At 71.0% G+C, this 54001-nt stretch carries 64 protein-coding genes and 1 pseudogene (1 of these 65 cut by a window edge); 27 read left to right on the forward strand and 38 right to left on the reverse strand.

Annotated elements, in window-relative coordinates; genetic code table 11:
* Nucleotides 1-633: 633 nt before the first annotated feature.
* Nucleotides 634-765 carry a hypothetical protein gene (locus tag CLV67_RS54485; protein WP_275414951.1) on the reverse strand — a complete coding sequence of 44 codons (132 nt, stop codon included), beginning with the start codon at nt 763-765 and terminating at the stop codon, nt 634-636.
* Between the two features lie 118 nt (nt 766-883).
* Between CLV67_RS54485 and CLV67_RS46385 the strand changes: the two genes are divergently transcribed.
* A complete protein-coding gene (locus CLV67_RS46385) occupies nt 884-2047 on the forward strand; it encodes a helix-turn-helix domain-containing protein (protein ID WP_106330375.1) in 1164 nt (387 codons plus the stop codon).
* 60 nt (nt 2048-2107) lie between these two features.
* On the opposite strand, the gene CLV67_RS46390 is transcribed toward CLV67_RS46385, so the two are convergent.
* The 3 genes from CLV67_RS46390 to CLV67_RS46400 form a co-directional block, all read right to left on the reverse strand.
* Nucleotides 2108-2581, reverse strand: a complete 474-nt coding sequence (locus tag CLV67_RS46390; RefSeq protein WP_106330376.1) for an HAD domain-containing protein — start codon at nt 2579-2581, stop codon at nt 2108-2110.
* 73 nt (nt 2582-2654) lie between these two features.
* Nucleotides 2655-3473, reverse strand: coding sequence for a transglutaminase-like domain-containing protein (locus CLV67_RS46395; RefSeq protein WP_106330377.1), 819 nt, complete (start codon nt 3471-3473; stop codon nt 2655-2657).
* 130 nt (nt 3474-3603) lie between these two features.
* The gene (locus CLV67_RS46400) at nt 3604-4710 is read right to left on the reverse strand and encodes a phospholipase D-like domain-containing protein (RefSeq protein ID WP_106330378.1); all 1107 of its coding nucleotides are present in this window, start codon (nt 4708-4710) and stop codon (nt 3604-3606) included.
* A 163-nt stretch (nt 4711-4873) separates the two neighbouring features.
* Between CLV67_RS46400 and CLV67_RS46405 the strand changes: the two genes are divergently transcribed.
* Nucleotides 4874-5338, forward strand: a complete 465-nt coding sequence (locus CLV67_RS46405) for a hypothetical protein (protein WP_106330379.1) — start codon at nt 4874-4876, stop codon at nt 5336-5338.
* Between the two features lie 32 nt (nt 5339-5370).
* Here the strand turns inward: CLV67_RS46405 and CLV67_RS46410 are convergent, their stop codons facing one another.
* Entirely contained in the window at nt 5371-6006 is a 636-nt protein-coding gene (locus tag CLV67_RS46410; protein WP_146169586.1) for a hypothetical protein, read from the reverse strand.
* Nucleotides 6007-6051: 45 nt separating this feature from the next.
* Between CLV67_RS46410 and CLV67_RS46415 the strand changes: the two genes are divergently transcribed.
* On the forward strand, nt 6052-6546 hold the full coding sequence (locus CLV67_RS46415; protein WP_106330381.1) for a GNAT family N-acetyltransferase: 495 nt from the start codon (nt 6052-6054) through the stop codon (nt 6544-6546).
* On the opposite strand, the gene CLV67_RS52435 is transcribed toward CLV67_RS46415, so the two are convergent.
* Together CLV67_RS52435 and CLV67_RS54905 are read right to left on the reverse strand one after the other, a co-directional pair.
* Nucleotides 6539-7015 (reverse strand): hypothetical protein, encoded by a 477-nt coding sequence (locus tag CLV67_RS52435; protein WP_106330382.1) that lies wholly within the window; start codon nt 7013-7015, stop codon nt 6539-6541. The two genes, CLV67_RS46415 and CLV67_RS52435, sit on opposite strands and share 8 nt — an antisense overlap.
* Nucleotides 7016-7550: 535 nt before the next feature.
* A pseudogene (locus tag CLV67_RS54905) lies at nt 7551-8033 on the reverse strand (alpha/beta hydrolase family protein); the annotation flags it as partial.
* 21 nt (nt 8034-8054) lie between these two features.
* Between CLV67_RS54905 and CLV67_RS46430 the strand changes: the two are divergent.
* Entirely contained in the window at nt 8055-8663 is a 609-nt protein-coding gene (locus CLV67_RS46430) for a YdeI/OmpD-associated family protein (protein WP_106330383.1), read from the forward strand.
* On the opposite strand, the gene CLV67_RS46435 is transcribed toward CLV67_RS46430, so the two are convergent.
* Nucleotides 8664-9545 carry an alpha/beta hydrolase fold domain-containing protein gene (locus tag CLV67_RS46435; protein WP_106330455.1) on the reverse strand — a complete coding sequence of 294 codons (882 nt, stop codon included), beginning with the start codon at nt 9543-9545 and terminating at the stop codon, nt 8664-8666.
* 160 nt (nt 9546-9705) lie between these two features.
* Here CLV67_RS46435 and CLV67_RS46440 point away from each other — a divergent pair, with 160 nt between their 5' ends.
* Nucleotides 9706-10452, forward strand: coding sequence for an SAM-dependent methyltransferase (locus CLV67_RS46440; protein ID WP_106330384.1), 747 nt, complete (start codon nt 9706-9708; stop codon nt 10450-10452).
* Between the two features lie 14 nt (nt 10453-10466).
* Here CLV67_RS46440 and CLV67_RS46445 read toward each other — a convergent pair whose 3' ends face one another.
* Nucleotides 10467-10937: a nitroreductase/quinone reductase family protein gene (locus CLV67_RS46445; protein ID WP_106330385.1), complete on the reverse strand. Its 471-nt coding sequence runs from the start codon at nt 10935-10937 to the stop codon at nt 10467-10469.
* 140 nt (nt 10938-11077) lie between these two features.
* Between CLV67_RS46445 and CLV67_RS46450 the strand changes: the two genes are divergently transcribed.
* A complete protein-coding gene (locus CLV67_RS46450; RefSeq protein ID WP_106330386.1) occupies nt 11078-11905 on the forward strand; it encodes an SDR family oxidoreductase in 828 nt (275 codons plus the stop codon).
* On the opposite strand, the gene CLV67_RS46455 is transcribed toward CLV67_RS46450, so the two are convergent.
* Together CLV67_RS46455 and CLV67_RS46460 are read right to left on the reverse strand one after the other, a co-directional pair.
* The gene (locus CLV67_RS46455; RefSeq protein ID WP_106330387.1) at nt 11898-12518 is read right to left on the reverse strand and encodes a hypothetical protein; all 621 of its coding nucleotides are present in this window, start codon (nt 12516-12518) and stop codon (nt 11898-11900) included. The genes CLV67_RS46450 and CLV67_RS46455 overlap by 8 nt on opposite strands.
* A 64-nt stretch (nt 12519-12582) precedes the next feature.
* Nucleotides 12583-16350 carry an nSTAND1 domain-containing NTPase gene (locus CLV67_RS46460; protein WP_146169588.1) on the reverse strand — a complete coding sequence of 1256 codons (3768 nt, stop codon included), beginning with the start codon at nt 16348-16350 and terminating at the stop codon, nt 12583-12585.
* A gap of 226 nt (nt 16351-16576) precedes the next feature.
* Here CLV67_RS46460 and CLV67_RS52445 point away from each other — a divergent pair, with 226 nt between their 5' ends.
* The 7 genes from CLV67_RS52445 (at nt 16577) to CLV67_RS46485 (ending at nt 20871) form a co-directional block, all read left to right on the forward strand.
* On the forward strand, nt 16577-16741 hold the full coding sequence (locus tag CLV67_RS52445; RefSeq protein ID WP_170154259.1) for a hypothetical protein: 165 nt from the start codon (nt 16577-16579) through the stop codon (nt 16739-16741).
* Complete coding sequence (locus tag CLV67_RS46465; RefSeq protein ID WP_106330389.1) at nt 16713-17192, forward strand: macro domain-containing protein; 480 nt, start codon at nt 16713-16715, stop codon at nt 17190-17192. Before CLV67_RS52445 ends, CLV67_RS46465 begins: the two co-directional genes overlap by 29 nt.
* A 10-nt stretch (nt 17193-17202) precedes the next feature.
* Nucleotides 17203-17349 carry a hypothetical protein gene (locus CLV67_RS52450; protein WP_170154260.1) on the forward strand — a complete coding sequence of 49 codons (147 nt, stop codon included), beginning with the start codon at nt 17203-17205 and terminating at the stop codon, nt 17347-17349.
* 148 nt (nt 17350-17497) lie between these two features.
* Complete coding sequence (locus CLV67_RS46470; protein WP_106330390.1) at nt 17498-18049, forward strand: thymidine kinase; 552 nt, start codon at nt 17498-17500, stop codon at nt 18047-18049.
* Nucleotides 18050-18123: 74 nt separating this feature from the next.
* The gene (locus CLV67_RS46475) at nt 18124-18615 is read left to right on the forward strand and encodes a DUF3592 domain-containing protein (protein ID WP_146169589.1); all 492 of its coding nucleotides are present in this window, start codon (nt 18124-18126) and stop codon (nt 18613-18615) included.
* Nucleotides 18616-18637: 22 nt separating this feature from the next.
* On the forward strand, nt 18638-19417 hold the full coding sequence (locus CLV67_RS46480) for a metallophosphoesterase family protein (RefSeq protein ID WP_106330392.1): 780 nt from the start codon (nt 18638-18640) through the stop codon (nt 19415-19417).
* Complete coding sequence (locus tag CLV67_RS46485) at nt 19414-20871, forward strand: FAD-dependent monooxygenase (protein ID WP_106330393.1); 1458 nt, start codon at nt 19414-19416, stop codon at nt 20869-20871. Before CLV67_RS46480 ends, CLV67_RS46485 begins: the two co-directional genes overlap by 4 nt.
* On the opposite strand, the gene CLV67_RS46490 is transcribed toward CLV67_RS46485, so the two are convergent.
* The 6 genes from CLV67_RS46490 to CLV67_RS46515 all read right to left on the reverse strand — a co-directional run bounded on the left by CLV67_RS46490 (nt 20862) and on the right by CLV67_RS46515 (nt 26570).
* Nucleotides 20862-21530: a hypothetical protein gene (locus CLV67_RS46490; protein ID WP_106330394.1), complete on the reverse strand. Its 669-nt coding sequence runs from the start codon at nt 21528-21530 to the stop codon at nt 20862-20864. The two genes, CLV67_RS46485 and CLV67_RS46490, sit on opposite strands and share 10 nt — an antisense overlap.
* A gap of 92 nt (nt 21531-21622) precedes the next feature.
* Entirely contained in the window at nt 21623-21988 is a 366-nt protein-coding gene (locus tag CLV67_RS46495) for a VOC family protein (RefSeq protein WP_106330395.1), read from the reverse strand.
* Nucleotides 21989-22096: 108 nt separating this feature from the next.
* Entirely contained in the window at nt 22097-23245 is a 1149-nt protein-coding gene (locus CLV67_RS46500) for a zinc-binding dehydrogenase (RefSeq protein ID WP_106330396.1), read from the reverse strand.
* A complete protein-coding gene (locus tag CLV67_RS46505; RefSeq protein WP_106330397.1) occupies nt 23242-24663 on the reverse strand; it encodes a flavin-containing monooxygenase in 1422 nt (473 codons plus the stop codon). Before CLV67_RS46505 ends, CLV67_RS46500 begins: the two co-directional genes overlap by 4 nt.
* 25 nt (nt 24664-24688) lie before the next feature.
* A complete protein-coding gene (locus CLV67_RS46510; protein WP_106330398.1) occupies nt 24689-25717 on the reverse strand; it encodes an AraC family transcriptional regulator in 1029 nt (342 codons plus the stop codon).
* A 121-nt stretch (nt 25718-25838) separates the two neighbouring features.
* Nucleotides 25839-26570 (reverse strand): Rossmann-fold NAD(P)-binding domain-containing protein, encoded by a 732-nt coding sequence (locus CLV67_RS46515; RefSeq protein WP_106330399.1) that lies wholly within the window; start codon nt 26568-26570, stop codon nt 25839-25841.
* Between the two features lie 48 nt (nt 26571-26618).
* On the opposite strand from CLV67_RS46515, the gene CLV67_RS46520 reads away from it, so the two are divergent.
* Nucleotides 26619-26972: a winged helix-turn-helix transcriptional regulator gene (locus CLV67_RS46520; protein WP_106330400.1), complete on the forward strand. Its 354-nt coding sequence runs from the start codon at nt 26619-26621 to the stop codon at nt 26970-26972.
* Here CLV67_RS46520 and CLV67_RS46525 read toward each other — a convergent pair.
* Entirely contained in the window at nt 26951-27742 is a 792-nt protein-coding gene (locus CLV67_RS46525) for a GNAT family N-acetyltransferase (protein ID WP_106330401.1), read from the reverse strand. The two genes, CLV67_RS46520 and CLV67_RS46525, sit on opposite strands and share 22 nt — an antisense overlap.
* A 92-nt stretch (nt 27743-27834) precedes the next feature.
* Here CLV67_RS46525 and CLV67_RS46530 point away from each other — a divergent pair, with 92 nt between their 5' ends.
* From CLV67_RS46530 to CLV67_RS46545, 4 genes are all read left to right on the forward strand, one after another.
* The gene (locus CLV67_RS46530) at nt 27835-28596 is read left to right on the forward strand and encodes an SDR family oxidoreductase (RefSeq protein WP_106330402.1); all 762 of its coding nucleotides are present in this window, start codon (nt 27835-27837) and stop codon (nt 28594-28596) included.
* Between the two features lie 78 nt (nt 28597-28674).
* Nucleotides 28675-29640: an RNA polymerase subunit sigma-70 gene (locus CLV67_RS46535; RefSeq protein ID WP_106330403.1), complete on the forward strand. Its 966-nt coding sequence runs from the start codon at nt 28675-28677 to the stop codon at nt 29638-29640.
* A 6-nt stretch (nt 29641-29646) separates the two neighbouring features.
* Nucleotides 29647-30324: a DUF6069 family protein gene (locus tag CLV67_RS46540; protein ID WP_106330404.1), complete on the forward strand. Its 678-nt coding sequence runs from the start codon at nt 29647-29649 to the stop codon at nt 30322-30324.
* A 135-nt stretch (nt 30325-30459) separates the two neighbouring features.
* Entirely contained in the window at nt 30460-30978 is a 519-nt protein-coding gene (locus CLV67_RS46545) for a hypothetical protein (protein ID WP_239166791.1), read from the forward strand.
* A 77-nt stretch (nt 30979-31055) separates the two neighbouring features.
* Here the strand turns inward: CLV67_RS46545 and CLV67_RS46550 are convergent, their stop codons facing one another.
* Both CLV67_RS46550 and CLV67_RS46555 read right to left on the reverse strand, forming a co-directional pair.
* Nucleotides 31056-31484 (reverse strand): GNAT family N-acetyltransferase, encoded by a 429-nt coding sequence (locus CLV67_RS46550; protein WP_106330405.1) that lies wholly within the window; start codon nt 31482-31484, stop codon nt 31056-31058.
* An 86-nt stretch (nt 31485-31570) separates the two neighbouring features.
* The gene (locus CLV67_RS46555; protein WP_170154261.1) at nt 31571-32032 is read right to left on the reverse strand and encodes a pyridoxamine 5'-phosphate oxidase family protein; all 462 of its coding nucleotides are present in this window, start codon (nt 32030-32032) and stop codon (nt 31571-31573) included.
* 70 nt (nt 32033-32102) lie between these two features.
* Here CLV67_RS46555 and CLV67_RS46560 point away from each other — a divergent pair, with 70 nt between their 5' ends.
* Nucleotides 32103-32561 (forward strand): cupin domain-containing protein, encoded by a 459-nt coding sequence (locus CLV67_RS46560; RefSeq protein ID WP_170154262.1) that lies wholly within the window; start codon nt 32103-32105, stop codon nt 32559-32561.
* 16 nt (nt 32562-32577) lie between these two features.
* Nucleotides 32578-33579, forward strand: a complete 1002-nt coding sequence (locus CLV67_RS46565; protein WP_106330408.1) for an NAD(P)H-dependent glycerol-3-phosphate dehydrogenase — start codon at nt 32578-32580, stop codon at nt 33577-33579.
* A gap of 4 nt (nt 33580-33583) precedes the next feature.
* Here the strand turns inward: CLV67_RS46565 and CLV67_RS52995 are convergent, their stop codons facing one another.
* The 5 genes from CLV67_RS52995 to CLV67_RS54040 form a co-directional block, all read right to left on the reverse strand.
* Nucleotides 33584-33874 carry a hypothetical protein gene (locus CLV67_RS52995; protein ID WP_203737622.1) on the reverse strand — a complete coding sequence of 97 codons (291 nt, stop codon included), beginning with the start codon at nt 33872-33874 and terminating at the stop codon, nt 33584-33586.
* Between the two features lie 346 nt (nt 33875-34220).
* The gene (locus tag CLV67_RS46575) at nt 34221-34685 is read right to left on the reverse strand and encodes an SRPBCC family protein (RefSeq protein WP_106330409.1); all 465 of its coding nucleotides are present in this window, start codon (nt 34683-34685) and stop codon (nt 34221-34223) included.
* 106 nt (nt 34686-34791) lie between these two features.
* On the reverse strand, nt 34792-35574 hold the full coding sequence (locus CLV67_RS46580; RefSeq protein WP_146169590.1) for a hypothetical protein: 783 nt from the start codon (nt 35572-35574) through the stop codon (nt 34792-34794).
* Between the two features lie 85 nt (nt 35575-35659).
* Complete coding sequence (locus CLV67_RS46585) at nt 35660-36049, reverse strand: VOC family protein (RefSeq protein ID WP_106330411.1); 390 nt, start codon at nt 36047-36049, stop codon at nt 35660-35662.
* A gap of 164 nt (nt 36050-36213) precedes the next feature.
* Entirely contained in the window at nt 36214-39255 is a 3042-nt protein-coding gene (locus tag CLV67_RS54040) for a glycosyl hydrolase (RefSeq protein WP_106330412.1), read from the reverse strand.
* 166 nt (nt 39256-39421) lie between these two features.
* On the opposite strand from CLV67_RS54040, the gene CLV67_RS46595 reads away from it, so the two are divergent.
* Complete coding sequence (locus tag CLV67_RS46595) at nt 39422-40108, forward strand: Type 1 glutamine amidotransferase-like domain-containing protein (RefSeq protein ID WP_106330413.1); 687 nt, start codon at nt 39422-39424, stop codon at nt 40106-40108.
* Nucleotides 40109-40114: 6 nt separating this feature from the next.
* Here the strand turns inward: CLV67_RS46595 and CLV67_RS46600 are convergent, their stop codons facing one another.
* From CLV67_RS46600 to CLV67_RS46610, 3 genes are all read right to left on the reverse strand, one after another.
* Nucleotides 40115-40342 carry a hypothetical protein gene (locus CLV67_RS46600; RefSeq protein ID WP_106330414.1) on the reverse strand — a complete coding sequence of 76 codons (228 nt, stop codon included), beginning with the start codon at nt 40340-40342 and terminating at the stop codon, nt 40115-40117.
* A gap of 80 nt (nt 40343-40422) precedes the next feature.
* Nucleotides 40423-41178: an SIMPL domain-containing protein gene (locus CLV67_RS46605; RefSeq protein WP_106330415.1), complete on the reverse strand. Its 756-nt coding sequence runs from the start codon at nt 41176-41178 to the stop codon at nt 40423-40425.
* A gap of 36 nt (nt 41179-41214) precedes the next feature.
* Nucleotides 41215-41679: a hypothetical protein gene (locus CLV67_RS46610; protein WP_106330416.1), complete on the reverse strand. Its 465-nt coding sequence runs from the start codon at nt 41677-41679 to the stop codon at nt 41215-41217.
* 65 nt (nt 41680-41744) lie between these two features.
* On the opposite strand from CLV67_RS46610, the gene CLV67_RS46615 reads away from it, so the two are divergent.
* The gene (locus tag CLV67_RS46615) at nt 41745-43418 is read left to right on the forward strand and encodes a DEAD/DEAH box helicase (protein ID WP_106330417.1); all 1674 of its coding nucleotides are present in this window, start codon (nt 41745-41747) and stop codon (nt 43416-43418) included.
* Between the two features lie 6 nt (nt 43419-43424).
* Here the strand turns inward: CLV67_RS46615 and CLV67_RS46620 are convergent, their stop codons facing one another.
* From CLV67_RS46620 to CLV67_RS46630, 3 genes are all read right to left on the reverse strand, one after another.
* The gene (locus CLV67_RS46620; protein ID WP_106330418.1) at nt 43425-43703 is read right to left on the reverse strand and encodes a hypothetical protein; all 279 of its coding nucleotides are present in this window, start codon (nt 43701-43703) and stop codon (nt 43425-43427) included.
* A 415-nt stretch (nt 43704-44118) separates the two neighbouring features.
* Nucleotides 44119-44256 (reverse strand): hypothetical protein, encoded by a 138-nt coding sequence (locus CLV67_RS52455; RefSeq protein WP_170154263.1) that lies wholly within the window; start codon nt 44254-44256, stop codon nt 44119-44121.
* 4 nt (nt 44257-44260) lie between these two features.
* Nucleotides 44261-44758: a YfbM family protein gene (locus CLV67_RS46630; RefSeq protein WP_106330419.1), complete on the reverse strand. Its 498-nt coding sequence runs from the start codon at nt 44756-44758 to the stop codon at nt 44261-44263.
* A 366-nt stretch (nt 44759-45124) separates the two neighbouring features.
* Between CLV67_RS46630 and CLV67_RS46640 the strand changes: the two genes are divergently transcribed.
* The 3 genes from CLV67_RS46640 to CLV67_RS53005 all read left to right on the forward strand — a co-directional run bounded on the left by CLV67_RS46640 (nt 45125) and on the right by CLV67_RS53005 (nt 46981).
* On the forward strand, nt 45125-46066 hold the full coding sequence (locus tag CLV67_RS46640; RefSeq protein ID WP_106330420.1) for a DUF2332 domain-containing protein: 942 nt from the start codon (nt 45125-45127) through the stop codon (nt 46064-46066).
* Between the two features lie 77 nt (nt 46067-46143).
* The gene (locus tag CLV67_RS46645; RefSeq protein ID WP_106330421.1) at nt 46144-46701 is read left to right on the forward strand and encodes an NUDIX domain-containing protein; all 558 of its coding nucleotides are present in this window, start codon (nt 46144-46146) and stop codon (nt 46699-46701) included.
* 97 nt (nt 46702-46798) lie between these two features.
* The gene (locus CLV67_RS53005; RefSeq protein ID WP_203737620.1) at nt 46799-46981 is read left to right on the forward strand and encodes a hypothetical protein; all 183 of its coding nucleotides are present in this window, start codon (nt 46799-46801) and stop codon (nt 46979-46981) included.
* A 115-nt stretch (nt 46982-47096) separates the two neighbouring features.
* On the opposite strand, the gene CLV67_RS53010 is transcribed toward CLV67_RS53005, so the two are convergent.
* A complete protein-coding gene (locus tag CLV67_RS53010; RefSeq protein WP_203737618.1) occupies nt 47097-47381 on the reverse strand; it encodes a hypothetical protein in 285 nt (94 codons plus the stop codon).
* A 132-nt stretch (nt 47382-47513) separates the two neighbouring features.
* Between CLV67_RS53010 and fxsT the strand changes: the two genes are divergently transcribed.
* Nucleotides 47514-50006 (forward strand): FxSxx-COOH system tetratricopeptide repeat protein, encoded by a 2493-nt coding sequence (fxsT, locus tag CLV67_RS46655; RefSeq protein WP_106330422.1) that lies wholly within the window; start codon nt 47514-47516, stop codon nt 50004-50006.
* Here the strand turns inward: fxsT and CLV67_RS46660 are convergent.
* Together CLV67_RS46660 and CLV67_RS46665 are read right to left on the reverse strand one after the other, a co-directional pair.
* Entirely contained in the window at nt 49991-50557 is a 567-nt protein-coding gene (locus CLV67_RS46660) for a suppressor of fused domain protein (RefSeq protein WP_106330423.1), read from the reverse strand. The genes fxsT and CLV67_RS46660 overlap by 16 nt on opposite strands.
* Nucleotide 50558: 1 nt before the next feature.
* Nucleotides 50559-51110: a hypothetical protein gene (locus tag CLV67_RS46665; RefSeq protein WP_146169591.1), complete on the reverse strand. Its 552-nt coding sequence runs from the start codon at nt 51108-51110 to the stop codon at nt 50559-50561.
* A gap of 61 nt (nt 51111-51171) precedes the next feature.
* Here CLV67_RS46665 and CLV67_RS46670 point away from each other — a divergent pair, with 61 nt between their 5' ends.
* On the forward strand, nt 51172-52323 hold the full coding sequence (locus CLV67_RS46670) for a M50 family metallopeptidase (protein WP_106330425.1): 1152 nt from the start codon (nt 51172-51174) through the stop codon (nt 52321-52323).
* On the opposite strand, the gene yidC is transcribed toward CLV67_RS46670, so the two are convergent.
* From yidC to CLV67_RS46690, 4 genes are all read right to left on the reverse strand, one after another.
* Nucleotides 52315-53169: a membrane protein insertase YidC gene (gene yidC, locus CLV67_RS46675; RefSeq protein WP_106330426.1), complete on the reverse strand. Its 855-nt coding sequence runs from the start codon at nt 53167-53169 to the stop codon at nt 52315-52317. The two genes, CLV67_RS46670 and yidC, sit on opposite strands and share 9 nt — an antisense overlap.
* Before the next feature lie 71 nt (nt 53170-53240).
* Complete coding sequence (locus CLV67_RS46680) at nt 53241-53519, reverse strand: DUF6412 domain-containing protein (protein WP_106330427.1); 279 nt, start codon at nt 53517-53519, stop codon at nt 53241-53243.
* A 20-nt stretch (nt 53520-53539) separates the two neighbouring features.
* Nucleotides 53540-53848, reverse strand: a complete 309-nt coding sequence (locus tag CLV67_RS46685; RefSeq protein ID WP_239166790.1) for a TM2 domain-containing protein — start codon at nt 53846-53848, stop codon at nt 53540-53542.
* A gap of 102 nt (nt 53849-53950) precedes the next feature.
* Nucleotides 53951-54001: the final stretch of a S1 RNA-binding domain-containing protein gene (locus CLV67_RS46690; RefSeq protein ID WP_203737614.1), read on the reverse strand. It continues 705 nt past the right edge of the window; only the last 51 of its 756 coding nucleotides appear in the window; the start codon falls outside the window, past its right edge; the stop codon is at nt 53951-53953.

The raw sequence follows: 54001 nt of genomic DNA on the forward strand, positions 1-54001 counted from the left end.
CGGGTGAAACGGAACCTTAGACAGCTCCACCTCACCCGGAGGTCCTCGCCTATTTCAGGACTTCCGCAGCGTTACCAACGTCCGTGGCCAGTACATCTAGAGAGCTTTCGCGGCCAGGATCTCCGGCACTCCGCCGGGCACGGACGGTCGTGCCGGGCCCGGCACGCGCGCCCTCATACCGCCCCGCTTCGCCACCCACCCGCCGCCCGCGGGCACGCGCGACCCCGGACCGTCCAACGACCGCGACGGACGGGCTCCCGCATACCGCAGGACACACACCCGGACTGCACGTGTGCTCCCGACGTCGCCGGCAACGACGACCCGATCCCACACAGCGAAGCCGTGGACGCCCACCGTCGCCACCGCGACGTCCGAGTCGCACGCAGCAGCTCCGTGTGACGCCGCCGCAGCAGCACCGGCCCACCACAGCACCGGCCCACCGCAGCATCGGCCCACCACAGCACCGCTCTCCAAGCACCGCACCAGGCGGCACCCTTCAACTCAGCCGGAGAATCCCGCTCCCATCCTTTGCCAGCCGGATTCCGCGTCTGAGACGCGGCCGGCGGGCTCGCACCCTGATCGCGAAAGGTGCCGGGAGTCCCCCGTGGGCTGACCACAGTGGTCCGGCGAGCCTCAGCCGAGGTTCGTCACGAACGTGACCATGACGTTCACCGCTTCCAGCGCCTGCGTGATGATCGCCAGCACGACGACACAGGCCGCCAGCCGACGGCGCGTCCTGACCCACCGTCCATCCGTCTCTCTCATACCCGGGAACAGTGCGGCCCGCCCGGGACGGATCCGCGTCGGTGACGTACCGGTGCACGAATGGAACGCCGGGCCGCGTCGGTGAAATAGCGTGTGCTGACATCGGAGGGAGAATGCGATGTCACGATCTGCCAGCCCTGACCGCACCATCGGTGAACGGATCAGGGCACGCCGCCTGATGCGCGCCTGGACCGTCCGGCACGCCGCCGACCGGGCCGGCATCTCGCACGCCTCGTGGAGCCGCATCGAACGCGGGCTGCAGGCGGCCGACAACCGGTTCGTCCTGGCCAAGCTCGCCGCCGCGCTGGACTGCTCGGTCGTCGACCTGATCGGCACGCCCATGCCGTCCGTGGACCGGCGGGCGGCCGAGGCCCAGGCCGGGGTCGCCGCCCTGCGGGGCGCCCTGGTCGAGATAGACCCGACGACCGAGTCCACAGCGCCGCAACGCCCGGTCATCGAACTGGCGCGTGATCTGTCACTGATGCGGGACCTGCGCCACCAGTGTGAATACGACCGGGCGATGGCACTCGCCGCGCACCTCGTCAGAGACCTGTATGCGGCGTGCCACGGGCCGGAACGCGGAACGGCGCTGCGGATGCTCTGCGAGGCGACGTTCCTGGCCTCGTCGCTGCTGCGCTCGCTCGGTCATCCCGGCGAGGCCTGGCTCGGCGCGGAACGCTGCCGGGACCTCGCCGACGAGATCGGCGACCCGGTTCTGTCCGGCCTGGCCGCATTCGCCCGCGCCTGTGCCGCCATCAGTTGCGGTTCCTACCGGCGGGCGCTGGCCATCGCGGAACGGGCGGTCAGCGGCCCCCACCCGGGCTTGGAGGTCACCGGGGTACTGCACCTGGTGGGCGCGGTCGCCGCCCGCGACGACGCGTGGGCCGTGGAGGCGGCGGGCATCGCCCGCCGGACGGGCGAGACGACCACGCACGCGCTCTTCTTCGGACCGGCGAACGTCAGCCTCTGGCGATTCGGGATGATGATCGACGCCGGCGATCCCCGCGGCGCGCTGATTGTCGCCCCGCCGGCGGACTCGAGTGTCGCCCGGGTGAAGTCCCGGCTGGTCTTCTTCCACGCGGACCTGGCCCGGGCACACGCGGGGCTGCGTTCCGACGAGGCGGCCCTCCGGCATCTGCTCATCGCGGAACGGGTGGCTCCGCAGCATGTCCACTCCTCACCGCTGTTGCAGGAGACGACCCGGGCGCTGCTCAACCGCAGTCAGCCCCGAGCCGGCGCGGCGCTGCGGGGGCTCTGTGAGCGCATGCAGGTGACGCGCTGAGCCGAGGTTCCCCCGCCGCCCGCCGCGACGGCGGGCAATCCCGGCGCGAAAGGGCCGTCGTCAGAGGCATCGGACCCATTCCAGGACGTTGTCGACGTCGGAGCGGGTCCAGCCGACGGCTGGGTCGACGGAGACCAGCAGGGTCGGCGCGGGGCGGGCCGCGGCCCAGCGCAGGCCTCTCGGCGTGTGGTTGTCGTCGATCCACGCGGCCGGGCGGTCCCCGGCCACCCGGTCGACGGCCGGGACCTTCAGTTCCGGCTCGAACGGCACCGTCGGGAACCTGACCACCGGCAGCGGGTCGACGCCGAGCAGCGGCAGGAACAGCTCGTTGGCGTAGTCACCCCAGCCGGTCGCCCACCACAGTTCGCCGGCTGCGGCCAGTTCACGGATCCAGCCGGCGTGCGCCGGGCAGTAACGCTGCGGATCCTCGCCCTCGAAGCACACATGCTCCAGGTAGCCGTCGGGACAGGCCGCGGCCGCGAACGGGTTCAGCACACCGTCGAGATCGAGCAACAGAATCGGTGCCTTGCTCATGTTCCCACCCTACGAACGGCACCCCGCCCGCGCTGCCCCGACATCACGCGTCGTGTGCCGAGGACCGGGTCGGTCACCGGACGAGGTCGGCGGGCACCGGGAGGTCTCCGGAGGCGTACAGGGCGGCGAGGGCCGCCGGGTCGTCGGCGGCGCAGGTGGCGGCGATCGTGTCGATCAGCTCGTCGTAGTCGGGACCGGTCTCGTGGCGGTAGGAGGCGCCCATGCGACCCCACTCGTCCCACGGCAGGGTCTCGATCTTCTGCAGGGCGGCGAGGTCCCGGACGGCGTTGCCGCGGATCTCGGCGGGGCCGAAATTCTCGGTGCCGTAGACGCCGAACCTCGACGCGTCGATCGTTCCGCGACGGTAGGCGGCCCAGGCCTCGCCTCCGGTGAGGAATTCGCCGACGGCCAGGTCGTCGGGCTGTTTCACCAGGGTGCCGCCGAGGATCTCGGTGTCGACGCGCACCCAGCGGCCGTCGCGGCGGTACTCGGTGATCCAGTGGTCGAGACCCTGACCGGGCTGGAAGTAGGTGGCGAACCCGCACCGGGTGCGGGCCTCGATCCCCCGGTGACGCATCAGGGCGCAGCTGAGCACCGCGAAGTGCCGGCAGGTGCCGACCACCCGCTGCTCGGGGCCGCGTGGCACGGTCAGCGGGGCCGCGTCGATCGCGAGCAGGGCGGTGATGATGTCGGCGGCGGCCCGTAGCTGGTTCGAGGCGAACCGGTGCTCGGGAAGTTCGAGTTTCCCGGCGTCGCCCGGCTGGATGACCAGGTCGTGCACGGCCCGGCAGATCGCGACCGGATCGGGCGGCAGGTCGGCGAGCGCCGGCTCGTGGCGCGAGCCGATCGTGGTGAGCGGACCCGGCGTGGCGTAGTCGATCGTCTCCGTCATGCCGGGAATCGTAGGATTTTCAGTGCCCAATAACCATGCGCGTGAGCCGCCTTGGGGCCGCACGCACCGCGGACGTCGCGGTGTAGTCAGGGACCGCGTGGATTCGGCGGGACCCGGAGGGCGTACGAAATCATGGCTTGATGGGGTTGGAGAGGTCGGTGACGATCCGATCGATCTCGGCCAGTGCGTAGGCGGCCAGGCCCCGCTGTGCCGTCTCGGCGGCCGGGTCGGTCTCCTCGAGGTCACCGAGCACGACCACGTTCTCGTCGTTGAGGGTGTTGGCGGGCCCGGTGAAGTTGAAGCTCCCGGCGATCACCAGGCGCTCGTCGATGATCATGAGCTTGTGGTGGACCTTGCGGACGCCGTTGCCGGGAGTGTTCTCGTAGAGCTCGGCCCCTGCCGCCAGCAGCCGTCCGGTGGCCGCCCACTTCTGCGAGCCCTGGCCGCGGTCGAGCACGCCGCGGATCGGCATGTCGGCCTTGAGCAGCCATTCCATCGTGTCGTCGATGCCGGAACTCTGGGCGAACGTGAACATGGCGAAGTCGACACGTTCGCGGGCCTTCAGCATCTGCTTCATGATCTCCATCTCCGGCCCGTGGTAGGGCGCGAAGATCGGCTTGACCCGGATCCGGCCGAGCCGGAACTCGGCGGGGCGCGGGTTGACGCGCTCCTGGAGGGCGCCGAACGTGCCGGAGCGCATCCGCTGAAACTCGGCGAGATAAAGAGCCGCTGCGGTACGGCCACGCAGGACCACCAGGTGGTTGAGGTTGTTGCCCCGCTGCTCCGGGTTGTCCGGCGGGTTGGTGCCGGTGTCGGTGCGGGTGAAGTTCGTCGACCCGGTCAGCACCGCGGCGCTGTCGGTCGCGGCGTCGCGGACGATGAACTTCTGGTGGAAGATCTTCGGGTTCAGGTCGGTGATCAGGTCGACGCCGGAGCGCAGCAGAGCCGCGTGGATGACCCGGTTCGTCTCGTTGTCGCCGGCGGCCGCCCACGGGTCGCCGCGGGGCGGGTCCTCCCGCAGGTAGTCGCCCTCCAGGATGATCTGGATGCGGACCTTGCGCCGCTTGGCGGCCAGGACCGACTCGGCGATGCTGCGGGAGTCGAGTTCCTGCACGGCTATCAGCAGCGACTCGGTCGCGTCGTCGATGAAGTCACGGATCACGCGGTCGAGGTCGTCCGGGCCGCCCAGGATCGGCGGTCCGGTGTAGAACTCGACACTGCCCAGGTCGATGCCCACGACGCCAGTCTCGGCCGCCGGCGGCGGCCGGGCCTCGGATGATCGGACTGTCCCTTAGGGCGAGATTGACGCGGTGACCGTCATCGACGGAGGTGTCCGCCGTGGACCGGCTCGTCCTGGACCACCTGCGAGCCGTGCGCCCGCTCGCCTAGGATCCGAAATCATGATCGATGCGGATGCCATTCTCGACGGTACGGACTGGGCCGAGCTCGGCCACGCGTACGGCTCGGCCGAGGACGTCCCGGAGCGGCTGCGGGCGCTGCTCAGCGAGGACGAGGGCCAGATCGCCGAGGTGTGGGACGACCTGGCCAACGCGCTGACCCACCAGGAGTCGGTCTATCCGGCCACGGCTCCGGCCGCGCTGTTCGTGGCCGCGATCCTGACCGACCCGCGGACCGATGTCCGGTTCCAGGGCCGCCCGCTGCGCGCCGAGCTGATCGACTGGCTGGAGATCGTGGCGGCGGGCGCGATCGAGGCCGGCGACGAGTTCGACGAGCCGGGCATCGCCGAGTGCACGGCGGTCATCCCGCAGCTGCGGGAGTCCGTGACCGCGCTGGCCGGTGATCCGGACGAGTCGATCCGGGAGTCGGCGGAGACGTTCCTGGAGACCACCGCGGACGAGGAGTGACCGTTTTCGAACTGGGCTCCTCGGGCTGGGATCTACGCGGTCGCACCGCCCGGCGAGCGGGCCTGCTGAGGGTGCATGTCCTCGAAGCTGGTCACTACAGCCTCGGCAGCCTCGGCGGCCTGCTCCCACCCGGCCTCCGGCGCCTGTGCGGTCACGACGACGGTCCGGTCGCCGCGGTACGGGATCGTCCAGTGGCACTGCCACCACTGCTCGCCCTCGTGACGGTAGCCCAGCTCGACGGCCTCGGCCCCCTCACCGATCGTGCTCCGCCGCAGGACCGTCTGGCCGGGTGCCACCAGAGCGCCGGGGCCAGCCAGCCGCCCCCGCGGCACGGGCCCCTGCGTGAAGATCATCGAGGTGCCGGGGCCCAGTAGGTAGAACGGGGTGGCGTCGCTCTCGTCGCTCGGTGACTCCAGGACGAAGCCGGCCGGCCAGCGGGTGCGGAACACCGAGGTCTCGATCGTCCAGTACGGCAGCTCGGGGCCGTCCGCCACGTCGAAGACCTCACCGCCGTCGACCTCACGGCCCGGCTGAAGGACAGCGTGCAACGGTCCGGACGGGGTCCAGCGGGTGACCCGGATGTCGTCACCGTCGCGCTCGAACGCATACGGCCAGTGCGGCACGAGAACCATTCCGAACCCGGCCAGCCGGGCGAGCACATGTCCCACGGACGGCAGCGTAGTCGGCCTTGCTCCACCTGGAAGGCTGAGGGGATGACGCACCGGATCATCGCGATGGCCGACGAGCACGCCCGGCAGGTTCTGGAGATCTACCGGCTCGGCATCGAGGGCGGCAACGCCACCTTCGAGACCGAGCCGCCCACCTGGGACCGGTTCACCGCCTCCCGGCTGCCCGGGCTGCGGTTCGTGGCCGTCGAGGACGACGGGACGGTGCTCGGCTGGGCCGCCTGCAGCCGCGTCTCCGACCGCTGCGTCTACGCCGGAGTCGTCGAGCACTCCGTCTACGTCCACCCGGACGCGCACGGCCGCGGACTCGGGCGGGCCCTGCTCCAGGCACTCATCACGGGCACCGAGAAGGCCGGGATCTGGACGATCCAGTCGGGGATCTTCCCGGAGAACACCGCGAGTCTCGCCCTGCACGCGGCCTGCGGATTCCGGGTCGTCGGCACCCGCGAGCGCGTCGGGAAGCACCACGGCGTCTGGCGCGACGTGGTGCTCCTCGAACGCCGCAGCCCCGAGATCAGCTGACCAGCGGGAGCGTCACCGCCAGCGGCCACGCCACGACGACCCCGCCGGTCACGGCGATCAACCAGGTCGGCACGGCGAACCGGTTGAGGATCGCGCTCCACACCGTCTGCCAGAGCAGCAGCCCGATCAGCGGGAACAGCACCAGGATCACGAAACCGTGGGTCAGCCCGGTGACGGCCGCGGCGGCCAGCACGGCCACGAACACCGCCGAGATCGCCAGCAGGTGCAGCGACACGCCACCGGTGAGGCGTTCGGCGGCGTACGCGAACAGGGCGAAGGCCGCCCACACGATCAGCAGGAGCCACCAGCGGGCGCCGACCGGCAGGGCGTGGGTCAGGCCCAGGTGCACCGGCACGGCGATCGCGACCATCGCATAGGGCACGAGCACCAGCAGACGAAGGCGGCCGGGGCGCGGGGTCGAATCCTTCGAACGCCATCGGGCGTACGCGAGAAGCAGCGCCCCGATCACGGCCGCGTACCCGGCGACGTAACCGGCGATCGCCAGCGGCAGGTCGCTGGCGCAGGAACCGGGCCGCCACCGCCGCGGCCACGGCGACCGTGCCGACCGCCGCCAGCCCGACGACCGCGGGGATCAGGCGTGTGGTGCGCAGCCCGGACGGCGGCCACCGCCCCTCGGACGAGCCCGCCAGCAGGGCGACGAGCGGGTAGAACCCGATCAGGAACGCCAGCACCAGCAGGGCCGCGCCTACCAGCCGCCGTCCCGGGAACGGGATTCCGTCATCGCCGCGGGTTTGATCCAGCCACGCCACGGTCTCCCGGTGCGTCTCGGGCGCGTACAGGACGGTGATGTGCTCCACGCCCGGCACGGTGTGCACCGCCCGGTCGTCGCGCTGCGCGGCGGCGCCGGTCGCGGCCTCCTGGAAACCGGGGAACTCCAGGCCGCCGACGATGGTGAGCAGACGCGCGGGCCCGTCGGCTGTGGCCGCGGCGGCGTCGGGCAGGGAGATCGCCACGGTCGCCGTCACGTCCGGGTGCGCGGCCGCATAGCGGGTGACGGCCCCGGCGCCCATCGAGTGCCCGACGAGCGCGATCCGCGACGGGTCCACGTCCGGCAGCGACCGCAGGTGGGTCACCGCCGCGTCCAGGTCCCGTTGGAGGGCCGCGGTGGACTCCGCGGTGCCGGCGGCCTGGTCCGGCAGCGGCCGGGTGTTGGCGCCGTGGCCGGAGAAGTCGAGCAGCACGACCGCGTAGCCGCGCGCCGCCAGGGTGTCGCCGAACGGGGCCATCAGCCGCGCCGACCCGGAGAAACCGTGCGCCACGACGACACCCGGATGCGGGCCGCCCGACGGCGGGAGCACCACGTCCAGGGGCACGCCGGCCGCGGCGGTGTGTGAACGGCGCACGTCCGGACCGGCGCCGGCGAGCAGCCAGCCGCCACCGGCCGCGAGTACGAGCAGTAGCAGCAGGACACGTCTCATGGGGGGCACTCCCTGCGGCTCGACTGCGGACGCCGATCGTACGGCCATGGTGAAGATAGTCTGATCTCCATGCCGAACGCTGAGCTGGAGGAGCTGATCGTCGCCGATGCCGGAGAGCTGCGCGCGTGGCTGGCGGAGAACCACGCGACGTCGCCCGGCGTGTGGCTGGCCCTGACCAAGAAGGGCGGCACCGTCACCACGCTGACCTGGCGGCAGGCGGTCGACGAGGCCCTGTGCTTCGGCTGGATCGACGGGCAGGCCCGCAAACGTGACGAGGGCTCGTCCTGGATCCGGTACACCCCGCGCCGGGCCCGCAGCATCTGGTCCCAGCGCAACGTCGAGAACGTGGCCCGCCTGGAGGCCGGCGGCCTGATGCAGCCCACCGGCCGCGCCGCCGTGGACGCGGCGAAGGCCGACGGGCGGTGGGCGGCCGCGTACGCCCCGCCGTCGGAGGCCGTGGTGCCCGACGACCTGCTGGCCGCGATCGCCGCCGAACCGGCCGCGCAGGCCATGTTCGACGTCCTCACCAAGGGCAATCGCTTCGCCCTGATCGGCCGCCTCAACATGGTGAAGCGGCCCGAGACCCGGGCCCGCAAGATCACTGAGTTCGTGGCGATGCTGGCCCGGCACGAGACGCCGTACCCGCAGAAGGCGAGGCCCGCGACCGGGCCACAGTGATCAGCCGCAGGTCGCCCGGATGTGAGCGGCGACGGCCTGGCGGCCGGCCCGGGCCTCGGGGACCGGGAGCAGCGGGTAGACGTGCACCGCGCCCTCCTGTTCGTGGTAGGTCAGCGGCACCGACGGCGGGAGCCGGTCGCGCAGCAGGCGGCAGTCGGGCAGGGTGATGTCCCGGGTGCCGACCAGGATCTGCAGCGGTGGCAGGCGGGACAGGTCACCGAAGAGCGGGCTGAGCCGTGGATCCTGCAGCGGGACGTCGCCGGCCCAGGCGGCGGCCAGCGGGCGCAGGCCCGGCCGCATCAGCCACGGGTCGTGGGGCTCGACCCGGTCGACCTCGGGATTGCTGATCGACAGGTCGAGCCACGGAGCGATCGCGGTCAGGCCGGCCACTCCCCCGGCGGGTCCGCCGACGGCCTGCGCGGCCAGCAGCGCCAGGCCGCCGCCGGCCGAGTCGCCCGCGAGGTAGCAGCGACGGCCGCCTGCGGTCTCGGCGGCGATCACGGCGGTGACGAACTCGGACGCGGCCAGGCCCTGGTGTGCCGGCGCGAGTCCGTAGATCGGCACCGCCACCTCGTGGCCGGTCGTCCGGGCCAGGAACGCCACGAGCGCCCAGTGCTGCCGCACGATCTCACTGGTGTACGCCCCGCCGTGCAGGTAGATCACGGTGACACCGGTGCCGGGCCCGGCCGGGCGTACCCGATGAAGATCGAAACCGTGATCGCGGGACGTGCTCACGTCGAAGGACTTGCGCAGCGCCGCGGGTGGGCCCGACGGCCCCTTCGGGCGCGCGAGCGTCCGCAACCCGGCCGCCTCGGAGGTGAATTTCCGCTGGTAGGCGAGCCGGGTGAAGGCCGCCACCACATTCATCTGCCAGCTCGTCACGGCGCCGATCATAGGGCCGGCCACCGGCAAAATCGATCGTGTGATCATCTCGGCGGGGCTAGATTGTCTGCTTCCGCTTCGACCTTGTGGGGTGCTTGCATGCGTGTCTGCGTCGGTTCCGTTCCGGTCATCCGTACGTCCGACGTGAGGAATCGTAGAAGTGGAACTGGCACGTAGTCATGTGATCCGGGAGCGGGATCACCGCATCCACGACCCGTTCACCCCCGAGAAGCTGGCCACCCTGGGAACGGCGATCCGGCTGCGGCCGGGTATGTCCGTGCTGGACCTGGCGTGCGGCAGCGGCGAGATGCTGTGCACGTGGAGCCGTGACCACGGCGTCACCGGCACCGGCGTCGACATCAGCACCCCGTTCCTGAGATCGGCCCGTGAGCGCGCCACGGAGCTGGGCGTGAGCGACCGGTTGTCGTTCGTGCACGGTGACGCGTCCGGGTTCGTCGCCGGCGAGCCGGTCGATGTGGCCGCCTGTGTCGGGGCGACCTGGATCGGCCGTGGCGTCGAGGGCACCCTCGCTCTGCTCGAACGCAGCCTGCGGCCGGGCGGTCTGTTGCTGGTCGGTGAGCCGTTCTGGCGGCTCGACCCGCCCGACCAGGCGGCCGTCGAGGGCAGCGGCACCTCGTCGCGGGAGGATTTCCTGGACCTGCCCGGTCTGGTGGAGTCGTTCGGGCGGCTCGGGTGGGATCTGGTGGAGATGGTGCTGGCCGACGAGGACGGCTGGGACCGCTACGTCGCGGCCCAGTGGTTCACGGTCCGGGCCTGGCTCGACGAGAACCCCGACGACGAGCTGGCGCCGGCGTTCCGGGCCGAACTGGACACGGCACCGCTGGCGTACGTGCGCTACCAGCGGCGCTATCTGGGCTGGGGCGTCTTCGCGCTGAAGCGGCGCTGACGACGGACCCGTCGTCAGGCGGGCCGCGGCTCCAGAACGATCACGGTGGTGGGCGTGGTCCGCCGGCCGGCGAACTCGTCGAGGTTCGCGCTGGTCTCGCGCCACAGCGCCCACAGCCGATCGTGTTCGTCCGGCCGGGCGGCGCGTGCGCGGACCTCCCGGTGCGCGCCGCCCGGCAGCACCACGTGTGCGTCCGGGTTGGCCTGCAGGTTCAGCCACCAGTCGGGCTCGCCCTCACCCCAGCCGTTCATGGCCATGGTGTACAGGTTGGGCCCGTCCTCCAGGTAGGCGAGGATGACGACCCGCTCCCGGCCGCTGCGCCGCCCCGTCACCGTGACACTCATGGTGCCCCACTTCGTCGGCTTCGCCCGCTGCAGGGCGAACCGGCCGCCGCTCACCCTGTACATCGCCCGGTGCACTGCCCACGCGGTCCTGATCACCCAGCGCGGCGGCAGCCACGGACCACCGGACTTCTCTTCTGCCATGGTCATCACCCCTGACGGAGGCGGTTCGTCGATGTGACAATCCACTGTGTCAGCTGTGCGCACCCCGAGAGCCGGCCCGGACCGGCGGTGATTCGTATTGCGGACGCGTCGTGACCGTAAATCGCCATAGCGTCGTGCCCATGACGACGACATTGGTCACCGGAGCGACGGGGAACGTCGGGCGCCACACCGTGGCCGCCCTGGTGCAGGGCGGCCACGAGGTCCGGGCGCTGACCCGTGACCCCGCGAAGGCCGAGCTGCCGGGCGCCGAGCTGGTCAAGGGTGACCTCACCGAGCCGGGCTCGCTCACGGCGTCTCTCGACGGTGTGGAGGCGGTGCAGCTCATCACCTTCGCCGGGGAGGATCCGCTGGATGAGCGGACGAGCGCGGCCATCGTGGCGCGGTTACGGGACGCGGGGGTACGGCGGGTCACCGTGCTCAACGGCGGCGGTGACAGCCCGCTGCAGACCGCGGTGCAGCACAGTGATCTCGAATGGACCGTTCTGGTGCCGGTGGAGTTCATGTCCGGAGCGCTGGACTGGGCAGGCTCGATCCGCGACGAAGGGGTGGTGCGGACGGGTTTCGTCGGGCGGCGCAGCGCCATGGTGCACGACGCGGACATCGGCGCGGTCGGCGCCGCCGTGCTGGCCGGAGGCGGTCACGGCGGACGGGAGCTGCCGATCACCGGCCCGGAGGTGCTGACGCCGCCCGACATGGTGCGGATCATCGGCGAGACGATCGGCCGGGAGGTACGGCTGATCGCGCTCACCGAGGAGCAGGCCCGCGACCAGTGGCGTGCCGAGGGCTTCCCGGACGAGGTCGTCGAGTTCTTCGTGTGGGCGCACGGCAGCACCCCCGAGATCGGCTACACGGTGACGCCGGCCGTCGAGGAGGTCACCGGCCGTCCGGCGCGGACGTTCGCCCAGTGGGCTCGGGAGAACGCCGACCGGTTCCGCACGGTCAGGTGAGGTTCAGGACGTACGAGTCGCCGTCGCGGTGGAAGCCGAGGCGGCTGTAGTACGGCGCCCGCATCCGGGGCGGGGTCACGACCGTGTGGCAGCCGCGGTCGACGAAGTACCGGCTGCGGCGGAACACGAACTCGCCCGGGGTGAAGTCGCGGTATCGCTCGGTGACGTAGTCGAGTTCCACCTGTGCCACGCCGCTGCCGGACGGGTGGAACACGACCACGCCGACCACCTCGTCGCCGTTGAGGACCAGGAAGGCCGCGGCGTCGCGGCGGTCCAGGTCGGCGGCCGTGAAACCGGGGTTGAACCGGGCGATGTCGTCGTGGTGGGTCCGCAGGACGTGGCCGAGCAGCGCGTCGCCGGTGCCGACCTCGACGACCTGGTACGCCTTCTCGTCGTGGCGGGTGGCCAGCATCCTGACCAGGTACCAGATGTTGATGACGGCGAGCACGACGTTGAGGCCGACCATGGGCCAGACGCCGACGGCCGCGTTGAAACCGATCAGAACCAGGCAGCCGAGCAGGTTGAGGGCGCGCAGGCGCAGCAGCCGGGTCTGCAGGAGCGACCAGACGAGCAGTGCCGAGCCCGCCCAGCCGATGATGTCGAGAACTTCCACACGGCCAGCCTAGAGGTCGCAACACGCCGGAAATCCAGCGGATACACGCCGCCGTGCTCGCGTCTCAGCGACAGGGTTGAGGGAGGGGCTCGTCGGGGACGTGAGCGTTCCAGGTCGCTGCGCTGACGGTTCCCGCTCGATCACAGAGGTGAGTCAGTGGATTGCGGAACTGCCAGAGATCCCACAACCGCACCGAATCATGGTCGTTGAGAGCCAGCATGCCGCCGTCCGGGCTGAACGCTCCGAAGGACGGCGTATCTACGGCCAGCGGTCCGGCAGTCGCGGTGCTCGTCATCAGGTCCCACACACGAACCGGCCGGTCGAGTCCCCCGACCGCGGCGAGCAGTTCGGAATTCTGACTGAAATTGATCGCCGGAGCCATCCCGTCGGGAGCCTCTACCGGACCACGGATCGGCTTTCCGGTTCTCGGATCCCACAACCACACGGTGGCATTGCGGCCGGGGCCGTTGACGACGGCCAGCTGATCACCGTCCGGGGTGAAGAACATTTCTGTCACCGAGTAGTCGCTGCCCTTGAAAGGCCCGTGGACCAACTGTCCGGTGCGTGGATTCCACAGCCGAACCCGACCGTCGGCTCCGCCGGTTGCCAGCAGCGTGCCGTCCTGGTTGAAGGCTATGACTGCCGTCTGCCCGTCGTCGCCTCGAACAGGGCCGCTGATCTTCTCCCCCCTCTGCGGATCCCAGATCTCAACGCCTCCATCGCCTCCAGCCGTCGCCAGGAGTGCACCGTCTGCACTCAACGCCATGCTGTCCGTCTGCTCGATGTCTGCGGGAAGGAACTCACCGACCGGACGCCCAGTCCAAGCATCTCGCAATCTGAGTGGTCCGCCGAGACCGGTGACGGCCCGAAGGACGCCGTTCGGACCTCGGCCGACTGCGGCGATGCCAGGCAGCGGTACGCCCGCGACCGGTGGACCGCCCAAAGTCCACACGGTCCCGGTACCGGCGCTTTCGGCCAGGACCACTTGCGTACCGTCACCGCTGAAGACCGCCTGTCCCGGCAAGGTGGATCCTGGTAGCTCATCGGCGGGGTGGGCGGTGGCAGGGTTCCACAGCCGTACCGCGGACTCCAGCAAATCGGCGGTCACCAGCAGTTTGCCGTCCCGGCTGAACAACGGCCGCGCGGGCGCCCGGCCGTTGCTGATCAACGGGCCACCGATCGCCCGCCCAGTACGCGGATCCCACAGTCGCATCGAGTCCGCGGCGCCGCCCACGGTGGCCAGGCGGGTGCCGTCGGGACTGAAGACGATCTCCCTGACCGTTCCGGTCTTCAGCCGGCCGGCCGCTTTCGCTGTCCGGGTGTGCCAGAGCCGGACCGTACCGTCGTGGCCTCCGATCGCCACCAGGTCACCGTCCGGGCCGAGCGCCACCGGCGCGCCGGTGGCGGTGCCGGTCATGGGAGGGGCGACGGACCCGCCGGCCTGCCAGTTCCACAACCTGACCGTCCCGTCGTCCCCACCGACGGCCAGAAGGCCGCCGGTGGCGCTGAATTCGATGCTGCGAATGCTCCTCCCACCGAGGGCCGGCACCGTTCCCGCCTGTCGCCCCGACCGGGTGTCCCAGAGCCGCGCTGTTCCGTCGGCCTCGACGGTCGCCAACCGGGTGCCGTCAGGGCTCAGGAAGTCCGTCGCCTGGTCGAAGGCGCCGAACGGCCAGTCCAGCAGCCTGCGGGTCCTCGTGTCCCACCGCTGGGTGCCCTGGTCTCCGACGATCAGCAGGTCGTCGTCGGTGATGAACCGCAACATCATCACCACCCCAGAGGTGGCGGCTATCGGGGAACCGGCGAGTCGCCCTGTCCAGGGATTCCACATGCGTACCAGCCTGTCGGCACCGGCGGTCGCCAGCGTCCCGCCCGGGCTGAAAGCAGCCACGCCGAATGCCGCCGGCAGGACACGCCGATGATCGCGAAGTAGGACACCTGCGGCATCGAGGGCATCACGGGTCGGGCTCGCAGCGAGTGCCGCGGCGGCGAGTTGTTCGGAGACCACGCGGTCGGTGGCGTCACGACTGAGCCCGGCGAGCAGGCGTGACACCGCGACGGCACGTTGCCGGTCGGCCTGCAGTGCGCTGAGCCGGGCGCGTTCGGCGCTACGGTTCTCGCGTACAGCGGCGATGCCGGCCAGGACTACGAGCAGAACCATCGATGCGGCTACACCCCGGTAGGCGCGGCGTCGGCGCCGGGCGCGGTGGTGGCCGGCCCGGAGAAAGTCGGTGGTCTCCGGATCGACCGCGAAATGCTGTGCGGGATCGGCGATCCAGCGCCGGAGGGCGTCGTCGACGGCGAGGAGCCGGGCGCCCTGGTAGAGGTAGGACGGGTCACGCCGGCGTTGCCGCCACTCGTGTGCGTCGCCGGTGAGGGCCTGGTGCAGGATCTGGTCGGTGAGGCTCGGATGCAGCCAGTCCCGGAGCCGGTTCCAGGAGCGCAGAAGCTCCTCATGGGCGATGGTGACCGTGTCGTTGTCGGAGACGGTGAGCAGCCGTTGAGCGGCAAACGCCTCGACGACGACATCGGTGGCGTCGCTTCCGACTGCGACACGCAGGGCACTACGCGTGCTGGGGCGCCGGGTGAGCCGGCCGCCGGTCGTTGCGGTGAGATGGAGGAAGACGGGGCGAACGGCTTCCCGGTGGCTCGGGGCGAGGGCTTCGTAGGTCTGTTCGGCGCTGGTACGGACGATGTCGGCGATACCGCCGGTGCGGTGATAGCCGGCCACCGTCAATCCGGCGGACTCACCGGCCTGCCACATGACGAACATGACCTGCGACAGCAGGGGCAGGGATCCGCTGTCGAACCCGACGGGCAGGTTGTGTTCGCGCAGGTCGTCCAGAATCGCGGTGCACAGGTCGTCAGGAACCCGGGCACCTGCTTCGGCAGCCGGTCCGGTGATGGCCTCACGCAGTTCGGACTCGCTCATCGCGCCGACGGTGAAGGCGCCGGCTTCGGTGGCATGCCGAACCGGCGGGTGGACCAGGGCCTGGTCGAGGAAGTCGGCGCGGATGCCGGCCACGATCAGGGCGCCGGGAAGCCCGCCGGGGAGGACCGGTTCGGTGGCCAGACTGTGCAACGCCGCCAGGAAGCCCTGCTGTTCAGTCGTGTCGGTGGTGAGGGTCAACAGCTCCTCCAACTGGTCCACGACCAGCACCAGGCGCCCGCCGCCGGAGGCGGCCAGCGCTTGACCGGCGAGCAGATGTGCCTGTCCGGGGCGCGCAGTCAGTGTCTCCCGTACGGAGAGAGCGTCGGCACCGGCGAGTTCGGCCAGGTGGATGGCGAGTTGTCGCACGGGCTCGCTGGTCGGGGTGATCACCCGTCTGGGCCAGAACTGGCATCCCGGCGTCAGGGCGTCGGCGGCCAGAGACCCCATCAGTCCGGCGCGCAGCAGTGACGACTTGCCCGCGCCGGAAGGGCCGAGCACGAGCAGGATTCCCGCATCGGCGGGGTGCCCGCGGAGACGGTCGAGGAGCCGGCCGGTCAAGGTGCGGCGACCGTAGAAGACGGGGGCGTGTTGTTCTTCGAACGGCAGCAGGCCCCGGTATGGGCAGCCTTCCCATCCGGGCCGGCGCGGCCGTGTGGCATCGGCGGTGCGCTGGGCGGCCCGGTCGGCCTCTGTTCCTTCGGCGTAGTGCCGGATCCGGGCCTGCTCCCGGTCGGTGGCTTTCAAAGCCTGCGCCACGCGTACGGCCACGTCCGGGCCGGGAACGGTCTTGCCGGCGAAGATCTGGCTGAGGTAGCCGACCGACACTCCGCACACAGCGTTGATCTTTCGCAGTGACGGATCACCCGCGCGTTGCCGCAGCTCGATGAGTAGATCGCACAACCGGCGATGATCACCGACCGGGACACGCCCCGGTCTCTGCCCATGATCACTATCCGAAGCCACAGCGTCGAAGGTAGAGATCGCAGGCCCTGCCGTTCGGGCTGTTCGTCAGCACACCAGCCGTTAGTGCGACACGCACATCGACGCCGCGGACGACCGGCGGCGGCGGGGCCGGGGCGGCGGCCGGCCGAGGGCATGCCGGCGGCCAACACCGGCGGGTTACTTCGTGCAGCTCGTGGTCGCCGACAAGGCGGCCGCCGCGAGTATCGACGGCTGGTCGGAGGGGCTCAGCGGCTGGCAGGGGTGGATCATCATGAGTATTGCCGTGGCGGTGCTCGTGGCCCGTACGCGAAGATCATCCGATGTCCGAGCTGAGATTCGTCAAGGGTGACGCCACCAGCCCGCAGGCGAAGGGGCCGAAGATCATCGCGCATGTCTCCAACGACATCGGCGCCTGGGGCAAGGGCTTCGTCGTGGCGATCTCCAAACGATGGCCCGAGCCCGAGCGGGAGTTCCGGCGCTGGCACCGGGAGCGGGCCGGCAACGACTTCGGGCTCGGCGCGACCCAGCTGGTGCAGGTGCAGCCGGACGTCTGGGTGGCGAACATGGTCGGCCAGCGCGGTATCCACCGGGCCCGGAGCACCGGCGTGCCGGTCCGGTACGAGGCGATCGAGAGTTGCCTGCACACGGTGGCCGGGCACGCGCTGCGGCTGAACGCCTCGGTCCACATGCCGCGGATCGGTTGCGGCCTGTCGGGCGGCAAGTGGGAACGGATCGAGCCGATGGTGGTGGCCGCCCTCTGTGACCGCGACATCCCGACCACCGTCTACGACTTCGACTGACCGCCGGAACATGATCAAGAAGCAGCAGGGCATCATCCTGTACGGCCACGAGGCCGATGCCGTGGCGGCGGCGTTGTCCCAGCTCGGCTCCCGGCGCCGGACTGCCCGCCCGGCGACGTGGACGTGGTGCTGCCGAGCGGCGATCTGTGGGTGCTGACCGAGCCGCGATCCGGGGAGATCATGGTGTGCCGGACCTGCGTCGCCCGGCATGCCTGACGCGGTCGATCAGCGTACAAAATCAAGGTCGTCGCACTTCATGGGAGGGTGCCCGGCCCTGACCGGAGGGCTGGTGGCACGGTGGCGGCATGGATTTGACCGTGATCCTCGGCCCGATGAAGGGCGGCAAATCGCTGGAGATGATCAGCCTGCTGTCGCCGCTGCAGTATGCCGACATTCCGCACCGGATCTACCAGTCGGCCCGGCACGGGCGGGACACGGCGGTCACGTCACGGTCGGGTGGCAGCCTGCAGACGGTCAAGGTGCACGACCTGACGGGGGCCGCGGACGGAGGCGTCGAGGTGATCGGCGTCGACGAGATCCACATGTTCACGGTCGACGACATCGCGGTGCTCGGCGCCGCGGTGCGGTCCGGGGTCAAGGTGGTGGTGGCCGGAATCGACCTGGACCACCGCGGCCAGCTGTTCGCGCCGGTCCGGGCCCTGTTCGAGCTGGCGCCGGCCGAGGTGATCTACCGGCGGGCGGTCTGTGACGTGTGCCGGTCGCTGGACGCCACGCACACCCAGGTGCTGGAGCACGGCAAGCCGATGATCCGCGAGCTCGCGCCGTCGACGGCCCTGCCGGACGACGGCACCTACACGTACGAGGCCCGCTGCCGCCGGTGCGTGGTCCTGCCCTGAGCCGGGCGACGTTTCGATTCGCCGCGATCCGGCAACCCCGTTCTGCGGATCGAGGCTCACGAATGGAGACGGGGATGAGCGACGCAGCCGAGACGGAGAGCACTCGAAAGACCGGCCGCTCCGCCTACCGGAAGGTCTGGTGGCTGCGCTTCTGCCTACCGGTGATCGCCCTCGCCGTGTGGGGGTACTTCGCGACCACCGCGGTGTCGGCGTACCGCCTGGCGAACGAGGGCGAGGTGGTCTCCGGCGTGGTCACCGAGGTCGAGAGGTACGGTCGCACGCACACCAACACCGTACGTTTCACCACGGTCGACGGCCGGCAGATCGAGACGACCATCGCGCCGGAGACCTGCGAGCTCAAGGAGCCCGGCGCCGCGATCCGGATCCGGTACCTGGCCTCGGACCCCTACAACAACGCCCAGGACACCTGCGACCAGGCCCGTAACGAACTGTCGATCGGTGCCGCGCTGGGGGCGCTCGCGCTCACCGCGCTGAGTGTGCAGGCGTGGCGGTTGTGGCGCCGGCATCGCGGGAGCGGCCAGCTGCCGCCGGAGTACCGCATCTGACCGACAGGCTAGGGTCGGGGCGGTGGAGCGCATCGCATTGATCTCGGACGTGCACGGCAACCTGACCGCTCTCGAGGCGGTGCTGGCCGACATCGACGCCCGCGGCATCAGCCGGATCTTCAACCTCGGCGATTACGTGGGCAAAGGCCCGCGCGGCCGGGAGGTGATCGACGTCTGCCGGGAGCGGTGCGAGGTCAACATCCTCGGCAACTGGGACGACTTCCTGCCCGACCCGGATCGCGAGTTCGACAGTGAAGGGCTGGCCTGGTGGCTGGCGCAACTCGGCGAGGGTCAGGGCGAGTGGCTGCGTGCGCTGCCGTTCTGTCACGATTTCCTGGTCAGCGGGCGGCGGGTGCGGCTGTTCCACGCGTCGGCGACGACCGTGCACCGCCGGGTCCGGTTCGATCACGACGAACAGGAGTTCCTCGGCATGTTCGCCAGCACCCCGGCCACCGGTGAGGGGCCGGTGCCGTCGGTGGTCGGTTACGGCGACACCCACGACCCGTTCTACGAGGTGTCCGGCGAGAACCTGACGCTGTTCAACACCGGCAGCGTCGGCAACAGCATGAACGACCCGACACCGGTCTACGTGATCCTCGAAGGCGTGATGGGCTCGACCACGGCGGCGCCGTTCTCGCTGCAGTTCGTGCGGGTGCCGTACGACGTGGAGGCCGAGATCGCCGCGGCCACACTGCTGGGCATGCCGGAACTCGACGGCTACATCTCGGAGCTGCGCGACGGCGTCTACCGCGGCGCGATGAACGACCCGAACCGGCGGATGTACCACCGGCGCCCCCGGTGAACGACGAGCGTGCCACGGTGATCGTCGCCGGCATGGGCCCGGTCGGCGCGTTGCTGGCCGCGCTGCTCGGCGGCCGGGGCGTCGCGACCGTCGTGGTCGAGCCGCAGCACCGGCCGTATCCGAAACCCCGCGCCGCCGTGCTCGACGCCGAGGCGATCCGGGCGCTGAGCCTGGTGCCGGGCCTGCCACCGGCCGAGGCGTGGGCGACGCCGGTGGACCGTAACGGTGTGATGGACGCCCGGCACCGGCCGCTGTTCATGACGGAGCAGACGGCACGGGTGTTCGGGCATCCGCAGATCGCGCGTCTCGACCAGCCCGCGCTGGAGGCCGGCCTGCGCGCCGCCGCCACCGGCACCGGCAACGTGCGGATCCTGGCCGGGCGCAGCGTGACCGCTGTCGAGCAGGACGACGACGGGATCACCGCGGTCCTCGACGACGGCGGCCGCGTCACCGGGCGGTGGCTGGTCGGTTGCGACGGCCTCGGCAGTACGGTCCGCACGGCGGCCGGGATCGGCTTTCCCGGCGACACCTATCCACAGCCGTGGCTCGTCGTCGACGCGTCGAACCGGGAGCCGGCCGACATCGCGTCGAGTGTGGCGTTCGTGCTGGATCCGGCGCGTCCGTGCGTCGCCATGTCGCAGCGTGACCGCCGGCGCTGGGAGTGGATGCTGCTGCCCGGCGAGGACCCGGACCGGATGGCGGCTGACGAGACCGTTCGTTCACTGGTCGGGGCCTGGGTGGATCCCGGTGGCCTGGACATCGACCGGGCGGCCGTGTTCACCTTCCACGCCCGGACCGCCGAGCGGTGGCGCGCCGGCCGGGTGCTGCTGGCCGGCGACGCCGCCCACGTGATGCCGCCGTTCGCGGGCGCCGGTCTCGGCATGGGGATCCGCGACGCCGCCGCGCTGGCGTGGCGGCTCGCCGACGTGGCCGGCGGCGCCGATCCGGTGCTGCTCGACGGCTACGAACGCGAACGCCGGCCGGACGTCGAGGCCATGACGACGCTGGCGTCGCGGATGGGACGGATCGTGCAGTCCCGCAGTCGTACGACGGTGCGCCTCACCCGGCTGGTGCTACGGATGCTGGCGCCGCTCGCCGGGCTCGGGGCCCGGCCGCTACCGGCCCGCAGGCTGCCCCGCTCCGTTGCGGGTCGCCTGCCGGGAGCGGGGCGGCCGTTGCCCAATCCACGGGTCAGTGTCGGTGGCGGGCCGCCGCAGCGTCTGGACGACGTCGTCGGGTACCGGTGGGCGTACATCGGCCACGGTGTCGATCCCCGGACCGTGACCGCCGGTATCCCCGCCGGTGCGGTGCTGCTCGCCCTGGACCGCCCGGATCCGGCACCCGGCTGCCTGCCGATCGCCGACCTCGACGGGCTCCTGACCGCCCGGCCGGGCAGTGTCACGGTGGCCCGCCCGGACCGCTTCCTGCAGGGACGCCTGACGGGTCACTCGTAGCAGCCGGCGCGGTCACTCTCCAGCCCCACGCTCGTGACCTTGCTGTCCTGGATGTTGATCCGGTAGTGCGCGCCGTCGCCCTTCACCACGTCGACCAGCACGTCACCTGAGGTCCGCTCGGCGTCGGTCGTCTCGTCGCCGTCGACGCGCCAGGTCAGCCTCGGGTATGCCTCACGCACCGCGGCCAGGGTGCTGCCGGGCCGGATGCCCTCCGGGGTCCGCTGGTTGCCGAACGAACCGAGCGCGCGCAGCCCGTACTTCCCATTGAAGATCATTCCGTCGTCCTCGGACCGGCCCTTCCAGTAGGCGGCGACGCATCCCTCGGGCCCGCGGTCCTCCTGGCCGGGGATGACCACGATCAGGCCGGTCGCCTTGGCCGCGGTCAGGCTCATGCCGATCCTCAGCCGCCCGATGCGGTCGGGGTCGATCGTCAGGTCGGTGAGGGCGGTGCTCGTCGTCCGGCTGGGCGGAGGGCTCGACGGCGTCGGGGACTTCGATACGGCCGACGGGACGGCAGCCGGCTCCGACGTCAGCGAGGCAGCGGGCGAGGCGAGACCTGCGGGGGCGGCGGCGCCGTCGACGTGCTGGGGGCCGCTGCTGCACGCGGCGGTGAGGCTGACGAGCGCGGCGACGACGAGGATCTGGACCGGACGATGCATTGGAGGGTTCCCTTTCCCACTCGGTTCGTCAGGTGTGATGCGTCGTCCGCTGACTTGGTTCTGGTTTCCGATAACGAAGACGTAACGGAAGATCAGGTGACGGCTCCGCGCTCGATGCAGAACTCGTTGCCCTCCGGGTCGAGCAGGGTGACCCAGCCCCGGCCCTCGGGTCCGCGATGGTCCTCGTGCAGTTTCGCGCCGAGGCCGATCACGCGGTCGACCTCCTCGTCGCGGGACCGGTCGGTGGGCTGCCAGTCGAAGTGGACACGGTTCTTGACGGTCTTGCCCTCGGGGACGCGGATGAACAGCAGGCCCGGCACCGGCGCGGGGGCCTCGACCAGCACCTCGTCGTCGCCGGGCTCGTCCTGGCCGGACACCGGCCAGCCGGTCACCCTGCTCCAGAACGTGCCCAGCTCGTACGGGTCGGCGCAGTCGACGGTCACGTGGCGAAGTCTCATCCGGATCACTCTAGAGAGCTCTCGTGGTCGGGGTGTGAACCGGCGAGCCGCATCGGGGGCATCGGATACGGCTCTCGGGCTCCCCGGGACGGCTGTCCGGCTGAGTCATCATCCTAGCGACGGGTCGATCAGCACCTTGGCCTCTCTGCCCGCGGCGAGGTCCTCGAAGGCCGCGGGCACGTCGTCGAGGCCGACGACCTTGGTGATCAGACGGCGGGCGTCGACCCGGCCACGGGCGATCATGTGCAGGGTCTCGTCGAAGTCGGCCGGGTCGTAGCAGAACGAGAACCGCATCTGCAGTTCCTTGTTGATCGCCATGGTGGGCCGGAACGTGTCGGGGCGCATGCACACGCCGACCACCACGATCGTCGACAGGAACGGGGTGGCCGACACGATCTCCTCGATCACGCCGGGCAGGCCGACGCATTCGAACACGACCGGGCCGCGCGGGCCCGCGCCGAGGCGCTTGGCGACCCGCAGGACCCGGCGCCACGGCACCAGGCGCACGGCCCGCAGCGCGTGCAGCGCCTCGAGGCCCGCGCCGTAGTACTCGGGTGCGCTGGTCACCAGGCCGGGTCGGTCGCCGAGACGCTTCCACGGCGAGTCGGTGGCGGGGTCGACGACCACGTCGGCGCCGCACTGCCGGGCCAGCTCGCGCCGGCCTGGCGAGTAGTCACTGGCCACGACGTGGCGTACGCCCGCGGCTTTGAGCATGAGGATCACCGCGAGCCCGATGGGACCGCAACCGATCACGACGGCCGGGTCTCTGCGGCGAAGGCCGCCCATCCGGACGGCGTGGCGGGCGACGGCGAGCGGTTCGGTCAAAGCCGCAAGATCAGGATCAAGGCCATGGGGTACGGGCAGGAGCGCGTCCTCGTCGGCGAGGACGTACTCGGCGTAGCCGCCCGGTGCGGCCTCGGACAGCCCGGTCATGTGCACCTCGCCGTCGACCCGGAGCAGCGGCAACGTCACGACCTGGCTGCCGGCCCTCCACCGCGCCCGGCAACCCGGCCCGTAGGAGACGATCTCGCCGGTGAACTCGTGACCCATGACGACCGAGTGTTCGCGGCGCATGAAATGCGGGTAGCCGACCTCGGCGGCGATGTCGGCACTGCCGTCGGCCTCGACACGCACGTGCAGGTCGGAGCCGCAGATCCCGGTGCGCAGCACCTTCAGCAGCACCTGACCCCGGCCGGGCGCCGGAGTGGGCATCTCGACGACGGACAGGACGGTGTCGTGCACGGTCACGGCTCTCATCGGTACACCAGTCCGTTCGTGAGGTCGGCGCGGTTGGTGGCGCGGGCGTCGGCCATCACGTCCTGCCGGATCGCCCACGGATACCGTGCGGTGGCCCGGGGCATGAGGTGCGCGGCCCGCCGCAGGTAACCGGACTGCATGTCCATGAACGGGAACGTCTCGCCGAGATCGCCGGGCGCGATCGGTTCGACGACGGTCCGGCCGGTGTCGCCCATGTGCTTCAGGATCCGGGCGATGAGCCGGGCGGTCATGTCGGAGCGGACCGTCCACGACAGGTTGATGTATCCGATGCAGACGCCGAGGTTGGGCAGGCCGCTGAGCAGCGCGCCGTGCCAGGCGACACTGCCCGGCAGGTCGACCGGTTCGCCGTCGCGGCGGATGTCGGCGCCGCCGAGCAGCTTGAGGCGCAGCCCGGTGGCGGTGACGATGATGTCGGCCTCGAGGATGCGGCCGTCCTTGAGCTGTACGCCCTCGGGCACGTACCGGTCGATCTCGGCGGTGACGACCGACGCCGAACCGTCGCGGACCGCGGTGAACAGGTCGCCGTCGGGCACGATGCACAGCCGCTGGTCCCAAGGGGCGTACGGCGGTGCGAAGTCACGGTCGGCGATGGCCTCCGACCCGGTTCCGGCGATGACACCCTTGCGCAGCAGGGCCCGCATCCGGTCCGGGAAGCGCCGGGACGCGCGGTAGAGCAGCCACTGCATGGTGATGTTCTTGGCGCGGGCGATCCGGTGGGCGGGCCCGGCCGGCAGGATCCGGCGCAGCCAGTCGGCGATGACGTCGCGGCGTGGCTGGGCGAGCACGTACGTGGGGGTGCGCTGCAGCATGGTGACGTGCGCGGCGTCGCGGGCCATGGCGGGCACGACGGTGACCGCGGTGGCGCCGGAGCCGATCACCACGACGCGGCGGCCGGAGTGGTCGAGGTCGGCGGGCCAGAACTGCGGATGCACGAGCTGCCCGGCGAAGTCACCCTTGATCTCGGGGTCGTGCGGGTCGTCGTAGTCGTAGTAGCCGGTGCAGAAGACCAGGAAGCTGGCGACGTGTTCGCCCTGGTCGGTGCTGACGTGCCAGCGGGAGTCGGCCGTCGACCAGTCGGCGCCGGTGACGCGCGTGCCGTACGAGATGATCTTGTCAATGCCGGTCTCGCGAGCCGTGTCGGTGATGTAGTCGCGGATCCGGTCGCCGTCGACGATCGACTCCGCGCCGCGCCACGGCCGGAACGGGAAGGACAAAGTGAAGAAGTCGGAGTCGGAGCGGACGCCGGGATAGCGGAACAGGTCCCAGGTCCCGGCCATCGCGTCGCGGGCCTCGAGAATGCGCACGGTCAGGTCGGGGCGGGCCTGCCGGACGCGGTGGGCGACGTTGATCCCGGAGATTCCGGCACCGACGACGAGCACATCGGTGGTCTGTGCCATCGCGCCTCCTTCACGTTGAGACCTCTCAGTGTGGGATCGCCACCGCCCGCCGGTCTTGACCCGGGACGACAACCTCACCGCGGATGCTGCGCGGGGCGGCACCCCACCAGCGGTGGCAGGCGCGGGTGAGGGTGGCCTGCTCGGCGAACCCGATCCGGGCCGACACCTCCTGCAGCGGCATGGTGGTCTCGGCGAGCAGGTGACGGGCCTCGTCGCGGCGGACGCCGTCGACCAGTGCCGCGAACCCGATGCCGTGGCCGTCGAGGCGGCGTTGCAGGGTCCGCGGGTGCATGGCCAGCGCCCCGGCCACGGCGGTCAGCGACACCGGGCCGCAGCGGAGCAACTCGCGGACCCGGCCCAGGACGTCGGCGTCGGACGGGGACAGCACGGTCAGTGAGGCCTCGGCGCGGCGGTGCAGGCCGGCGTCGGCCCCGGCGATCGGCATCCGGAACACCTCGTCGCGGACCCGCAGCGTGCAGGCGGCGCCGCCGGCGGTGACGGGAACGCCGAAGAACCGCTCGTAGGTGGCCAGGGACGCGTGCGGCCGGTAGCCGAGGCGGACGTCGAGCAGGCCGTACCCGTCACCGAGCAGCAGGCACATGGCCCGGTGCAGGAAGCCGAGCCCGGCGTCCATGAGGTGCACCAGCGGTGGCCCGCCGGTGTTCCAGGCGAGCCCGATCGCGGCGACGCCGGGCTGCCCGAGCGGGTCGGGCACGGCGGTCAGGTGCAGCGCGTCGGCGTGGACGGCCAGGTAGCGCACGGCCGAGCGCAGCGCGTCGGCACCTGTCGGCGAGTTGGCCAGCAGTGCGGCGACCGGGCCGAGCATGCCGAGGTCGTGCTCGGCGGCCATCCGCAGGCCCAGGTCGGGCAGGCCGAGCTCGCGGGCGGCGTGGTCGAGCAGCCGGGCCAGGCGGTGGTCGGCGACCGGGATGTCGTCGTGGTCGAGGACGGCCGGGTTCAGGCCGACCGCGCGGACCAGCGCGGCCGGCTCAGTGCCGCGTCGCCCGGCGATCGCCGCCAGGCCGCGGATCCCCGCCGATCGTGTCGTCGCCATCCGATCCTCCCGCTCCGGAGCCTCCCGCGCCGGGACCCGCCGCAAGACCCGCAAGATACAGCCGGGACCGCTCGGTGAGCATCAGCCGTGGGTCGATGCCCTGTTCTCTGGCGAGCCGGTGTCATTTCTGGGTGGCCTGCATCAGGTCGTAGAAGCGGGCGGCGTCGGCCGGATCCGGGAGCGGCACCGGCCTGCCCCGGCGCAGCGCGGTCAGCGGCGCCGACGGCGGCTCCTCCAGCACTTCGGCCAGGGGTGTCGCGGCCTTCGCGGGTGACGTCCCGAACAGCGCCGCGGACACACCGATCACCGAACGCAGCGGCTGGTCGAAGTAGCGGTGCATGCCGCTGTTCACGAACAGCGGGTTGTACAGCACGTACCGGACCGGACTGCCCGGATACCGCTGCGCGAACCCCGCTCCGAGCAGGTCGTTCGCCCGCGCGCCCTGCATGGTCATGGTCAGCAGCGAATAGCCGCCGGTCAGCTGCGGGTCGTCCCAGTGGATCCGTCCCGCCCGGATGCCGCCGACCCCGCACAGGTTCAGGATCACCGGTCGCGGTGCGCGTTCCAGAGCCGGACGCAGTCCGTCGGCCAGCAGATACTTGGCCACGACCCCGATCGCCCAGGTCCGTTCCAGGCCCTCGCCGGTGACGATCCGCCGCGAGGAGAACCGGCCTGCCGACAGGACCAGGGCGTCGATCCGCTCCGGCAGCCGGCCGATCAGGGCCCTGGTGTCCTTCATCGACGACAGGTCGGCGTCGGCGCTGCCGAGCGCCACGACGTTCCAGCCGGTCAGCCTGTCGGCGAGGGCCCGGCCGATTCCGCGGGTGCCACCCGCGATCACCACAGTGCGCATACTGGGATCGTCTGTCCGCCCGGCCTGCCCGCGAAAGAAGGCACATCCATGTCACCGGTCCTGCCGCTGCCCGTGACCACGGCCGAACGCGAGACGTGCGCGGCCACCGACATCCTCCGGATGGTCGGCGAGAAGTGGAGCGTCCTGGTCCTGGTCATCCTCCGCGACGGCGGCCCGTCCGGGTTCAACCGACTCGATCGTACGATCGAAGGCCTCTCCCGCCGCATCCTGACGCGCACGCTGCGCAACCTGGAGTCCCACGGCCTGATCAGCCGCGAGGAGACCCCTCAGCACGTCGAGTACGCGATCACCGACGCCGGCCGCTCCCTGCTCCCCCTGATCATCGCGGTCGGCGAGTGGGCGATCGAGCACGCGGCCCGTCAGGCGAGCGGCTTGCGATAGCGGTGGTGCCGGGAGACGACCCGGAACCCGAACCGCTCGTACAGGCTGCGCGCCCCGGCCGGGTCGTGCCCCTCGGTCCGCAGCCTCGCCGGGCCGCCGAGCCTCTCCAGCGCCCGGGCGAGCAGCGCCGACGCCAGGCCGCGACGCTGGAAGTCCGGGTCCACGGCCACGTCCTCGATCTCGTCACCGGAGACCGCGACGAACCCGGCGACCCGCTCCCCCGCGGTCGCCACCAGGAACGACGCCCGGTCCGAGCGTTCCAGCCAGGACCGCAGTCGCTCCTCCGAAGGCAGGACGATGAACGGGCGCCCGGCCCAGGCCCGCTCGGCGAGCCGCCGCCACGCCCCGGCGTCGTCGACGGTCGCGGTCCGCACCTCGAACCCGGCGGGCATCGGCCTCCGCGGTACGGGTGACGCCTCCCGCCACATCCACACCATCGTGAAGGTCCGCCGATAGCCACGCCCGGCCAGCAGCGCCATCCGATCGTCCTGCCCGTCGTCGGCGTTGCCGCCGAGCATCACCGTCGCGGTAACCCCACGCTCCGCGACCAGCCGGGCCGCGGCCGTCTCGGTCGCGTCCAGCAACCGCCCGCCGAGCCCGCGCCGCCGATCCGACGGCCGCACCTCACCCTGGGTGAGATACAGGTGGACGCCGTCGTCCTCGGTCCACGACCGCAGCGCCGCCCAGCCCGCGACCGTGCCGTCCGGCGCCTCGGCGACCAGCGACCACTCCGCGCCGTCCCGCCGTGCCGGCCGCAACACGTAGTCCATGCACCGGAGTCAATCAGAATCCGGGACCGGCCGGTCCCGGATCCACGCCGCGACGGCTGTCACATTCGCGCGCGCCCACTCGTCCTGTGGATATGAATCGCATCCTCGTCACCGGTTCGACCGGCGCCCTCGGCCGCCCGGTGGCCGACCTCCTGCAGTCCCTCGGCGCCGAGGTCCGCGGCCTCAGCCGGCGTGCCGGACAGGCCTCCCACCAGGGCGACCTCGTCACCGGCGCCGGACTCGACGCGGCCCTCGACGGCGTCGGCACGATCGTGCACTGCGCCAGCGACACCCGCGCCCAGGGCAAGACCGACGTTCAGAGCACCCGGCACCTGCTCGACGCGGCCGCCCGCGCCGGCCACCCGCACGTGATCTTCGTGTCGATCGTCGGCGTGGACCGGATCCCGTTCCCGTACTACCGCGTCAAGTTCGAGGTCGAGGGCCTGATCGAGGCGTACGGCGGCACCACCCTGCGGGCCACCCAGTTCCACGACTTCGTCCTCGGCGGTGCGCGCCTCGCCGCCAGACTGCCGTTCGTGCCGGCCCCGGACGTACCGGTCCAGCCGATCTCGACCCACGACGTCGCGGCCCGCATCGCCGAACTCGCCGACGCCCCGCCCGCCGCCGGACGCGTCGCCGACCTGGGCGGACCCGAGGTGCTGCACACGCCGGACCTGTTCCGCTCCTACCTTCAGACGATCGGCAGCCGCAGGCGGGTGGTCCCGGTCCGCCTGCCCGGCGCCGCCTTCCGCGCCTTCCGGCAGGGCCATCACCTGGCGCCCGGCAATCCCTCTTCCGGTGAGCGGTGGTCCGGATTCCTCGAATCCCTTTCCGGTACGCCCACCGAGCGCTGAGTCCACGCGGTGTGATGAGTTTCCGCGGCCGCGCCCGTCATACGTGCGAAGGGACACGACGAGACGGAGGATGACGTGATGGGTGCGGACACGCGGATCGAGGAGCCGGCGTTCTCGGGCATGGCCGAGCGCCACCGGCGGGAGCTGCACGTGCACTGCTACCGGATGCTCGGCTCGTTCGAGGACGCCGAGGACACCGTGCAGGAGACGTTCCTGCGGGCCTGGCGCAAGCGCGACACGTTCCAGGGCCGGTCCACGTTCCGTGCCTGGCTCTACCGGATCGCCACCAACGCCTGCCTCGACTTCCTCGCCAAGCACCGCCCCGAACCGGCGACCGGCGGCGAGGCGGTGTGGCTGCAGCCGTACCCGGACCGGCTGCTCGACGAGCTGCCGGCCGGGGACGCGGACGAGCCGGAGAGCATGGCCGTCGCACGGGAGACGATCGAGCTGGCGTACCTGGTGGCCGTCCAGCATCTCGCCCCGCGCCCACGGGCCGTGCTGATCCTGCGCGACGTGCTCGGCTGGCCGGCGAAGGAGGTCGCGGAGCTGCTCGGCGACTCCGTCAACTCGGTCAACAGCGCCCTGCAGCGGGCCCGCGCCGGTATGCGCGAGCACCTGCCCGCCGAGCGGCAGGACTGGACCGGCGGCGAGGACGACTCCGGGACACGCGAGCTGGTGCGCCGCTTCACCGAGGCGAGCGTGACCACCGACATCACAGCGATCACCACGATGCTGCGCGACGACGTCCGCTTCTCGATGCCGCCGCTGCCGGGCCTGTACGTCGGCCGCGACGCGGTCGTGAACAACTGGATCGAGGACGGCTTCGAGAGCATGACCGGCCTGCGGACCGTCCTCACCTCCGCGAACCGGCAACCGGCCGTCGCCGCCTACCACTGGCGCGAGCGCGAGGGTGTGTACCTGCCGCTCACGATCGACGTCCTGCGCATCAGCGGAGGGGCCATCACCGAGGTCACCATCTTCCACGCCGACCGGTTCCCGAGCCTCGGCCTCCCGGAACGCCTGCCGGCCGACGGCACCGAGTAGCCCGGCGTGCGGACGCTCGCGCTGCCCGGCGGCGCGCGAGTCGAGGTGGTCGCCGCCGAATGGCGCCACGCGTTCGCCGTCGTCACCCGCGGCCGTGTGCAGCTGGAGCTGCGCGACGGCCGGCCCGGACCCGTCCTCGGACGCGACGCCGCGTTCTGGCTCCACGGCACCGGCGTCCGAGCCTTGCGCAACCCCGGCCGTCGTACCGCGACGGTCCACATCGTCACGCCCGGAATCCTGGAGGAAACCATGACCAGCACCGATGACACCGCCGTCGCCGTCCCGGCCGCGGCCCGTACCCGCCGGTTCCCGCGCCTCGCCGGCACCGGCCTCCTCGCGACCCTCGCCGCGATGGTCCTCACCACCGCCGCTGCCGCCCTGGCCGGTGCCGCGGGTGCCGACTTCGAGATCCCCGACGGCGGCGAGACGATCCCGCTGCCCGGCTTCGCCGTGATGACCGGCCTCTTCTCACTCGTCGGCGTCGTCATCGCCGCGGCGCTGCTGCGCTGGAGCCCCCGCCCCGCCGTCCACTTCCGCTGGACGGCCGTGACACTGACCGTGCTCTCGTTCGTGCCGTCCGCGCTCTCCGGAGCCACCACGACCACGGTCCTGGCGCTGATCGCCCTGCACGTCGTCGCCGCCGCGGTCATGATCCCCGCTCTGACCCGCAGCCTCTCGTCGTGACCCCGAGCCCGCCGGCCGTACCCCAGGCCGGGAATGCGTGCCGGAATCGGTGTCCTCCGGTTTCCGAGGCACGGCCGGCGGTCCGGTCGCGGAAATCCGGTGGCCCCGCGGACCGGCGGTACGCCATGGTGAGCCGTGATCACCATCCAGCGGGTGCGCGTGCGGTGGAGCGCCTCGGGTCGCGGCGCCGCCGAGGCGAACGCCCGTCGCGGACTGTCCGTTCCGGTGCGGCTGCCGTCGGAACTGCCGGACGCCGGCGTGGTGCTTCACGACGTGATCGCCGACGAGGCCACCGGCTACACGCGGACCGAACGGTTACGTGGCGGCGGGACCGAGGTGTCCCATCAGGTCGGCCTGTGGATCGACAGAGACGGCGACGTGCTGACGGTCGACCGGTTGCCCGGCTTCACGGTCTTCCCGTACCCGAGCGGATCGGACCGGCTGTTCCGGCTGCGTCCGCGGCAGCTCGGCCAGTACCGCGCCAACTTCCGGTCCGCCGGTTCCTGCTGCGGGCTGACCTGGCACTACGAGGACTGGCTGATCCGGGTCGGGCACACCATGGTGCGGCCCGAGGAGTTCGACCGGCGCCGACCGTCCCGCGACGTCGACCATCGGCGCCACCTCTACGGCGGGCGGAGACGGCGTGAGCCTTGACATCGCGGTGTGGGTGCCCGTCGACAGCGCCTATGCCGGGCGGAAGGTCCAGCGTTCCCGGGCGATCGGCGGCGGCGTCATCGTGTGGTGGCCGCCGGTTCCCAGATCAGCATCTGGCGGTGGTGGGCGAAACCGGTCCGCAGGTAGAAGTCGACCGCCCGGCGCCCGGAGTGGACCGTCACGTGCAGAAGCCCGCGCCGGCGGGCCTCGGCGAGGATCGCGTCCATCAGAGCGGCGCCGATGCCCCGCTCGCGGTGCTCCTCCCGGACCATGACGGACTGGACGTCGCCGTACTGCCGCTCGAACGACCCGTTCCCCGGCACCCGATCGGCGATCAGCAGCCAGGCGCACCCGACCACGACACCGTCCACCTCGGCGACGAACGGCAGATGCGTGTCCCGGTGCGAGGCGATCCATGCGGCGTACGCCTGAAGGTCGTCGGGCCCGATGTCCCGCAGTTCCGCGAGAACCGCTGTATCCGCCGCACCGGCGAGCCGAACGATCACGCCGCGGAGTATAGGCGCGGGAGCCCGCAGCCGGAGTGCACGGTGAGGTCCCACAACGGTGCCCGGATCCTGACTCGGGAAGCTCTCTATGCGCGGGCGGGGTCGGCCGGAACTCGGCTGTCGTGGTCGTCGAGGACGTAGCAGGCCGTCGCGCGGGCCCGGTAGAGGCGGAACTCGGCCGGGGACACCACATCGGCGACCGCCCAGGCACGGCCGCCGGCGGCGACCGAGCGCGCCGAGTACACCGCGAGCGCCGGCTCCAGGTCGGCGTCCGGGACCTGCCCCGCGACCGCCTCGATGTAGACCGCCTGGCCCTGGCTGATCGGCACGGTCGAGTCGAAGACCGTGATCCCGACGTCCGGGCGGGTCGCGATGTTGGCCGAGTGCCTGGTCGACGGGCGTGACAGCCAGAAGAAGTCGGTGTACCGGTCGGCGGCGAACCACAGCGGCGTCGCCCAAGGCCTGCCGCCGGCGTCGGCGGTGGCCAGCGTCAGGTAGCCGTTGGCGTCGATGATCTGTCGGGCGATCGCGGCGAAGTCGTCGGTCATCAACCATTTATAGACGCGGTTCGCGCACATTGCTGGCCATGGCCGTACGGTGATGGAAAGATCGGATTTTGTGGTCGATCCGGTGAAGAAGGCGTTGCTGCGCCGTCCCGATGAGGGCGAAATGATCCGGGTCGGCGGAGTGGACCACCTCTTCAAACTGACCGGCGCCGACACCGGCGGGCGGTTCGCGATGGAGGAGTTCACACTCGCGCCGGGGATCGTCGGCGCCCGGCCGCACGTTCATCACGGCCACGACGAATACTTCTACGTTCTCGAGGGCGAACTCACCGTTCATGACGGCGAGGGCGAGGTCACCGCCGGGCCGGGGCATTCCCTCTCGGCGGTACGGGGTGCGCCGCACGGCTATCGCAATGCCGGCGACTCCCCGGTCCGTGGATTGTGCCTGTACACGCCGGCCGGTTATGAGGACTATTTCCGCCAGGTCCACGCGGCCGTCGACGCCGGTGCGGAACTGACCGAGTCGCTGCTCGCCGAGTTCCGCAGCCGTTTCCGTACCACTCCATTCTGACGCGACAAGGGGAATCATGCGCATCACCGTGCTGGGTGCGGGTTCGTGGGGCACGACCGTCGCGTCGGTGCTCACCCGCCGCGACCACGAGTCGCTCATCTGGGCGCGCAACCCGGAGACCGCCGACGAGATCAACGCCAAGCACAGCAACGAGCGGTATCTCGCCGGGTTCCCCCTTCCCGCGCGGCTGCGGGCCACGTCGGATCTCGCCGAGGCGGCGGCCCACGCGGAACTGCTGGTCGTCGGTGTGCCGACGGGCGCTTTCCGGGACACCCTCGAGCGGGTAGGCCCGGATCTGCACCCGTGGATCCCGGTGGTGAGCCTCAGCAAGGGCCTGGAACGGGACTCGCTGCTGCGGATGACCGAGGTGATCAAGCAGGTGCTGCCCGGCCATCCCGCGGCCTCCCTGACCGGCCCCAACCTCGCCAAGGAGATCATGGCCGGGATGGCGGCGGCCACCGTCATCGCCACCGAGGACCTGACCGTCGCCACCGAGATCCAGCGCGTGTTCCGGCGCGGCCTGCTGCGCGTCTACACCAACCACGACGTGATCGGCTGCGAGGTCGGCGGCGCGCTGAAGAACGTGGTCGCGATCGCCACCGGCATCGCGCAGGGCCTGGGCGTCGGCGACAACACCCGCGCCGGGGTGATCTCACGCGGTCTCGCCGAACTCACCACGCTCGCGGTCGCGATGGGCGGCGAACCCAGCACGCTGGCCGGGCTGGCGGGCATGGGCGACCTGGTGGCGACGTGCATCAGCCCGCACAGCCGCAACCGGCACGTCGGCGAGCAGCTCGGCCGCGGCCGCACCCTCGACGACATCCTCGCCGAGATGGGACAGGTCGCCGAGGGCGTCAAGACGGTGCACGCGGCGGTTCAGCTCGCCGACCGGCACGACTTGGCAATGCCCATCACGCGTACGATCCATCGCGTCGTCACCGGCGACATCACCGCCGAGCGCGCCTACGACGGCCTGCTGCGAACCCACCCGGCCGGCCACGAGTCCGAACCCGGCTGACCCGTCACTCCCCCAGCAGGCCGACCAGGACCCGTGACACCGTGTCCTCGAAGTCCGGGGCCGGGGCCGGTGGAGCGCCGGTCAACGCCGCGGTCAGGTGGGGGTGCCGGCCCGCCGCGACCGCGTGGGCCAGGTAGGCGACCTGTCCCGGACCGGAGCCGGCTTCAGCATGGCCTCGTTCGACGGCCGCGACTCCGGCGGCTCCACCCACTTCGACGATGTCCCGGTCGGCGACCCGGTAACCGCGTTGTTCCGCCGCCGGCCGCCCGCCTACACCGCCGAGGACATGGCCCACCCTGGTCCTGCAGGGTGAGCAGGACCCGCTGGGCCGCCCCGCCGCCGGGCGCCGCATCGCCGCGTCGGTGCCGGACGCCTGCTACGTCGAGCTGCCCGGCGTCGGGCACGCCCTGCCCCGGAGATCTGGCCCACGGTGGCACGCGAGATCCGCAACCATGCCGGATAGCGGCGGAACCACCCGGACCGCCATTCATCTCCGTACCTTCTCAATGCCTCGCCGGGTGGCCGGGACGCAGACACCTCCCGGAATCTGGGCCGGGCCGCCCCTCAGCGGTCACGTCGGACAGGGGACCCACATGCCCGACAGCCGATCGCCCAGCTGAGATGACCGGGCAGCACCCGCCTCACGGGTCCCGGCGGCCGGCGGTTTCGGCCAGACGCTTGATGTGAGTGGCACGGCGGATCAAGAGGCGCTTGAGGTACGGCGCGAGCAGCAGTCGGGTCACGATCGCACCCAGGGGACCGCCGGGGGCACGGATCGCCATGCGATCGACCATCCGGGTGCGGCCGTTCCCGAGGTCCTCGAAGTTGTGCTCGTGGCGCATTTCCCGGAACGGTCCGCGGGTCTGTTCGTCGACGAAATGCGCCGGACGGTCGTACGCGGTGACCTGGCTCGTCATGCGCCATTTCACGCCGAAATGGCTGGCGCGGAATGTCACCTCGTCACCGGGTCCGAGCCGGCGGCGCCCATCGGCAGTCGCCGCGGTCTCCCCGCTACGGGCCAGAGAGTCGGCGTGCACGTCCACGTCGAGTTCCAGGTCGAACACCGTCGCGGTGCCCGCATCGATGATCGTGGCGACTTCGATCATGGCTGGCACGACGACAGCCTAGTCCCGCCCGAGGGTCTACGACTGGGGCGAGGTGTCCGAGAAGAACGCCCGCCGCCGTGACGGGCGGCGGGCGGGACCGAGATGGTCAGGCGTCGGAGGGCAGGAGACGGCGGCCGAACTCGATGGTGTCGAGGTCGCCGTGGAACTGGTCGGTGTCGATGTCGCTCTGGGCGGCGTTGACGCGCTTGCCGCCGATCACCACGTTGCCGCTGGGCAGGATGTCCCGCAGCGGACCGGTCTGCTGCGCGGGCGGCACCACCTGGCGGCCGGTGGCCGGGTCGTGGACGCGGATCTGGAACAGCACCGGCGACAGCCGTACGCACGTCACCCGGTACCAGGTGCCCACGGCCAGCGTGAGGTCGGCGGGAAGAAGCACGAACTCGGTGCCGTCGGACCAGCGGCACGACGGACGACCGCCGTCGACCTGCATCTTCCACTGGCTGAGGCCCGCGCCCGCGGCACCGAACTGGAAGACGTTCTGCCCGGCGGCGCTGGACGGCGGCTCGGTCAGGCGGATGTCGGCGCCGAACACGAACCGGCCCTCCCCCGCGTCACCGGGCACCAGGGTCACCGTGCGAGCGGGGCGGACGATCGCCTGCGGGCAGGGCGCGGTCGTGCAGCTGCCGCCGGGGAACCTCAGGAAGCGGTTGCCGTTCGCCTCCGTCATCGAGGTCACGGCTCCGCCCGTACCGGAGAGGATGTTGCCGTTGAGGTCTTTGCCGCTGCTGTCGGCGACCTGGCCGGAATCGGTGAGATCGCCGAGGTAGCGGAGTTCCAGTTCGCCGGGAGGCGGCGCGGCCGTCGCGGGGGTCGCGGCGGCGAGGGCGGCCGCGCAAGCCGCGCCGATGAGGGTACGCACAAACGTCATACCCGGCAGTGCACCGGAGCGTCCGGCCGGAATCGTGCGTTTCTGTGCGACCGCCGGGCGGATCACCTGACAGGCTGACCCGCTTTCAGTCGAGACAGAACTCGTTGCCCTCGATGTCCTGCATCACGATGCACGATTCGTTCACCCCGTCGGCGATGAGCACCTGGAAGCAGGTCGCGCCGAGCGCTTCGAGGCGGGCGCGCTCGGCCTGCAGCACGGCCAGGCGCTCCTCACCGACCAGTCCGGTGCCGACGCGGACGTCGAGGTGCACCCGGTTCTTGACGACCTTGCCCTCGGGGACGCGCTGGAAGTACAGCCGCGGGCCGTCCCCGGCCGGGTCGACGCAGGCGTACCAGCCCGCCCCGCTCTTCACCGTCTTGGCCGGGACGTAGCCGAGCACCTCGCACCAGAATCGGCCGACCCGCTCAGGGTCGGCGCAGTCGAAGGTGACCTGGAACTGCCTGACCGTCGCCATGCCGTCACCCTAGACCGAAGATCCTTCACGGCCGAGAACACGGCCGGCTGTGTCGTTCCGCTGCCTCGAATGCCGAGACAGCGGAACGACACAGCCGGGAGCTGACAGCTGTCGCGTACCGCTGTCTCAGGGGCTGAGACAGCGGTACGCGACAGCCAGTGGAATTACAGGGGCAGCCAGAGCGACAGCGCGTTCGGCGGCTCCCAGCCCACCAGCGACGTGTGCGCCTGGCGGCACTGGTAGCGCGTGCCGCTGTAGGTCACGGTCGCCCCGACGGCGTACGCGGTGTTCGCCGCCCACGTCGTGGTCCCGGAGGTCGGCGGGGTCGTGGTCGGCTGGGTCGTCGGCGCGGTGGTCGGGGCGACGGTGGTGCCGCACGCTCCGTACACCTTGAACTCGAAGAGCGAGTAGCCGTACGGCGTGGCCCTGGTCGTGCCGTTGACCCGGACGTAGCGGCCGCTTCCGGACAGGTTGACCGTGTCGGTCCCGCCGTCGCCGCCGGTGACGGTGGCCGCGGTGGTCCAGTTGGTGCCGTCGGTCGAGCGCTGGATGGTGTACGCCGAACCGTACGCGGCCTCCCAGAGCAGCTCGGCGCGGGTCAGCGCCTGGCTGGAGCCGAGGTCGACCTGCAGCCACTGCGGGTCGGCGAACGCGCTGGACCAGCGGGTGGCGGCGTCACCGTCGACGGCCCGGCTCGCCGGGTAGTCGGCGTTCTCCAGCGACGACGCGGTGGCCGGCTTGCCCTGCGACAGCAGCGGCCCGGTGGTGCAGCTGGACGGCGGCGGGGACGACGGCGGCGGGGTCACCACCCCTCCCCCGCTGGCGTTGCCACCACTCCACGTCAGGGCACCGGCGGTGACGGTCTTACCGGCGGGGACGCTGACCGAGCGGCCGTCGGAGAACGCGACCGTCAGGGCGCTGTTGGTGATGTTCGAGGCGACGTACGTCTTGGCGCCGTTCTTGCTGAACACCTTCGCCAGCGGGTGGTTCGCGGTGACGGTCTTGTCGATCGTGCCGAGGGCGGCGAGGTTGCGGATCCAGTGGAAGGTGTGTGCTTTGCTCTCACCCTCCTCGGAGGTGTAGTTGCCGCCGCTGGCCCGGAACTTCGACAGTGCCCCGTCACCGTCGCCGAGGGCGAGGTACTGCCAGTGCATGTCACGCCACTGCTGCGGTTCGCCGCCGTTGTTGCGGACCAGCTCGGCGTAGGTGTCGCGGACCGACTGCGGGTGGTCGCCTAGGTAGAGCTGGCCGCCGGTCATCGGCAGCATGTTGATGCCGACGACGAGGGCGTGCTCGCCGCTGAACCAGGTGGCGTAGGCACCGCCGGAGCCCCAGACGATGGCCGCGTAGTTGTGACCCCACTGGGTGGGGAAGTTCTCGCCGGTGACGTCGAACCAGTACTCGTTGATCGCCGCGGCCTGCGTGGTGTGCAGCCAGATGCCGGCGTCACGGACGGCCGCGTTGCCGGTGGCCTGACCCCACTGGATGAGGGCGTTGGAGAAGTTCTGGCCCTCCGACGAGGACTCCTGGTTGTTGCCGGCACCGAACGCGCCGTGCCCGGAGGCCCAGTCATGACCCGCATAGATGTCGAAGTCACGCAGGTACGGGAAACGCGTGTCGTTGCGGTCGTAGTTGTTGGCGTCGCGGATCAGCAGGTCGACCATGCCACCGTACTGACCGGCCGACGCCCAGTTGGGGTCGAACTTGGCCAGCGTGGCGGCCGCGGCCACGTAGTAGCCGTAGTGGAAGTGGTGGTCGTTGAGGTCCTCGTCGCTGGCGTACGACGCCGGGTAACCGATGAGGGTGCCCCAGTTCTTGTCGTAGTAGAAGACGCGCGCGCTCTTGCCGGACGTCGCCGTGAACCAGTCCGTGATCCGGGTCTTGATGACGCTGAGCGCCTTGTCCCGCACCGCGGTGAGGTTGAGCTGGTCGGCGATCTCGGCGATCCGGGCGGCACGGCCGAGGCCCTTGCCGGTCCAGTACGTGTCGTCACCACGGAAGTCGGCCGGGTTGTTCAGCTCGGCGTTCAGGTAGTTCGTGATGGTGGTGAGGTCGGCGCCGCTGTTGTCGGCGACGGCCGGGATCTCCGGCAGCACACCGGTGTACTTCATCGTGGTCTGGAACTGGGTTCCGGTCACGATCTTCATGCGGCCGCGCGGGGAGACGTACGTCTGCGTTGCCGGTGTCGACCCGGTGAGGTATCGCCACTGATGCGGGTAGAGCCCGATGACCGTGCCGGAACCGCTGCCCTCACGCGCCGTGGTGGTGAAGCCGTAGGTCGTGCTGACCGTGCCGGTGGCCTGGTTGTACGAGTACGAGACCCGGGTGCCGGTCACGTGGTTGTGCGCGAACTGGTTCCACGAGTCGGCCAGCGCGATCTTGTCAGCGGTGCTGTTCGCGGTCGTGGTCGGCAGCACGGCGACGGTGTAGTAGCCCTTGCCCGCGAGGTTGGAGCGGAACGTGTTGCCGCTCGCGCTCCAGGTCGCCCCGCTCGGTGCCCAGGCGACGTAGTCCTGGCCGGCGATCGAGAAGCCGAGCCGGTTGCCGCTGTTCTGCCAGGCGGTCGGCGGCCCGGTCACGCTCAGCAGCGCGTCACCGCCGGTGACCTGGTAGTAGGACAGCGGCAGGCCGTGCCCGATGGTCGCCTTCAGGGTGCGGGTGCCGTCGCTCCACGACGGGGTGACGGTCCAGTCGGTCCAGCCGTCCACCAGCGCCTTCGGCGCGTTCAACCCCGCAACCCCGGCGACGACCTTCTGGGCGTACGGGAAGTGGTACTCACCGAGGCCGGTGGCGCTGCCGCTGATCGCCGGCGTCTGCTCGTAGGAGAGCCCGAGACCGGTGGCGGACGGCCGGTAGGCGACCGGGTGGGCGTACAGCGCCTGCGAGAAGTTGCAGTCGTCGCCCTTCTTGAACAGCAGCGACGACCACCAGTCGTTGGTCGGCACGGCGCCCTTGGGCGCGTTCGCGGTGACGTTCTCCCGTGGGTTGGTCGACACCGATCCGCAGCCCGACGGCAGCTTCGCGCCGGCCGGGAGGGTCTCGGTGTAGCTGCCGGCGCCGATCGTGCCGGCGCTGGCGGTGCCGGTGAACGTGACGGCCAGCAGACCGGAGCCGGCCGCGACGACGGCCGCGGCGGCGAGCCCGGCCCATCGTGTGGGCCGGCCGGCCCGGTGTCGGCCGGGTGCCGGTGTGGCGGGTGAACCCATGGACAAGCCTCCGATGGGGATGGTGCTGCGGCGTCAAGTCGCGCAAGCGGGGGGTGAGAGGGGATGCGCGAGAACGTGAGAGCGCTCTCTTGGGCGAGACGCTAACTGTTACCAGCCACTTCGGTCAATGTTTCCAACCAGTTACCCGCGGTCATACGGTGAACCCATGAAGTTTCTTCTCACCTCGTCGGGCATCTGCAACCCGAGCATCGCCGGCGCTCTCGTCGACCTGCTGGGCAAGCCGATCGCCGAGTCCACGGCCCTGTTCGTCCCGACCGGCGTCTACCCCTTCCCCGGCGGAGGCGAGAGCGCGTGGAAGGCGATCCACGGCCGGCCCTCGACCCCGCTGGCCGAGCTGGGCTGGAAATCCGTCGGGATGCTGGAGCTCACCGCGCTGCCCACGATCAGGCGGGAGAACTGGGTCCCGGCGGTCCGGGAGGCCGACGCCCTGCTGGTCTGGGGTGGCGATGTGCTGTACCTGACCTACTGGCTGCGCCGCTCGGGGCTGGCCGACCTGCTGCCGTCGCTGGACGACACGGTCTGGGTGGGGGTCAGCGCCGGGAGCATCGCGGTCACCCCGTACAACTGCGACGCCGAGTTCGACCTGCAGTTCGTCCCCGACGGCAGCGACATGGGGCGGGGCGCCGACCGGGCGCTGGGACTGGTGGACTTCACGCTGTATCCCCACCTCAACCATCCGGACATGGAGGACACCACGCCGGCCAACATCCGGAAGTGGGCGTCGGGAATCCCCGTCCCGACCTACGCCATCGACGACAGCACCGCCATCAAGGTCGTCGACGGCGCCGTGGAGGTCGTCTCCGAGGGCGACTGGGAACTGATCGACCCCTGAGCGGGGTCAGCGGTTGCGATTGCGGGGGTGGTTCTTGGCGGTGCGCTCGTTGCCGTGCCGGTAGTTGCCGGTGAGCCGGGCCATCAGCTCCTGCGGGTCCTGGTCCTCGACGTCGACCAGGAAGCGGGCCGCCGCGGCGCCCCGCAGCACTCCGGCCGGGCGGCCGTGGTGCAGCATCTCGATGTCGCCGTTCTTGCGCTGCCGGTAGGTGAAGCCTTCAGGAGCATTCGTCACCCGCGCATCGTGCCCGCGACCAGCACCGGCCGCGACCGGTTTATCGGCGGAGCCCGGCGCGCCGCCCGGTCACCGGCGTGTCAGGCCGCGGCGGTTCCCAGCGCCCATTCGACGACCACGGTCACCGTGAGACTCTGGCGTCCCGGCTCGATCGGCGCCGCCGCGTCCGCCGAGGCCATCAGGGTCTTGTGGCTGTAACCGCCGAAGGTCGGCGTCTCCTCGCTCACCCGCACCACGCGGCCGAGCGGGCGACCGGCCTCACCGGCGTAGAGCACCGCCTTCGCCCGGGCGTCGGCGAACGCCGCCTTGCGGGCCTCGGCGAGCAGCGCGTCGTCCTTCTCGATCGCGAACGACACGTTGCTGAGCCGGGCCGCGTCCCCGCCCGCCTCGACGGTCTCGGAGATCAGGGTTCCGGCACGTGCCAGGTCACGGACGGTCACGGTGAGCCCCTGGCTCGCCGTGTAGCCGGTGATCTTCCCGTCGTCCTTCTGGGTGGTGCCGACGGTGACGTTCACGGTCTGCATGTCGTCGCGGGCCGTCCCGGCGCGCACGAGCGAGTCCCGCATCTTGATGGCTGCCGCGGTGGCCCGGTCCAGGGCCTCCTTGACCGTGGCGCCGGTGGTCTCCACCGCGAAGTCGGCGGTGAGCGTGTCGGGCTCCCCGAACACCTCGCCGGTGCCGGTCACCGTGATGCCCTCCCGCGGGTCCTCGGCGAGTCGCGAAACCATCGGCGCGCCCGGCGACGCGGCCGCCGGCAGGCCGCTGATCAGGGAGGACGGGACGGCGGTGAGGGTCGCCAGGACGAGCGCGGGCACCGTGGCGCGGTTGCGGTTCATTTAATCCACTTTAACACCTTTTGCGCGGGTACGAACTCAGGCGTCACGGGGTTTCCGCACCTCGATCAGGCGCTCGTCCGAGTCGACGAGGAGACTCCCCGTGTCGCCGATGCGGCCCACGACGGTTCCCGGGGCGGTGAATCCGAACTCGGCAGCCGCCCAACCGGCGACGGCCGGCTCCAGTGACGCCTCGTGGTAGTCGCACTCGACGATCTCCAGAGCGTGGACGACGACCGTGACGTGCGCGGACGGCTCCGCGCGGGCGATGTCGGGACTGACCCGCAGCAGCCCGGCCCGCAACCGGCCGATCTCACCGGCGCTCACCCGCAACGGGCCGCCCCGGAAGCCGTCGACGATCCGGGAGGCCTCCAGCCACAGCCGGTCAGCGACGGGCTCGGCTTCGGACGGGGGCGTCGCTGACCGTACCGCCTCGGCCTTGATCCCGAGAAAGAGGAAGTAGCGCGGCTCCTTGAGACGGCCCCGGAAACGGTGGTTTCGCACGGCGGCCAGTGTGCCGGAGCGGGGCCGTGACGACGCGGACGGATCGTTCTCCTAAGGTTGTCGGCATGGAAACACATGCACTCGAGTCCGATGCAGGTTTCGCCGGACTGGGGCTGCGGGAGGAACTGCTCCGTGCACTGACCAACCTCGGCTACGAAGAGCCCACCCCCATCCAGCAGGAGTCGATCCCGCCGCTGCTGGCCGGCAACGACCTGGTCGGGCAGGCCGCCACCGGCACCGGCAAGACCGCCGCGTTCGCGCTGCCACTGCTGCACCTGCTCGCCGACGGCAAACGCGGCACCGGCCCGATGGCGCTGGTGCTCGTGCCGACCCGTGAGCTGGCCGAGCAGGTGTCGCAGGCGGTCCACCGCTACGGGCGCGATCTGGGCGTGCGGGTGCTGCCCGTCTACGGCGGCCAGCCGATCGGCCGGCAGCTGCAGGCCCTGGCACGGGGTGTCGACGTGGTCGTCGGTACGCCCGGGCGGGTGCTCGACCACATCGAGCGGGAGACACTGCAGCTCAGCGACGTACGCACGGTCGTGCTCGACGAGGCCGACGAGATGCTCGACATGGGCTTCGCCGAGGACATCGAGGCCATCCTCTCCGAGACCCCCGCCGAGCGGCAGACCGTGCTGTTCTCCGCCACGATGCCGCCCCGCATCGACAGCATCGCCCGCCGCCACCTGCGCGAGCCGGTCCGGATCACGATGGGCCGCAAGGCCGTCGCGCCGGGCGAGGTCCCGCTGATCCGGCAGACCGCCTACATCGTGGCCCGCGCGCACCGGTCGGCCGCGCTCGGCCGGATCCTCGACGTGGAGGTGCCGACCTCGGCGATCGTCTTCTGCCGCACGCGGGAGGAGGTCGACCAGGTCACCGAGACGCTCAACGGGCGCGGTTACCGGGCCGAGGCGCTGCACGGCGGCATGAGCCAGGACCAGCGAGACAGGGTGATGGGACGGCTGCGGGCCGGCACCACCGAGCTGCTCGTCGCGACCGACGTGGCGGCCCGCGGACTGGACGTCGAGCAGCTGACCCACGTCATCAACTTCAACCTGCCGGTCGCTCCGGAGGCGTACGTGCACCGCATCGGCCGGGTCGGCCGGGCCGGGCGCGAGGGCTCCGCGATCACCCTGGCCGAGCCCCGCGACCAGCGGATGCTCAAGGCCATCGAGCGGCTCACCGGGCAGCGCATCACCCTGGAGAAACTGCCGACCGTCACCGACCTGCGGGCCCGGCGCCTCGAGGTCACCCGCACGGCGCTGCAGACCAGCCTCGAGACCGACGACCTGGAGCGGTTCCGGGTCGTGCTCGACTCGCTGACCGACGAGTTCGACGTCGAGAACATCGCACTCGCGGCCGTGAAGCTGCTCCACGAGGCGGCGGGCGGCGACCGCGACGAGGACGAGATCCCCACCCCGTCGGTGGCGCCCGAACGGCGCACCCCGCAGACCCGAGACCCCCGGCCCGGCGGCCGGCGCGACCGCGGGCACAACGCGGAGGTCGCCCGTCTGTTCTTCGGTATCGGCCGCCGTGCCGGGCTGCGCCCGCAGGACCTGGTCGGCGCGATCGCCGGCGAGTCCGGGCTGGCTTCCCGCGACATCGGCGCCATCCAGATCACCGACCGGTTCTCGCTGGTCGAGGTCCCGGAACCGGCGGCCGACATGGTGATCGCGGCGATGCAGCGCGCCACGATCAGGGGTCGCCGGCCGACGGTCCGGCGTGAGCGTTTCGTGCGCTGAGGGTTTCTAGAAGGGTGCGGGGCCGCTGCCGGCGAGCGACACCAGGATCTGCGTCGCGAGCAGCTTGCGCACGCCGGTGACGGCCACCGAACCGGTCTGGTCGTATGGCAGCTCGAGGGTCAAGCCGTCACCGGCATTCCGGATGTCGTCGTCGGTGCGGTCCGGGCGGAAGGTGCCGCCCCATCCGTCGACGCCGCCGCGCTGGTTGGTGCTGAGTGAGGCCATGCCGGACACGCGTGTGCCGTCGACGAGGGTGAGCCTCGCCGGACCGGAATAGGTCGTCATAAACCCCAACCGTAGTCGGCGGCCCGGGCGGCGAACGGCCCGACGGTGCGATGTCCCCGTCCGTCTGTTCCGAAACCGGCGTGAAAGGAGGCGCAACCGTGCGAATTACCCTGCGGCCGGCGCGTGCCGGCGAGGCTGCGGCGCTGACTGATCTGGCAATGAGATCAAAGGCACATTGGGGGGTACGACGACGCGTTCCTCGAGGCGTGCCGGGCCGATCTGACGTTGCACCCGGACGAGGTGCACGCCAAGCGAGCCGTCGTGGCCGAGGCGGACGGCGCGGTCGCCGGCTTCTGCACTCTGGAGGGCGTCCCGCCGGAGGACGGCGAACTCGGCGATCTCTGATCGACCCGGCGTACCTTCGCCACGGGATCCCCGCGCCGGCACCGTCCCGTCGACGGCGATCCCCGGCCGCCTACTGCCGCGGATGCGGTACCGCCTCTGACACGGCCCGGATCAGCGCGTCGGCACCGGGCCGGGCCGCGACCACACCGGGGCGCTCGCTCAGCACCTGCGACCAGCGGCGTTCCCAGGACTCACGGTCGAGCGTCACCGGCTCAGACTATGGCCAGCAGGATCGCCTGCCCCTGCTCGGCAGCCGATCGGTAGAAGTCGCGCAGCGTGCCGAGATGCTCGATCAGGTCGTCGGCGGCGACGTCGGTCCACACGTCCGGATAGATCTCGGCCGCGGACATGGCCGCCGGGTCGAACCGGGCACGCAGCGCCTCCGGGTCGAGGTCGTCGAGACCGGCCGCGACGGCCCGCACCAGGTCGGCGTCCAGCAGGCGGGCCGGTCCGTAGCCGCCGTCGTCACCGATCTCGGTTCCGCCGAGGATCGCCGCCCCGGCCGCGCCGTCGCCGACGTCCCAGGCCGTGCCGGTCAGCAGGTAGTGCACGCCGTGCCAGAACTTGTCCAGGTCCAGCTCGGGTTCCGGCATCTCGGCGTCGTCGTCGTCGAGGTCGCCGTAGAGCAGGTCCTCGGCGGTCGACGGGTCGTCGATCAGCGCCCGCAGTTCGCCGGCCGACAGGCGGCGGCCGATGAGCTCCATACCCATGACTCAGTCCAGCCTTCCGGTGAGAAGGGTACCGGGCGGTGAGAAGGGTAACGGGTTCCCGTAGCCGATCATCGCCGCATCACCCAGGCCGGATGCCCGGGGTCGTCGTTGTGGACGATGACGTCGACCTTCTCGGTGGGACGGACGGCTGTGTCATAGAGCCGCTGGGACGGGAGGTAACGCTCGTTCCAGCGTCCGGGCCGGTGGACTCGACGATCGCGGTGATCTGGGCTTCGTCGATCGTGCCGCTCGCCAGGAGGGCGTTCAGGACACCGAGATGCAGGCCGCGGTCGGGGAAGACGATGGTCACGGCACCGACCCTATCCGCGATCAGCGGCGTAGATCGGCTGTGTCAGGATCGCTCGGATGACGACCGCCGAGAGGTATGCCGAGTTCGCCGCACGGGAGGCGCACGGGGTCTCCCCCCTCTACGAGCGCCTGTCGCTGGCCGTGGCAACCGATGCGAAGCTCCTGACGCTGCTGGACACCGTTCCGGAGGGAAAGCGGCAACCCAATCTCCTGTACGCGGTGGTCCGGCTACTCGGCGGGCCGGTGAACGATCCGGAGGCCTTCCACGACTTCACGGTCGGTAACTGGGACCGGGTGGCCGCTCAACTCCGCGTCAGGGCGACGCAGACCAACGAGCCCGGCCGTTCGGCGGTGCTCCTGCCCGTACTCAATGGATTGCCGCAACCCCTCGCCCTGCTGGAGGTCGGCGCATCGGCCGGCCTCGGGCTTTATCCCGACCGCTACTCCTACCGCTACGGTGACCAGCGGCTCGGAGCCGGAGGCCCGGTCATGGAGTGCGAACTCACCGGGACGGAGCCACCGAGCCGGCTGCCGGAGGTCGTGTGGCGGGCCGGGCTCGACCTGAATCCGCTGCGGGTGACCGATTCTGATGACATGGCCTGGCTGGACGCGCTGATCTGGCCCGAGCACACGCATCGGCGCGAGCGCCTGCGTGCCGCGGTCGAGATCGCCGCCGCAGACCCGCCCACCCTGGTCCGGGGCGATCTCGTCGACGACCTGCCGGCGCTGGCCGCGCAGGCGCCGGCCGGGGCGACGCTCGTTGTCTTCCACACATCGGTGCTCTATCAGGTCCCTGAGGACCGGAGGAGAGCCTTCGAGGATCTGGTACGGACGATGCCCGGCCACCGGATCTCGGTCGAGGCGCCCGAGGTGGTGCCGTTCCCGGATCTGCCGCCGGCGCCCGACGACACGCTTCACAACGTGGTCGCCCTCGACGGCGTCCCGCTGGCCTGGGCGCGTGGCCACGGTCAGGCCCTGTCCTGGTTCGGGCCGCGCTGACCGTGCCTGGTTCCGGCCCACCGCCGGATGTCGGCGGTGATCGTCAGCAGCATCGAACTTCCCCGAGGAGGGTGGACATGGAACAGGTGAGCAGCCGCGTCGTCTACCGAAACCCATGGATGACGGTACGAGAGGACGAGATCCGCCGGCCCGACGGCAGCCCCGGCATCTACGGCGTCGTCGAGAAGCCGGACTTCGCACTGGTCCTGCCGCGCTGGCGGGACGGGTTCTGGCTGGTCGAGCAGTACCGCTATCCGGTCGGGCGGCGGGCCTGGGAGTTCCCGCAGGGCAGCTGGGGCGCCGGAGCCGGCGGCGATCAGGTGGCGCTGGCCCGGCGGGAGCTGGCCGAGGAGACCGGCCTGCGCGCCACGGAGATGATCCATCTCGGTCACCTCTACGAGGCCTACGGTTACTGCACCCAGGGCTTCGACGTCTACCTGGCCACGGGACTGGCCGAGGGCGAACCCGATCGTGAGGCCACCGAGCAGGACATGGTGCACCGCGCTTTCAGCGACGCCGAGATCAACGACCTCATCCGTACGGGCGGGATCGTCGACGCCCCGTCGCTGGCCGCGCTCACCCTCTACCGCTTGGACGGGGTGGTTGTCCAGGGGACGGACAGCGATCTAGCCTGACCGGACACGACTGGCGCGGGTGGTCCACCATCGGGGAGTGACGTCGGGGCATCGACCGCCTGGGCGCTCTTCATCGATCACGATGAGGAGCGTGTCCATGCCCGGGAAGACGACCCACCGCATCCTGCACCTGTCCGATCCGCATCTCACGGCGTCCCGCGCCGACGAGGACGGCGTCGACGCGGCGGACTCACTCGACCGGATCCTGCACGACGTGCGGTTCGTCCCCGGCATCGACGCGGTCGCGTTCGCCCGCGAGCGCGGGATCCCGCACATCTAATGCACCGGCAACCACGACGCCCGCGACACGTTCGCGGAGGTGTTCGGCACCGGCCCGCGGCTCCGACGGCCGCGATGCCGGGGCCGGCTGCCGCGGGGTCGATCGTGGTGCTGCATCACCCGCCGATCGCGCTGCCGTCGTCGAAGCTGATGCCGCTGGTGAACCTGCGCAACGCCGGGCAGCTGGCCTCGGCGCTCGCCGGCAGCGACGTGCACGCCGTCCTGTGCGGCCACTTCCACCTGCAGCTGTCCGGGACGCTCGCCGGCATCCCGGTGTGGGTCGCACCCGGCGTGATCACCCGGATCGACCTGACCGCTCCCCCCCGCACCTCGAACGCGCGGTCCGCGGCGCGGGCGCGACCGTCGTCGACCTTGGCGGCCCGTTCTCGCCGATGTTCCACACCGTCCAGGCCCGCGACCCCGACGCGGGCACGCAGGTGTACCTGGCCGACGCCCTGTCCGGCAGCGACGTCGCGGTCGAGTAGGGCCCGGCACCCGTTCGGAGGTCGTTTTCCGGGTCCGGGTGGTGCAGTGTGGACGGCGTGGTGTCGCGGATCCTGATCTCACACGCCGGCCGGGATCGGCCGTGGGCGGAGTGGGCACGCTGGCATCTGGAGGCCGCGGGGCATCAGATCGAGCTGGACAGCGCCGACCGGGCGCCGGGCACCAACTTCGTCGAGGCGATGGACCGGGCGCTGCACCGCGACAACCCGATGCTCGTACTGCTGTCGTCGGCCTATCTGGATCCGAAGCGGTTCACCGCCGACGAGTGGACGGCCCGCTTCGCGCAGCGTCGCAAGGACCCGGACGCGAAACTGATTCCTATCCGGATCGAGAACATCGATCTGAACGGCGGCCTGTGGGCGCCGATCGTCGTGCCGGACCTGTTCGACCTGCCCGCGGACGAGGCGGTCACCGTGCTGGTCGAGGCGGTCCGGCGAGTGGTGACCCAGTCTCCGGCCGGAGCGCCGCGGGCCGCGCCGCCGGTCTTTCCCGGGCGACGGACGTCGGTGGCGGCGGCTACGGAGGCGGGACCCAGGCCGCCGGGCTCTCTGCCCGCGGTGTGGAACCTGGCCCGCCGCAACCTCGGTTTCACCGGCCGTGACGGCATGCTGAACAACCTGCACGACACCCTGCGGGGCGGCAGCCGGGTGGCCGTGCAGGCGTTGCACGGCATGGGTGGGGTCGGCAAGACCCAGCTGGCCCTGGAGTACGCCCACCGCTTCGCCGGCGAGTACGACCTGGTCTGGTGGATACCCTCCGAACAACCGGAGCTGATCAGCGACCACCTCTCCGCGCTCGCCCTGAAGCTGCGGCTGGTCTCGGCCGGCACCGCCATTCCGGAGGCGGTCGAGGCACTCCGGGAACACCTGCGCCGAACCGGCCGGTGGCTGCTGGTGTTCGACAATGCCGAGGAACGTGACGAACTGGCCCCATGGCTGCCCGACGGCCCAGGACATCTCCTGATCACGAGCCGGAACCACAACTGGACCGGTGTCGCACGGCCGGTGGACGTCGACGTCTTCATGCGTGGTGAATCCGTCGATCTGCTGCGCGCCAACCTGGCGGGGCTCACCGAGATCGATGCGGACCGGCTCGCCGACGCTCTCGGCGACCTTCCGCTGGCAGTCGGGCAGGCTGTGGACCTCCTGACCGAGACCCGCATGTCGATCGACGTCTACCTGAGCGATTTGACCGCCCACACTGCCGACCTGATGAAGGAGGGTCGTCCACCGGGCGGATATCCGCTGTCGCTCGCCGCCTCCGTGGCCCTGTCGGCCGACCGGCTGCGAGCGGCGGATCCGGCCGCCGGGGAGCTGCTCCACCTCTGTGCACGACTGGGATCGCAGCCGATTCCCGCTGATCTGTTCACCGCCCGGCCGGATCTGCTTCCCGCGCCACTGGACGACACGGCGCGCAAGCCGTTGGCCCTCGCCCGCACGACGGCTCGGCTCGGCCTCTACGGGCTGGCGCGGCTGACCGATGCCGGTCCTGTCCTGCACCGGCTCATCCAGGCAGTCCTGCGCGACATCGACATCGACCCGGTGACCCACCACACCGTCGTCGAACGACTGCTGGCCGCCGCCGGCCCCGACGACGGCAGCGATCCGCGGTGGTGGCCTCGCTGGAGCGTGCTATTGCCGCACCTCCTCGCCGTCGGCCCTGTCACCACCACCGATCCCGGCCTGCGTTCCACCACGGCGATGGCCATGTGGCATCTGATGTCCCGCGGTGAGTCCCGTGCCGCACTGCCGCTGGTGGAGCACCTGTACGAGGCGTGGACACGCCTACATGGACCGGACGACATCAGCACCACCTACATCGCCAACGTGCTCTCCGCCATCCACCGGCAGCTCGGCAACTACCGGCGTACCCACGACCTCTGTCAGGAGATCTTCACCCGCACACGTCGGCTTCACGGTGACGATCATCCGAACACACTCAGCGCGGCTCACAACCTCGCGGACATCCTGCGCGGACTCGGCGACTACCAGCAAGCACGCGAAATGGACGAGGACAACCTCGCTCGCCGGCGGCGTGTCCTGGGCGAGGACGACCCCGCTACGCTCCGCACAGCCACCAACCTGGTCATGGTGACGGCGCTCATGGGCGACTTCGCAGGTGTTCGAGAGCTCGCCGAGGACACTTTCGCTCGCAAACGGCGTGTACTCGGCGACGACCATCCCGAGACCTTGCGCACGGCCACGAACCTCGCCGGGGTACTACGTCAGCTCGGGGAGATCCAGCGTGCGCTGGAGCTGAACACCGCCACCCTCGCCCGAAGCCGGAAGGTACTCGGCGACGAGCATCCTGACACGCTCGAATCAGCGAGCGCCCTCGCCGCCGCCTACCTGGTCGCCGGCGAAACCCGGCGTGCCTTGGAACTCGAGGGGGAGACCTTGGCCGTCCAGGCGCGGGTACTGGGTGAGGAACATCCCGACACTCTCCGGTCGGCCGCGAGCCTCACCGAGCTCCAGCGCCTTTTGTCAGATGAAGATCCGGCAGGCGCTCAGGGGGCCGAGTAGGGGTCCCGGCGGGAGAGCAGCGACTCGGCGAAGGCCAGCGGGGGCAGCGTCCGGCCGTGGGCCCGTTCGGCGTCGGTGATGGGGACCACGTTGAGGATGCGGACGGCTCCGGCGGTGGTGCGGACGTAGTCGAGGGCCGCCGGGCTGAGTGGGCCGGCCAGGAACACCGCGCGGCAACCGCGGAACGCCGGGAACTCGTCGTCGATGCCGATCATGTGGCCCCAGTTGAGCTGCTCACCGGTGAGGAACGGGTGGACCGCGAGGTTGGCCAGCTGTACGGCGACGGCGTGCTCGTCGGCTCGGCTGAGGGGGCCGCGGCGTACCAGGCGCAGTTCGGCGCGGCCTCCGCCGCCCGGGCCGGGGCCCGACGGCATCTCGTGGACGGCCATACCGATGGTGGCGAAGGTGGTCATCTCGAGGGAGCGGTAGATGAACACGTCGAGGCGGGGCAGCGGTCCGCTGGGGTTCTCGAACTGGATGCCGTCGTCCTCCTCGCCGTGGCGGTCGCGGTAGGTGAGGAAGACGTCGCGGAGAATCATCGGTGCAGGCATGTCAGTCTCCGCTCCAGCCGAAGAAGTAGATCCACGCGGGCCGGTCACCGTCGTAGGCGATGACGTATGCCCCGTGCCAGCGCGCGAAACCGTCGAGCCCGTCGTCGAAGGCCTCCTCGACAGCCTCGGCCGACGGCTGCCTGGTCCCGAACCAGTGGTCGAGATCCTCGTCCGGCAGCGGGGCGACCCTGCCGCCGTCCGGATGATCGGCCACACCGGTCATGTCGATGATCGAGTGCGTGCCGGAGAACGGCTGCGACTCGAGCAGCGTGTCGGGGCCGGTCACCTCGATCTGCGCCGCGTGCCACGCCTGGCGGGCGAACCCGTCGCCGGGCTCCCAGGCACCGTCCTCGCCGAACTCGGCGACCAGGGCGGCGCGCGTCTCGGCTGCCTCGAGGGCGACGAACTCCTCCTCGCTCATCTGCCGGGCTCGCGGGTCGGGCTCGCGGAGGTAGTAGTCGCCGTCGGCGTACGCCTCCTCTCTTGCCTGCCGTAAGGCGGCGGTGATGTCCGCCTGGTAAGGAACCCTGCGGTTCCACACCGAAGCCCCCATGATCACCTCTTCCCTCCGGAGGGGCGATCCTACGCGGCCAAGCCGGGCGTACGATCGCCGCGTGCTGGCATACGTCACCGGGGTCACCCTGTTCGTCATCGGCCTGTGTCTCTCGCTCGCGCTGCACGAGGCGGGTCATCTGCTGTCGGCGCGTGCCTTCGGGATGCGGGTGCGGCGCTATTTCGTCGGTCGTGGGCCGACCGTGTTCTCGTTCCGCCGGGGCGGTACCGAGTACGGCCTGAAGGCGCTGCCGATCGGCGGTTTCTGTGAGATCGCGGGCATGACCACGCTGGACGAGTTGTCGCCGGACGAGCGGCCGCGCGCGATGTGGCGGTTCCCCGCGTGGAAACGGACCGTGGTGATGGCGTCCGGCGCGGTCACGCACGTGCTGCTGGCGATGACGATCCTGTACTTCATGGCGATCAGCACCGGCCTGCCGAACCTGAATCCGGTGTCGGAGCCGGTGGTCGCGTCCACCACCTGTCCCACGGCGGCGTGCCCGGCTGCGGACGCCGGTGTCCGGGCCGGTGACCGGATCACGGCGGTCGCGGGCACGCCCACGCCGCTGTGGCCGGACGTGATCACGGCGGTGCAGGCGGCCGGCGGGCCGACGGCGCTGACCGTGCAGCGCGGCGGCGAGACGCTGACCCTGACCGTCGACGTGGCGCGGGTGACGCGCAACGGCGCCGAGGTCGGCATGATCGGGGCGACGCCACAGGCGCCGCCCGCCTATCTGGCCTACGGCCCGGCGGAGGCGGCGGGCGCGACTCTGGCGTTCACCGGGAACCTCTTCGAGCGTACGTTCGCCCAGCTCGTGGCTTTTCCTCAGCGCATTCCGGCGGTGATCGCCGCGATCGGTGGCGCCGAACGGGACGCGAACACCCCGATCAGCATGGTCGGAGCGAGCCGGCTCGGTGGTGAGGCCGCCGAGCGCGGGCTGTGGGAGGTCTTCCTGCTGCTGCTGGCGAGCCTGAACCTGTTCATGGCGGTGTTCAACCTGCTGCCGCTGCTGCCGCTGGACGGCGGTCACATCATGGTCGTGTGGTTCGAGCGGATCCGTGACGTTCTGCGCCGGTGGCGGGGTCTGCCGGCGGCCGGGCCGATCGATTTCACCAGGCTGTATCCGGTGACGATGGCACTGGTCCTGATCGGCGGTGCGGTCATGCTGCTGACCGTCACCGCCGACGTGGTGAACCCGATCCGCCTATCTTGAGGCGCGTCTGCCCCGGTTCGGCTTGGCGCCGACCTGCGGTGTGCTGGTGGCCGCCCGGACTGCCGGGACCAGCGGCTCGACGGGCGGGCCGGCCGGGTAACGGCGGTTGAGCCAGATCTGCTGACCGAGGGCGAACAGGTTCTGGGTGGTCCAGTACAGGATGACGCCGACCGGGAAGATGAACCCGGAGAAGAGCAGCGACACCGGGATGCCGTAGAGCATGATCCGCTGGACGGTGCGCTGCTGCGGGTTCTCCGACCAGCCGCTCTTGAGGATGGACATACGGCTGGTCAGGAACGTGGTGGTGATCATCGCGACGATCAGGACGCCGGCCACGATGTGCACGGTGCCGATGCCGGAGTTGAAGCCGGCGGCGATGGGCGCGCCGAACAGTTCGGCCCGTGACGCTTCGGCGAACTGGGTCTCGGACCAGCCGTACAGCGTCCGGGTGATGGGGTTGGTGATGTCCGGGTTGAGGTGGCGCAGCACGTGCAGCAGACCGATGAAGATCGGGATCTGGACGAGCATCGGCAGGAACGCGCCGAACGGGCTGACCTTCTCGCGCTGGTAGAGCTCGGCGAGCTCCTGCTGCAGGGCGACCCGGTCACCCTGGTGTTTGGCCTTGAGCTCGGCGAACTTCGGCTGCAGACGCTGGATGGCCTGCTGGGAGCGGACCTGGCGCAGGAACAGCGGGAACAGCACGGCACGCACGGTCAGCACCAGGAACACGATGCCGAGCACCCACGCCCAGTCGGTGGAGAGGGTGTGCGCGCCGTCGAGGACGCGGTCCCAGAGCGAGTGCCAGAACAGCAGGATGTTAGAGATTAAATGGTAGATAAAGGACATGGAGGATCCCCCAGGGGCGACTGACGACAGGAAGGGTCATCAGCGGCCACCCGAACGCGGGTAGCGCGGAGTCAGGCGGCCGCTGGGGCCGCTGTGGGTCCTCGAGGTCGTGTACGCCCGGACGCGTCCGGGTCACGGTGGCGAGGCACACCGGTGCGCTGGGCACGGCTGCGCAGCGCGCCACCGTAGGCGCGGGCGTCGGCGGGAACGGTGGGACGAACCACCAGGACGCGGGCGAGGACGGCGATCAGGACGACACCGACCAGGGCGCTCGTGCCGCTGGCCAGGTCGGACGAACTGGCGTCGGCCAGCAGGCCCACCAGTCGCCAGAGCGCGTCCCACCACTTCACGGGCACAACCTAGCAGCCCGTCACAAGACCGGGGCGTCGAGAATGCCGTACCGCGCCATGATCCGCTCCCGGCGGTCGCGGTTGACGGCCTGGACCCGCCGGCCGATCAGGAAGACGTCGACCAGCGTCCACACACCGAGGCCACCCAGGGTGAACAGCATGGCGATCGAGCGGCCGGTGTCACCGAGGTAGAACCGGTGGCCTCCGATCAAGCCCGTGAGAACCCAGAGGATGTACGCCACGCGCTGCTCCTTGCGCACCGACGCGAACTCGTGCTCGGCCCGCTGGACGCGGTAGCGCTCCCATTCGGGCATCGCGGCGGTGTTCACGGGCGCAACGATAGCCACGATCACCGGCCTGCCGCGATGCCGGCCGCAACCACACGAGATCGTCGCGAATGACGGTGACGCGGCTTGCACGCGATGGTGCGGTCAGCCGCACCGTCGCAGCGTCAGGCGACGCGAGGTCGTGTCGATCCCGGC

The sequence above is a fragment of the Actinoplanes italicus genome, from assembly GCF_003001815.1.
Taxonomy (GTDB): domain Bacteria; phylum Actinomycetota; class Actinomycetes; order Mycobacteriales; family Micromonosporaceae; genus Actinoplanes; species Actinoplanes italicus.

Excerpts from the sequence above, each read along its gene's own strand:
- CLV67_RS46630 (WP_106330419.1), bottom strand. The coding sequence starts at position 44,758 with ATGGGTATGGAGCTCATCGGCCGCCGCCTGTCGGCCGGCGAACTGCGG.
- CLV67_RS46385 (WP_106330375.1), top strand. The coding sequence starts at position 884 with ATGTCACGATCTGCCAGCCCTGACCGCACCATCGGTGAACGGATCAGG.
- CLV67_RS46515 (WP_106330399.1), bottom strand. The coding sequence starts at position 26,570 with ATGCGCACTGTGGTGATCGCGGGTGGCACCCGCGGAATCGGCCGGGCC.
- CLV67_RS46620 (WP_106330418.1), bottom strand. The coding sequence starts at position 43,703 with ATGACGACCTATTCCGGTCCGGCGAGGCTCACCCTCGTCGACGGCACA.
- CLV67_RS46660 (WP_106330423.1), bottom strand. The coding sequence starts at position 50,557 with ATGCCTGCACCGATGATTCTCCGCGACGTCTTCCTCACCTACCGCGAC.
- CLV67_RS46505 (WP_106330397.1), bottom strand. The coding sequence starts at position 24,663 with ATGGCACAGACCACCGATGTGCTCGTCGTCGGTGCCGGAATCTCCGGG.
- CLV67_RS46450 (WP_106330386.1), top strand. The coding sequence starts at position 11,078 with ATGACGACGACATTGGTCACCGGAGCGACGGGGAACGTCGGGCGCCAC.
- CLV67_RS46520 (WP_106330400.1), top strand. The coding sequence starts at position 26,619 with ATGTCACCGGTCCTGCCGCTGCCCGTGACCACGGCCGAACGCGAGACG.
- CLV67_RS46475 (WP_146169589.1), top strand. The coding sequence starts at position 18,124 with ATGAGCGACGCAGCCGAGACGGAGAGCACTCGAAAGACCGGCCGCTCC.
- yidC (WP_106330426.1), bottom strand. The coding sequence starts at position 53,169 with ATGTCCTTTATCTACCATTTAATCTCTAACATCCTGCTGTTCTGGCAC.
- CLV67_RS46555 (WP_170154261.1), bottom strand. The coding sequence starts at position 32,032 with ATGACCGACGACTTCGCCGCGATCGCCCGACAGATCATCGACGCCAAC.
- CLV67_RS46415 (WP_106330381.1), top strand. The coding sequence starts at position 6,052 with ATGACGCACCGGATCATCGCGATGGCCGACGAGCACGCCCGGCAGGTT.
- CLV67_RS46525 (WP_106330401.1), bottom strand. The coding sequence starts at position 27,742 with ATGGACTACGTGTTGCGGCCGGCACGGCGGGACGGCGCGGAGTGGTCG.
- CLV67_RS46445 (WP_106330385.1), bottom strand. The coding sequence starts at position 10,937 with ATGGCAGAAGAGAAGTCCGGTGGTCCGTGGCTGCCGCCGCGCTGGGTG.
- CLV67_RS46405 (WP_106330379.1), top strand. The coding sequence starts at position 4,874 with ATGATCGATGCGGATGCCATTCTCGACGGTACGGACTGGGCCGAGCTC.
- CLV67_RS46390 (WP_106330376.1), bottom strand. The coding sequence starts at position 2,581 with ATGAGCAAGGCACCGATTCTGTTGCTCGATCTCGACGGTGTGCTGAAC.
- CLV67_RS54485 (WP_275414951.1), bottom strand. The coding sequence starts at position 765 with ATGAGAGAGACGGATGGACGGTGGGTCAGGACGCGCCGTCGGCTGGCG.
- CLV67_RS46530 (WP_106330402.1), top strand. The coding sequence starts at position 27,835 with ATGAATCGCATCCTCGTCACCGGTTCGACCGGCGCCCTCGGCCGCCCG.
- CLV67_RS46645 (WP_106330421.1), top strand. The coding sequence starts at position 46,144 with ATGGAACAGGTGAGCAGCCGCGTCGTCTACCGAAACCCATGGATGACG.
- CLV67_RS46470 (WP_106330390.1), top strand. The coding sequence starts at position 17,498 with ATGGATTTGACCGTGATCCTCGGCCCGATGAAGGGCGGCAAATCGCTG.
- CLV67_RS46535 (WP_106330403.1), top strand. The coding sequence starts at position 28,675 with ATGGGTGCGGACACGCGGATCGAGGAGCCGGCGTTCTCGGGCATGGCC.
- CLV67_RS46580 (WP_146169590.1), bottom strand. The coding sequence starts at position 35,574 with ATGACGTTTGTGCGTACCCTCATCGGCGCGGCTTGCGCGGCCGCCCTC.
- CLV67_RS46500 (WP_106330396.1), bottom strand. The coding sequence starts at position 23,245 with ATGAGAGCCGTGACCGTGCACGACACCGTCCTGTCCGTCGTCGAGATG.
- CLV67_RS46615 (WP_106330417.1), top strand. The coding sequence starts at position 41,745 with ATGGAAACACATGCACTCGAGTCCGATGCAGGTTTCGCCGGACTGGGG.
- CLV67_RS46490 (WP_106330394.1), bottom strand. The coding sequence starts at position 21,530 with ATGCATCGTCCGGTCCAGATCCTCGTCGTCGCCGCGCTCGTCAGCCTC.
- CLV67_RS46395 (WP_106330377.1), bottom strand. The coding sequence starts at position 3,473 with ATGACGGAGACGATCGACTACGCCACGCCGGGTCCGCTCACCACGATC.
- CLV67_RS52450 (WP_170154260.1), top strand. The coding sequence starts at position 17,203 with ATGATCAAGAAGCAGCAGGGCATCATCCTGTACGGCCACGAGGCCGAT.
- CLV67_RS46565 (WP_106330408.1), top strand. The coding sequence starts at position 32,578 with ATGCGCATCACCGTGCTGGGTGCGGGTTCGTGGGGCACGACCGTCGCG.
- CLV67_RS46640 (WP_106330420.1), top strand. The coding sequence starts at position 45,125 with ATGACGACCGCCGAGAGGTATGCCGAGTTCGCCGCACGGGAGGCGCAC.
- CLV67_RS46595 (WP_106330413.1), top strand. The coding sequence starts at position 39,422 with ATGAAGTTTCTTCTCACCTCGTCGGGCATCTGCAACCCGAGCATCGCC.
- CLV67_RS46510 (WP_106330398.1), bottom strand. The coding sequence starts at position 25,717 with ATGGCGACGACACGATCGGCGGGGATCCGCGGCCTGGCGGCGATCGCC.
- CLV67_RS54040 (WP_106330412.1), bottom strand. The coding sequence starts at position 39,255 with ATGGGTTCACCCGCCACACCGGCACCCGGCCGACACCGGGCCGGCCGG.
- CLV67_RS46585 (WP_106330411.1), bottom strand. The coding sequence starts at position 36,049 with ATGGCGACGGTCAGGCAGTTCCAGGTCACCTTCGACTGCGCCGACCCT.
- CLV67_RS53005 (WP_203737620.1), top strand. The coding sequence starts at position 46,799 with ATGCCCGGGAAGACGACCCACCGCATCCTGCACCTGTCCGATCCGCAT.
- CLV67_RS46575 (WP_106330409.1), bottom strand. The coding sequence starts at position 34,685 with ATGATCGAAGTCGCCACGATCATCGATGCGGGCACCGCGACGGTGTTC.
- CLV67_RS46665 (WP_146169591.1), bottom strand. The coding sequence starts at position 51,110 with ATGGGGGCTTCGGTGTGGAACCGCAGGGTTCCTTACCAGGCGGACATC.
- CLV67_RS46605 (WP_106330415.1), bottom strand. The coding sequence starts at position 41,178 with ATGAACCGCAACCGCGCCACGGTGCCCGCGCTCGTCCTGGCGACCCTC.
- CLV67_RS46465 (WP_106330389.1), top strand. The coding sequence starts at position 16,713 with ATGTCCGAGCTGAGATTCGTCAAGGGTGACGCCACCAGCCCGCAGGCG.
- CLV67_RS46430 (WP_106330383.1), top strand. The coding sequence starts at position 8,055 with ATGCCGAACGCTGAGCTGGAGGAGCTGATCGTCGCCGATGCCGGAGAG.
- CLV67_RS46495 (WP_106330395.1), bottom strand. The coding sequence starts at position 21,988 with ATGAGACTTCGCCACGTGACCGTCGACTGCGCCGACCCGTACGAGCTG.